This window comes from Shewanella sp. YQ_9 (assembly GCF_043103185.1).
Taxonomy (GTDB): Bacteria; Pseudomonadota; Gammaproteobacteria; order Enterobacterales; family Shewanellaceae; genus Shewanella; species Shewanella algae.
The window spans coordinates 1-57671 of the sequence record NZ_JBICJO010000027.1 but is presented as its reverse complement, the minus strand read 5'-3'; the positions used below and the strand labels follow the sequence as shown (position 1 = coordinate 57671).

At 52.7% G+C, this 57671-nt stretch carries 49 protein-coding genes and 3 tRNA genes (1 of these 52 running past the window's edge); 26 read left to right on the top strand and 26 right to left on the bottom strand.

Annotated elements, in window-relative coordinates; translation table 11 throughout:
* The 7 genes from ACF8D4_RS08575 to ACF8D4_RS08545 form a co-directional block, all read left to right on the top strand.
* Window positions 1-62, top strand: the 3' end of a protein-coding gene (locus ACF8D4_RS08575; RefSeq protein ID WP_101058786.1) for an SDR family oxidoreductase. It extends 574 nt beyond the left edge of the window; the window shows 62 of its 636 coding nt (coding positions 575-636); the start codon falls outside the window, past its left edge; the stop codon is at window positions 60-62.
* Between the two features lie 33 nt (window positions 63-95).
* Window positions 96-1262: an NADH-dependent flavin oxidoreductase gene (locus ACF8D4_RS08570; RefSeq protein ID WP_101058787.1), complete on the top strand. Its 1167-nt coding sequence runs from the start codon at window positions 96-98 to the stop codon at window positions 1260-1262.
* A gap of 316 nt (window positions 1263-1578) precedes the next feature.
* Window positions 1579-1836, top strand: a complete 258-nt coding sequence (locus ACF8D4_RS08565; RefSeq protein WP_044735810.1) for a hypothetical protein — start codon at window positions 1579-1581, stop codon at window positions 1834-1836.
* A complete protein-coding gene (locus ACF8D4_RS08560) occupies window positions 1833-2120 on the top strand; it encodes a hypothetical protein (protein ID WP_028779881.1) in 288 nt (95 codons plus the stop codon). Before ACF8D4_RS08565 ends, ACF8D4_RS08560 begins: the two co-directional genes overlap by 4 nt.
* Entirely contained in the window at window positions 2121-3758 is a 1638-nt protein-coding gene (locus ACF8D4_RS08555) for a PepSY domain-containing protein (RefSeq protein ID WP_304715010.1), read from the top strand.
* Window positions 3759-3936: 178 nt separating this feature from the next.
* Complete coding sequence (locus ACF8D4_RS08550; protein WP_044734477.1) at window positions 3937-4677, top strand: DUF1266 domain-containing protein; 741 nt, start codon at window positions 3937-3939, stop codon at window positions 4675-4677.
* A gap of 5 nt (window positions 4678-4682) precedes the next feature.
* Window positions 4683-7613 (top strand): J domain-containing protein, encoded by a 2931-nt coding sequence (locus tag ACF8D4_RS08545; RefSeq protein ID WP_304715009.1) that lies wholly within the window; start codon window positions 4683-4685, stop codon window positions 7611-7613.
* Here the strand turns inward: ACF8D4_RS08545 and ACF8D4_RS08540 are convergent.
* From ACF8D4_RS08540 to punC, 3 genes are all read right to left on the bottom strand, one after another.
* The gene (locus ACF8D4_RS08540) at window positions 7607-9283 is read right to left on the bottom strand and encodes an Hsp70 family protein (RefSeq protein ID WP_208162233.1); all 1677 of its coding nucleotides are present in this window, start codon (window positions 9281-9283) and stop codon (window positions 7607-7609) included. The two genes, ACF8D4_RS08545 and ACF8D4_RS08540, sit on opposite strands and share 7 nt — an antisense overlap.
* A gap of 595 nt (window positions 9284-9878) precedes the next feature.
* A tRNA-Ser gene (locus ACF8D4_RS08535) sits at window positions 9879-9969 on the bottom strand.
* A gap of 81 nt (window positions 9970-10050) precedes the next feature.
* A complete protein-coding gene (gene punC / locus ACF8D4_RS08530; protein WP_261752506.1) occupies window positions 10051-11292 on the bottom strand; it encodes a purine nucleoside transporter PunC in 1242 nt (413 codons plus the stop codon).
* A gap of 128 nt (window positions 11293-11420) precedes the next feature.
* Here punC and punR point away from each other — a divergent pair, with 128 nt between their 5' ends.
* The 6 genes from punR (at window position 11421) to ACF8D4_RS08500 (ending at window position 14547) form a co-directional block, all read left to right on the top strand.
* Window positions 11421-12323: a DNA-binding transcriptional activator PunR gene (gene punR, locus ACF8D4_RS08525; protein ID WP_028779875.1), complete on the top strand. Its 903-nt coding sequence runs from the start codon at window positions 11421-11423 to the stop codon at window positions 12321-12323.
* 147 nt (window positions 12324-12470) lie between these two features.
* Window positions 12471-13130, top strand: coding sequence for a Bax inhibitor-1/YccA family protein (locus ACF8D4_RS08520; RefSeq protein WP_025009742.1), 660 nt, complete (start codon window positions 12471-12473; stop codon window positions 13128-13130).
* A gap of 58 nt (window positions 13131-13188) precedes the next feature.
* Window positions 13189-13578 carry a sulfurtransferase complex subunit TusD gene (gene tusD, locus ACF8D4_RS08515; RefSeq protein WP_039032967.1) on the top strand — a complete coding sequence of 130 codons (390 nt, stop codon included), beginning with the start codon at window positions 13189-13191 and terminating at the stop codon, window positions 13576-13578.
* Window positions 13578-13934 carry a sulfurtransferase complex subunit TusC gene (tusC, locus tag ACF8D4_RS08510; RefSeq protein ID WP_025009740.1) on the top strand — a complete coding sequence of 119 codons (357 nt, stop codon included), beginning with the start codon at window positions 13578-13580 and terminating at the stop codon, window positions 13932-13934. Before tusD ends, tusC begins: the two co-directional genes overlap by 1 nt.
* Entirely contained in the window at window positions 13934-14215 is a 282-nt protein-coding gene (gene tusB / locus ACF8D4_RS08505; RefSeq protein ID WP_044734474.1) for a sulfurtransferase complex subunit TusB, read from the top strand. Before tusC ends, tusB begins: the two co-directional genes overlap by 1 nt.
* Window positions 14209-14547: a TusE/DsrC/DsvC family sulfur relay protein gene (locus tag ACF8D4_RS08500; RefSeq protein WP_025009738.1), complete on the top strand. Its 339-nt coding sequence runs from the start codon at window positions 14209-14211 to the stop codon at window positions 14545-14547. The genes tusB and ACF8D4_RS08500 overlap by 7 nt, the downstream gene beginning before the upstream one ends.
* A 61-nt stretch (window positions 14548-14608) precedes the next feature.
* On the opposite strand, the gene ACF8D4_RS08495 is transcribed toward ACF8D4_RS08500, so the two are convergent.
* From ACF8D4_RS08495 to lrp, 7 genes are all read right to left on the bottom strand, one after another.
* Window positions 14609-14731 (bottom strand): hypothetical protein, encoded by a 123-nt coding sequence (locus tag ACF8D4_RS08495; RefSeq protein WP_025009737.1) that lies wholly within the window; start codon window positions 14729-14731, stop codon window positions 14609-14611.
* Window positions 14732-14744: 13 nt separating this feature from the next.
* On the bottom strand, window positions 14745-16031 hold the full coding sequence (gene serS / locus ACF8D4_RS08490; RefSeq protein ID WP_208159844.1) for a serine--tRNA ligase: 1287 nt from the start codon (window positions 16029-16031) through the stop codon (window positions 14745-14747).
* An 18-nt stretch (window positions 16032-16049) separates the two neighbouring features.
* Complete coding sequence (gene crcB / locus ACF8D4_RS08485; RefSeq protein WP_025009735.1) at window positions 16050-16424, bottom strand: fluoride efflux transporter CrcB; 375 nt, start codon at window positions 16422-16424, stop codon at window positions 16050-16052.
* The gene (locus ACF8D4_RS08480) at window positions 16417-17748 is read right to left on the bottom strand and encodes a replication-associated recombination protein A (RefSeq protein WP_025890015.1); all 1332 of its coding nucleotides are present in this window, start codon (window positions 17746-17748) and stop codon (window positions 16417-16419) included. The genes crcB and ACF8D4_RS08480 overlap by 8 nt, the downstream gene beginning before the upstream one ends.
* 2 nt (window positions 17749-17750) lie before the next feature.
* Window positions 17751-18365, bottom strand: a complete 615-nt coding sequence (lolA, locus tag ACF8D4_RS08475) for an outer membrane lipoprotein chaperone LolA (protein ID WP_107352123.1) — start codon at window positions 18363-18365, stop codon at window positions 17751-17753.
* 18 nt (window positions 18366-18383) lie between these two features.
* Window positions 18384-20990 carry a DNA translocase FtsK gene (locus ACF8D4_RS08470; RefSeq protein ID WP_208159843.1) on the bottom strand — a complete coding sequence of 869 codons (2607 nt, stop codon included), beginning with the start codon at window positions 20988-20990 and terminating at the stop codon, window positions 18384-18386.
* Window positions 20991-21200: 210 nt separating this feature from the next.
* The gene (gene lrp / locus ACF8D4_RS08465; protein ID WP_025009731.1) at window positions 21201-21704 is read right to left on the bottom strand and encodes a leucine-responsive transcriptional regulator Lrp; all 504 of its coding nucleotides are present in this window, start codon (window positions 21702-21704) and stop codon (window positions 21201-21203) included.
* A 180-nt stretch (window positions 21705-21884) separates the two neighbouring features.
* Here lrp and ald point away from each other — a divergent pair, with 180 nt between their 5' ends.
* The gene (gene ald, locus ACF8D4_RS08460; protein ID WP_025009730.1) at window positions 21885-23000 is read left to right on the top strand and encodes an alanine dehydrogenase; all 1116 of its coding nucleotides are present in this window, start codon (window positions 21885-21887) and stop codon (window positions 22998-23000) included.
* A 142-nt stretch (window positions 23001-23142) separates the two neighbouring features.
* A complete protein-coding gene (gene trxB / locus ACF8D4_RS08455; RefSeq protein ID WP_044734469.1) occupies window positions 23143-24096 on the top strand; it encodes a thioredoxin-disulfide reductase in 954 nt (317 codons plus the stop codon).
* Window positions 24097-24237: 141 nt separating this feature from the next.
* On the opposite strand, the gene rplT is transcribed toward trxB, so the two are convergent.
* The 4 genes from rplT to thrS all read right to left on the bottom strand — a co-directional run bounded on the left by rplT (window position 24238) and on the right by thrS (window position 27368).
* Complete coding sequence (gene rplT / locus ACF8D4_RS08450) at window positions 24238-24597, bottom strand: 50S ribosomal protein L20 (RefSeq protein ID WP_025009729.1); 360 nt, start codon at window positions 24595-24597, stop codon at window positions 24238-24240.
* A gap of 17 nt (window positions 24598-24614) precedes the next feature.
* The gene (gene rpmI, locus ACF8D4_RS08445) at window positions 24615-24809 is read right to left on the bottom strand and encodes a 50S ribosomal protein L35 (protein WP_025009728.1); all 195 of its coding nucleotides are present in this window, start codon (window positions 24807-24809) and stop codon (window positions 24615-24617) included.
* 84 nt (window positions 24810-24893) lie between these two features.
* Window positions 24894-25436, bottom strand: coding sequence for a translation initiation factor IF-3 (infC, locus tag ACF8D4_RS08440; RefSeq protein WP_037436578.1), 543 nt, complete (start codon window positions 25434-25436; stop codon window positions 24894-24896).
* 3 nt (window positions 25437-25439) lie between these two features.
* Entirely contained in the window at window positions 25440-27368 is a 1929-nt protein-coding gene (gene thrS, locus ACF8D4_RS08435) for a threonine--tRNA ligase (RefSeq protein ID WP_044734468.1), read from the bottom strand.
* 270 nt (window positions 27369-27638) lie between these two features.
* On the opposite strand from thrS, the gene ACF8D4_RS08430 reads away from it, so the two are divergent.
* Window positions 27639-27839, top strand: coding sequence for a CPXCG motif-containing cysteine-rich protein (locus tag ACF8D4_RS08430; RefSeq protein WP_025009725.1), 201 nt, complete (start codon window positions 27639-27641; stop codon window positions 27837-27839).
* A gap of 64 nt (window positions 27840-27903) precedes the next feature.
* Here ACF8D4_RS08430 and ACF8D4_RS08425 read toward each other — a convergent pair whose 3' ends face one another.
* Window positions 27904-28518, bottom strand: a complete 615-nt coding sequence (locus ACF8D4_RS08425) for a riboflavin synthase subunit alpha (RefSeq protein ID WP_107004797.1) — start codon at window positions 28516-28518, stop codon at window positions 27904-27906.
* A gap of 33 nt (window positions 28519-28551) precedes the next feature.
* Between ACF8D4_RS08425 and ACF8D4_RS08420 the strand changes: the two genes are divergently transcribed.
* From ACF8D4_RS08420 to ACF8D4_RS08405, 4 genes are all read left to right on the top strand, one after another.
* Entirely contained in the window at window positions 28552-29928 is a 1377-nt protein-coding gene (locus ACF8D4_RS08420; protein WP_304715005.1) for an MATE family efflux transporter, read from the top strand.
* Window positions 29929-30066: 138 nt separating this feature from the next.
* A tRNA-Val gene (locus ACF8D4_RS08415) sits at window positions 30067-30143 on the top strand.
* A gap of 36 nt (window positions 30144-30179) precedes the next feature.
* Window positions 30180-30256: transfer RNA gene (locus tag ACF8D4_RS08410), tRNA-Val, on the top strand.
* A 223-nt stretch (window positions 30257-30479) separates the two neighbouring features.
* Window positions 30480-33182 (top strand): bifunctional acetate--CoA ligase family protein/GNAT family N-acetyltransferase, encoded by a 2703-nt coding sequence (locus ACF8D4_RS08405; RefSeq protein ID WP_144220180.1) that lies wholly within the window; start codon window positions 30480-30482, stop codon window positions 33180-33182.
* Window positions 33183-33270: 88 nt separating this feature from the next.
* On the opposite strand, the gene ACF8D4_RS08400 is transcribed toward ACF8D4_RS08405, so the two are convergent.
* From ACF8D4_RS08400 to ACF8D4_RS08390, 3 genes are all read right to left on the bottom strand, one after another.
* Window positions 33271-34896, bottom strand: a complete 1626-nt coding sequence (locus ACF8D4_RS08400; RefSeq protein WP_144220179.1) for a phosphoethanolamine transferase — start codon at window positions 34894-34896, stop codon at window positions 33271-33273.
* A 410-nt stretch (window positions 34897-35306) separates the two neighbouring features.
* Window positions 35307-35744: a MarR family winged helix-turn-helix transcriptional regulator gene (locus tag ACF8D4_RS08395; protein WP_025009721.1), complete on the bottom strand. Its 438-nt coding sequence runs from the start codon at window positions 35742-35744 to the stop codon at window positions 35307-35309.
* A gap of 13 nt (window positions 35745-35757) precedes the next feature.
* Entirely contained in the window at window positions 35758-36876 is a 1119-nt protein-coding gene (locus ACF8D4_RS08390; protein WP_208159842.1) for a cation diffusion facilitator family transporter, read from the bottom strand.
* Window positions 36877-37133: 257 nt separating this feature from the next.
* Here ACF8D4_RS08390 and ACF8D4_RS08385 point away from each other — a divergent pair, with 257 nt between their 5' ends.
* From ACF8D4_RS08385 to ACF8D4_RS08375, 3 genes are all read left to right on the top strand, one after another.
* On the top strand, window positions 37134-39197 hold the full coding sequence (locus tag ACF8D4_RS08385) for a PhoX family phosphatase (protein ID WP_071237664.1): 2064 nt from the start codon (window positions 37134-37136) through the stop codon (window positions 39195-39197).
* A gap of 292 nt (window positions 39198-39489) precedes the next feature.
* A complete protein-coding gene (eco, locus tag ACF8D4_RS08380; protein ID WP_044734463.1) occupies window positions 39490-40035 on the top strand; it encodes a serine protease inhibitor ecotin in 546 nt (181 codons plus the stop codon).
* A gap of 136 nt (window positions 40036-40171) precedes the next feature.
* Window positions 40172-40867, top strand: coding sequence for a tRNA/rRNA methyltransferase (locus tag ACF8D4_RS08375; protein WP_044734462.1), 696 nt, complete (start codon window positions 40172-40174; stop codon window positions 40865-40867).
* Window positions 40868-40886: 19 nt separating this feature from the next.
* Here ACF8D4_RS08375 and ACF8D4_RS08370 read toward each other — a convergent pair whose 3' ends face one another.
* The 4 genes from ACF8D4_RS08370 to ACF8D4_RS08355 all read right to left on the bottom strand — a co-directional run bounded on the left by ACF8D4_RS08370 (window position 40887) and on the right by ACF8D4_RS08355 (window position 47647).
* Window positions 40887-42341, bottom strand: a complete 1455-nt coding sequence (locus ACF8D4_RS08370) for an efflux transporter outer membrane subunit (protein ID WP_304715003.1) — start codon at window positions 42339-42341, stop codon at window positions 40887-40889.
* Window positions 42338-45478 (bottom strand): efflux RND transporter permease subunit, encoded by a 3141-nt coding sequence (locus ACF8D4_RS08365; protein ID WP_123116309.1) that lies wholly within the window; start codon window positions 45476-45478, stop codon window positions 42338-42340. Before ACF8D4_RS08365 ends, ACF8D4_RS08370 begins: the two co-directional genes overlap by 4 nt.
* Window positions 45479-46735, bottom strand: a complete 1257-nt coding sequence (locus ACF8D4_RS08360) for an efflux RND transporter periplasmic adaptor subunit (protein WP_392468590.1) — start codon at window positions 46733-46735, stop codon at window positions 45479-45481. It lies immediately after the preceding gene.
* Window positions 46736-46870: 135 nt separating this feature from the next.
* Window positions 46871-47647, bottom strand: coding sequence for a tRNA-uridine aminocarboxypropyltransferase (locus tag ACF8D4_RS08355; protein ID WP_025889957.1), 777 nt, complete (start codon window positions 47645-47647; stop codon window positions 46871-46873).
* A 582-nt stretch (window positions 47648-48229) separates the two neighbouring features.
* On the opposite strand from ACF8D4_RS08355, the gene emrD reads away from it, so the two are divergent.
* Window positions 48230-49444 (top strand): multidrug efflux MFS transporter EmrD, encoded by a 1215-nt coding sequence (gene emrD / locus ACF8D4_RS08350; RefSeq protein ID WP_255265331.1) that lies wholly within the window; start codon window positions 48230-48232, stop codon window positions 49442-49444.
* Window positions 49445-49747: 303 nt separating this feature from the next.
* Here the strand turns inward: emrD and ACF8D4_RS08345 are convergent, their stop codons facing one another.
* The 4 genes from ACF8D4_RS08345 to dapA all read right to left on the bottom strand — a co-directional run bounded on the left by ACF8D4_RS08345 (window position 49748) and on the right by dapA (window position 56351).
* Window positions 49748-52840: an efflux RND transporter permease subunit gene (locus ACF8D4_RS08345; RefSeq protein WP_028779221.1), complete on the bottom strand. Its 3093-nt coding sequence runs from the start codon at window positions 52838-52840 to the stop codon at window positions 49748-49750.
* On the bottom strand, window positions 52837-53922 hold the full coding sequence (locus ACF8D4_RS08340; RefSeq protein ID WP_025009714.1) for an efflux RND transporter periplasmic adaptor subunit: 1086 nt from the start codon (window positions 53920-53922) through the stop codon (window positions 52837-52839). Before ACF8D4_RS08340 ends, ACF8D4_RS08345 begins: the two co-directional genes overlap by 4 nt.
* A gap of 439 nt (window positions 53923-54361) precedes the next feature.
* Entirely contained in the window at window positions 54362-55462 is a 1101-nt protein-coding gene (bamC, locus tag ACF8D4_RS08335) for an outer membrane protein assembly factor BamC (protein ID WP_234522171.1), read from the bottom strand.
* A gap of 4 nt (window positions 55463-55466) precedes the next feature.
* Window positions 55467-56351, bottom strand: a complete 885-nt coding sequence (gene dapA / locus ACF8D4_RS08330; RefSeq protein ID WP_261752501.1) for a 4-hydroxy-tetrahydrodipicolinate synthase — start codon at window positions 56349-56351, stop codon at window positions 55467-55469.
* Window positions 56352-56525: 174 nt separating this feature from the next.
* Here dapA and ACF8D4_RS08325 point away from each other — a divergent pair, with 174 nt between their 5' ends.
* Window positions 56526-57074 carry a glycine cleavage system protein R gene (locus ACF8D4_RS08325; protein WP_025009712.1) on the top strand — a complete coding sequence of 183 codons (549 nt, stop codon included), beginning with the start codon at window positions 56526-56528 and terminating at the stop codon, window positions 57072-57074.
* Window positions 57075-57114: 40 nt separating this feature from the next.
* Window positions 57115-57582: a thioredoxin-dependent thiol peroxidase gene (gene bcp / locus ACF8D4_RS08320; protein ID WP_028779224.1), complete on the top strand. Its 468-nt coding sequence runs from the start codon at window positions 57115-57117 to the stop codon at window positions 57580-57582.
* The last annotated feature ends 89 nt before the right edge of the window (window positions 57583-57671 follow it).

The following is a 57671-nucleotide window of genomic DNA, read 5'->3' as shown; positions in this document are numbered from 1 at the left end:
GTAAAGCCAACATCGGCGTAAACAAACCAAATACGGATGGTGACAAACCCGCTTTTGCATAAAGCGGCATACCTTACTAATTGAGAATATGCGAGATGACTGAGAAATATTTAGACGCCTGCCTCCAGCCACTTACCTTTACCAATGGCATTACTCTGCGTAATCGCATCGTGATGGCGCCCATGACTACCTGGTCAGCTAACCCCGATGGTACAGTTTCTGATCAGGAACTCGCCTACTACCGTCATCGAACCAATGGCGTAGGCATGGTCATCACTGGGTGTACACATGTCATGGCAAACGGCATAGGCTTTACCGATGAGTTTGCAGCACATGATGATAGCTTCATCCCGAGTTTGCGAAGCTTGGCTCAAGCCGCTAAGAGCGGTGGTGCGCCAGCCATACTTCAAATCTTTCATGCGGGTAATAAGGCCATACCCGGCCTGGTACCCGATGGCAAAATCGTCAGCGCCAGCGCCCTGAAGACCCCTGGCGGTTCTTTCAACAAGGGGGAAGTCGTGAGCCAGGCCTTGACTCAGGAAGAAATTCTACAAGTGATCCATGCCTTTGGGGAGACCACTCGGCGTGCCATTGAAGCAGGATTTGATGGTGTCGAGCTGCATGGCGCGCATGGTTTTTTAATCCAGAACTTCTTTTCTCCCCTGTACAATCAGCGCACAGATGATTGGGGCGGTTCTTTGGAAAATCGCATGCGTTTCCCTCTAGCTTTGGTAGCGGAAGTTCGCAGGGTAATAGACACCCATGCCAAGCAACCTTTCCTGCTCGGCTATCGTATTTCCCCTGAAGAGTCCGTCGAAGCCGGGCTTAGAATAGCTGACTCTCTGATGCTCATTGACCACTTGATTGACCACGAAGTCGACTATATTCATGCATCATTGATGGATATCCTCAACTCAAGACCTATCGATGCCATAACCGATCAGTTAACGGCTGAAGTGATCACCCGGCATGTCGCCGACCGCGTCCCGGTTATCGCGGCAGGTAAAGTCCGCGTCCCTTCGGAGGCCGAGGAAGCCTTGTCTCTTGGTCTCTCACTTGTCGCTGTAGGCAAAGGTTTGGTCATGAACCCCCAGTGGGTTGAACTGGCTCAACATCAACGGGTCAGCGAGATAGATACTGAGTTGTCGAGCAGCAAAGTCTCAGAGATCGTGATCCCTGACAAATTATGGGGAGTAATCGACGCCTCCAGAGGAAATGGCTGGTTTCCATTGCGCGAAGAAGACAGCGTCAGTACAACTTAACGAAAGAGCGGCTCGGCCGATCCTCTCAATTTTACCGAAAGTAAGGGGTTATTGTGCCCCTTCCGTCTAGAGATATATGCTGTTTTACTTCCTTTCCGGGATCACACTTGGATTACATCCCCGGTCTCATTTCCTCAGATTTATGTGAAGTAACACATAAAATCCTCATAGGTTTGGATAGAGTTAATCATTGATATCAGTAACTTGTATTTAAGTTGGTCCTAATTGTAAATAGGAATAAATATCATTTAATAGATTTAATACTTGTGCTATGTTGCGATTCTTTATCAAACCAATTCTTCGGACATCGCAACTCATGTGGTACCTCCTGTTGATCCTGACGATGACCCTGGGCTCACTGCTTATCTATTTAGGCAGTAAACACCAGGCATTGCTTGCCAAACCTTTGCCCTGGCAGGCCAAACTGCTGGGCACTTTATTACTGCTGCTGGCTCTGCTCGGCTGGGGTTTACTGTTGACGGCCTCGGCCGCGTTGTTTTTTTGGCTCATGCTGCTTTCCATGCTGCTGGGCTCCCTGCCCTTTATTTCCCTGCTCAAGGGAGACAACAGATGACAACCATTAAGAAAGATAAAATCCGCCCTGACTGGCTGGGGAAAACCCTTGCCGGCGCCTTGCTGGGCTTTGCCCTGGCAGTCGCACTCAGTGGCATCTTTGCCTGGGTGGGGCCTGGTGGCATAGATGCCAAAGATAAGGTGCAATTCAATATGTGGCTGATAGCGCCACTCTGGCTTTCATTCTTCAGTTTCAGCTATTTGTTCTACAGTGCCCGCCGCGCCATTTTCTGGCTAATGGCGGCCAACGTGCTTGCATGGCTGCTGCTATGGTGGGTTAAGTAAATGCAGATCCGCAGCGATATTCTCAGAATTTATCAAACACTTCATACCTGGGTGGGCATACTCGCCGGGATTTTACTGTTTATCGGTTTTTATGCCGGCGCCCTGACCATGTTCAAGGAAGAGATTGCCGCCTGGTCATCACCGCCGCAAACCATTTTGCCACAGGTGAAACTGGAACAGATGGACAAACTACTCAGTGAAGCCAGAGCGCAACACCCTGAGTTAAGTAAGGGCTTCAGCCTTCATCTTGCCAGCGACAAGCATTCGCCTTTGAGTTGGTACGCCTCCGGCAGTGAGCGGCAATGGGGTCTGGGCGATGAGCTTTGGCATGCCAGTTTAAACAATCAAGGTGAGCTCATCTCCCATAAGGAACCCAAGAGCCAACTGGCACGCTTGATAGATGAGCTGCACCGCACCGGCGGTATTCCTGGCGATATGGGACACGAGCAGCTCGGTGCTTATTTTATGGGGGTTGCCGGCATTCTCTATTTTTTGGCGTTGGTTTCCGGGGTGATCTTCCTGCTGCCAACACTGGTGAAAACGCTGTTTGCCTTAAGGCGCAAGAAAGGCCCCAATCGTTTTTGGCTCGACAGCCACAATCTGCTTGGCATCACAGCACTGCCATTTCATATCATTATCAGTTTGACCGTGGTGGTGTTTGTCTTTCACGATCAATTGTACGGCGCCTTGGGGCAGTTTGTTTATGGCGATAAGCCGATGTTCAACCGCGAAGCGCCCAAGGGCGAAGTGCGCTCACTGAGCACCCTGCCCCCGGTAACCGAACTGGTTGCTCGGGCCGAAAGCTTCGCGCCCGGTTATCAGGCACTCAGTTTGACCTATATGGGCATGGATACTCCGGCTCCCATGGTCCGGATGGCCATGTATAACGAAGAAGCGTTGATGCGCGGCCCGATAGGAGACTTCCTTTATATGAACCCCTACACCCTTGAGGTGGGCAACAGCACCTTTACTCCGGGGGAAGAAGGCGTTTGGGGCCGGATGGTTTCGGTATTCTTTGGACTTCACTTTGGCTCCTACGGCGGCTATCCCGGTCGCTGGCTCTATTTTTTCCTCGGGATGAGTGGTGCCATGCTGTTTTACAGCGGTAATCTGCTATGGCTGGAAAAGCGCCGCAGCAAACAGCGCAAGGGGGAGCCCATTCCAGAGCAACCGAGAAGAGTCAGGATCCTTGGAGCCGCTACTGTAGGAATTTGCTTGGGTTCAATGTTAGGCGTTGCGCTGGCCATGTTGCTGGGTAAATGGGGATATGCTCATGTAGAAAATATCAATCATCTGTATCTGTGGAGCTACTACGCCAGTTTCCTTATCGCCCTGGCTTATGCTTTCTGGCGTGGTGCTGCCAGAGCTGCGGTAACACTGCAAGCGCTATCTGCGCTGGTCTGTCTGGCAATGCCGCTGACATCCATCCTGGCGTTGCTGGCACCCGGTCTTGGAATTTGGGCACCGGAGACCCCAGGCACCTGGGCGGTGGATCTCACCGCATTCGGTTTTGCCGCCATCTTTGCTTTTGGCGCGCTCAAAACCTTTAAACGAGCGACCCAGAGGCCGGCTGACAGTATCTGGGCCATGCCGCAAAAACAGCCTATTGCTGCGCTGCAAACCAGCGTTCAGTCTTAAGCTGTTAGTTTGAATCATTCCACAAAGCCCCGTTCGCGGGGCTTTGCTTTGCAAGTCATGCCATCGAGCTCACAAGTTGCACAACAGAATCGCCATTGCCCGGCGCCATTATTGCTTAATCTGCCAACGGCTTTTATAGTAGCCGCTGATTTTTATGGAAGAAAACCAAGGAGCTGGAATGTCCACCAATACGTTGTCTCTCCATCAGATCTGGTGGCTTACACTCACCTCGCCACAGATCAGTTTCCAAACCCAGGCCAGAGGTTATCTTAACCCTACTTCCCTGCATGCCGGGCTCGAAGAACCCAATACACTGGAAGAAGACTGGGGTATTACCGATAGATTATCCCTTCATCAGCAGATTGCCAGTCTAGTTAACGACGGCACCCACGGTCATTATCTGGCCAGTGATTATAGTCAATATGCCTGTGGTACCAGCTTGAACTGGCGATATCTTATTGATTTCGAACAATCCCCGCGTAGGCAGGCCGAAATGCGCTATGTCGCCGCGACTTATTCCATCCTCGGCCTCGGCGGCACCCGTGCCTATGATTTCGGGCGCGCCTCTTATCTCACCCGGGAAGGATTGCGCTTGGGTTGGGTCAGCCAGGAAGAGTTCGATTTTCTCCACAGCTTTATCGCAGCCAAAAGCCGCTATTTTTACCGCTCTTGGGAGCAATATACCCAAGCTTGGTTTGCCGGGCGTGCGATATGGATGTTTTTAATCAATGAGCCGGACACAGAAGAGGCCGCAGAGGCATTACTCAATGGCTGGATAGCCAGACGACAACGGATAGACTATCGCCGCGCTATCAGTGACAAGGATAACCCCATTCATCAATGCGACTGGGACATGGAATTGCCGCAACTTAGCGCCCCGCAAAGCCTGCTCGATCTTCTCAACCAAACACAGGATTAGTCGCCATGGATATCTGGCAAATACTCGGTATCACCGCCACCCAAGATGAAGCAGCCATCAAGCAGGCTTACCGCACCCAGCTCCGCGACTGTCACCCGGAGGATAACCCGGAAGGCTTCAGAGCACTGCGCAGCGCCTACGAGCAAGCCTTGGCTGCGGCCCGCCCGGCAACCCAGGCCAAACCACTGGAGCTGAAAACGCCCTCGCCCGCAGCGGCCAAGGCACAACCATTGCCGCAACAGGAGTCTAAGCCGCAAGATTACAGTTACCGGGCCCAGCCGCCGGAAACCCAGCAAACAGCTGCCAAAGCCCAGGTTGAAACCCCGGAGAGTCTGTTCCAGCAGCTGATGAGCATGTTGGGCAATGAGCGCCTGCGCTTTGACAATGAACACTGGTATCAGTGGGCCGAGCGTGTCGGCCAAAGCTCTCTTTCCTGCCAAGCCCAGCTGTCGCAGTGGGTTCAGGCGGAGATACTCAATTGGCGCTGGCTGCCAGGACAAATTATCAGTCATTTGTGGCATGCACTGGAGTGGAGCTCACTTGAGCGGGGCGATAAGGCGCAGCAACAAAGAGCGGCTTTTTTCGATTGGTGGATTTCGCGGCCGAGCCCTGCGCCGCTGGACTGGTTGGCGACGCAGGATAATGCGACTCAAATCGCCATCCAAAGCTACTACCAACCATTGCAAAATGCACTGCTTGACTGTGATTTCCCACAGATCCGCATGTTGTTCTTTAGCGGTCATGTCTGCGGCGTGCTGCACCCTGCGCTTGCGATTGTCCAACTCAGGGTTATCAGGGCGTTAAACCTGAATTGGCCCGTGGAACAGTTGCTTGAGTTATGTGACTTTGTGTTGCAGCAAGGCGAACTCTGGGGCGAAGATTTGGTGCTGCTGGCCGAGATCAGCCGCCGCTGCGGTAAGGAATCCTTAGCACTCAAACTCGCCGATGAGCTCAAGCAAGCCGAGCTGCCTCAGCTATTGGCCGAACATCTGGAAAAATGGTATCTGCCGAGCACGCCGCGTTTGGCACTTTGGTTTAAGGCATTGGCCTGTCAGCAAGGCGGGAACTGGCGAATATCGGCCGCCTTTGAAGAGTGCTGGTTTGATGAACCCCAAGAGGCGGATTTCATCGAGCAACTGCTGTACAAGACGGTATTCAACGAAGGCGCTATGCCCCACACCATATTGCCGCTGAAGTCCTTGCCCGGTTATGAAGGCGCGTTGGCGAGATTGTTCTGGGCATGTCAGCTGGGCAGTTGGCAACAGATTGAACAGTTCGCTCAATTGCCGGCTTGCGATCGCGTTGAAGCCGGTTGGCATTATCTCGGCGAGTTACTTTGCGGCATTGCGACAGAGATCCTCGCCAATAGACCCAAGCATGCCGTGTTTGAAGCACTGGCGGCAGGTTATGGCCAGCCCAACTGGTTTACTATGCCTGCGCCCGATGTCCAGGCCTTCAGCCAACCCACGCCCGAGGAGTGGCTGCAAGTTGGCCAGCGCCATCCCCTGCTGCCGGATAGCTGGCAGCGGGCCTTGTGTCAAAGAGCCGAAGCCGAAGAATGGCTGTCACAGCTGACGGAAGATCCCAGCCTGTTTGGCATGCTGATCTGGCAACGTGAGGGGGTACGTCAGCCATTGCTGTCGGCATTTGAGCATTCATCGGACGCTGAAAACGGCGAGCAAGCCGCCAAGGAGCAAAGTTCCCAAGCGGATATCGCCCTGGAGTGGGCAGAGTTCTACTATTCATTGCCATGGAGCAAAATCAGCCATCGCTTGGCGATGCGTCAGGCACTTTCACTGACGCAGTTGCCGCAGCCAATCAAGGACACTCCCTTTGCCTTGGCTTGGCAGATGTGTGCGGATCCGCAAAGCATCTCGCCGCTGATTGCCGAAGCCGTCATGCGTTGGCCCAAGCAGTTTGTGTTTTGCATAGAGCTGCGCAACCAGGTTGAGCGCTTGGCGCAATCAAGCTTAAGCGATGAAGAGCTCTGGCAACAGATTGATGCCGAGCAACTGACGGCACTGGGTGCCTTGATCAATCGGAGGGTTGAAACCACTGACGATATACACAATACCCTGATACTCTGGGCGGCACTGAGATATCACCCCAACGCCACTAATAGCTGGCGCTATGTCACCACGCCACAACTGGAGAAGCTTCAAGGGCAGCTGAAAGAGCAAAATATCAATTTCGAAGAGTATTACTACGACGACAATACCCTGACCTATGGTCTGCTGAATGATGATTGGGAACGGGGCATTCATCCGGAAGCCATTGATGCCTGTGCGGCGAAAAAAGAAGCCAAAGACTATGTCTATCCGGCCTGTTACTGCATAGCCTTGCTGGCCAATGACATCTCACGTTCAGGGTTTAATGGCACCTTGGTAGAGGACTTTCACAAGTCGCAACCCAAACTTGCCGGTGACAGACAAAACACCGCCAAGCTATTGTGCCAACTGCTGGAAGATAAGCTCAACCAGGTCATCAGTGACGACCGAGAGAAAGCGCCGCAACGCTTTAATCTGCACAGCGGCAAGCGCCTTTTTGTCTGGGCACTGCTGGTGGCACTGCACGGCTTTTTCGTATTCCCCATCTATCCCGACAGCGCAGCTTCACTGCTCGACCCCATGTCCATAGTGCAGCAACTCGAGGCTCATAAAGGAAAACTCTTGGTGTTCCTGGCCTTTAACCTGTTTATGGTATTCAGGATCTGCAGTACCCGCCAGACATCTAAAGGCGCCCGCAACTATGGGGTGTGGAGCTGCTTTGCCATAGGGTTGGCCTTGGTGGGTAACAGCTTCTGGTGGGCGCTGCCACTGCTTCTTGGCCACCTGCTGGCTGCCGCAGGCACACAAGCCGCGTCTTCAATGCGTCACGGCTGGCCGAAAAGTTTTAAAGAACCCAGAAGAATTACCCTGGAGGAAATTGTTTATTGATCCCAGTGCGCCAGTGCATTTTGAATTGCCTGGCGCACATCACGAATATAGTGTTCATCCTGGGAGGCCAGAGCCTGTTCAAAACTCAACAACCAGTGTTCTATCTGACGCCGCTCGCCTCCCAGGCATTCCTCATACATGCGATGTAACTTTTCCGTCAGGTTGAGGTTGGGTAATTGCTCGCGGGGATGCACTTTCAATCTGGCAAGCCTTTGCCTGCTGGCTTGTCTATCGTCTTCAGATACCCCGGTCGGGCTGCGATCTATCACTTTCTGGTGTACCTCTCCTGTGCTGGTGATGGTGACATCCACTTCAAGCATACCGTTGATATCGTAGCTGAATCTGACATCCACCGACTGCAACCCTTGTCCGGTTGGAATATCGATATCGAGATCGTCAATGTGCAGGTTATTGGCAACCCAAAGGCTCTCTCCCTGATAGATGGCGATACACACCTGGCTCTGCTCTTCATGACCGGCGTAATAGCGTTGCTCCAGCGATACCGGCACCACAGTGTTGCGTTCTATGATGGGACTGAACACCCCGGACTGGCCATTGCTCTCTACCCGGATCCCCAGACTGAAGGGACAAACATCGGTGAGGATCAGCTCCTCTACCGCTTCATCGCGCAAACGACAGGCGGCCTGAATGGCTGCGCCCATGGCCACCACCCGGTCGGGATCCAGCTCCTGGCGGCCAAAGCGGCCCAGTAACCTGGTAGCGACCTGCTTTACATGATGCTGACGGCTGGCACCACCCACCAGAATGAGTTCATCTATCTCTTCGGGTTGTAATCTGGCGTCGGCAAGTGCCTGGCTCAGCGGTTTTCGCAGCCGGTTCAGCGTCTGTTGCCAGATCTTTTCCAGCTCATGGCCGTCGAACTCGAGGTTGATATCCTGCTCGCCACTCAAACAGACCCGGGCTCCCTGGCCATTACTGTGACGCTTGGCATTTTCACAAGCGTAATAGAGCTGACTGAGGTACTTGAGAGATTGGCTTTCACGCTCCAGCTGCAGCTTTTGCAACACGCCATCGAGCAGATCTTGAGTGAAGTCTTCACCACCGAGACGGTTATCACCGGCCGAAGCGCGAACTTCTATTATGCCATCCTGGAACTCGACAATGGTGACATCGAAGGTACCACCACCTATATCAAACACCAGGAAACGTCGGCTATGGGACTCGTGTAAGCTGTAAGCCATGGCGGCGGCTGTGGGTTCATTGATAAGGCGTACCGCTTCCAGCTCGGCCAGCTCCGCAGCCGTATGCACTTGTTTGCGCTGCTGATCATTGAAGTAAGCCGGCACAGAAATCACCACTTGCTTAATGGCGTGCCCAAGATAGGCTTCAGCATCGGCCTTGAGGGTACTGAGTATGATGGCGCAAAGCTCAGTGGGGCTGAACTCCTGACCTCCGAGGCGATAGCGTTTCTCACTGCCCAAAAAACGTTTGAATATGGCGGCAGTATTGCGTGGATGAGTCATTAAACGTTCGGCGGCCGGACGACCAACCAATAGGTGCATATCCTCATCGATACTGACGACCGACGGGGTTAAATCCTCTCCCAAGGCATTGGGGATCATCTGCACCTTACCGTCGAGCCAAAGCGCAATGGCGCTGTTGGTGGTGCCCAAATCTATGCCGATTGCGGGTACTTCAGGCTTATCCATCACCTAACTCCTTCCTTTTCCTGCTTATCCATCTTCGCCGGGGAATTTCCAGCGCCCACACTATGCCTAAAGTTCGACAAAGCAACAAGTTAAATACCGAAAAACCAACAAAGACGAAGGATTATTGATCCACCTGTCCCGGGTGCAGACAACCAGGGAAATACCAATAGAGTTCTTTGGGGGAAAACCAAGATATAAGGCTGATAACTGCGATAATTCTAACGGTCTTCTGAATACGACCAACTTGAATAGATATGGAGAGCAGACATGAAAAAGCCCGCCAGTTTACAAAACCTGTTCTCTTTGGATATGGCAAAGGAGCAGGGTTCTGCATCCTGCATGACGGCGCGATAAACCCACCATTCTCTAACCGCCTATACCTGGCTAATCGCTATCATCAAAATAAGATACGAAAAAGCCCACCTGTTTGCACAAGCGGGCTTCCCTGAATATGGCGGAGGAGCAGAGATTTGAGCCCTTCATGACGGCGCTATAAACCCGCCATTCTCTAACCGCCTATACCTGACTAATAGCAATCATCAAAACTGAGATACGAAAAAGCCCGCCTGTTTTCACAAGCGGGCTTCTCTGAATATGGCGGAGGAGCAGGGATTTGAACCCTGGATGGGCTATAAACCCATGCCGGTTTTCAAGACCGGTGCATTCAACCACTCTGCCACCCCTCCGAACGCTGCAAATACTATAGCGAGGATATGAGACTGTAAAGCAGAAAATGTCACGGCCTTATCTATTTGCTCAATCTGCACTCAGTCTTTGGGCGTTTCCTCTGCATGCAGCGCCAAACGCGCGGGATCCGGCTTGGTAAAACCTGCCCCCACCTGCGACCAGCCGGCAAACTGACGCAGTTTATAGCCAGCAAATACCAGCGCACTACAACCCAGGATCCCCCAGGCAATAGCAGTTTCCCCGGCCGTGGCCCACACAGCAACCAGGCTTGATGCTCCGAATGCCAAGGTGATCTGTAAAAAGTTTTGCAGCCCGGCCGCTTTGGAGGCGCATTGACTGAAATGCTGCAGTGCGCTGTTAACCACTATCGGATAAATGGCACCATTGGCCGCGGCCAGCACAGAAAATGCAATAAGCAATGGATAGATGGTTTGCGCCTTGAATACCAAAGTCGCCAAAGCAATCGCCAACACACACAAACCAAACAGCGCCAGCAACAGCTTAAGCGTCATCTCGCTGCCTACTCTGCGGATAAGCAGCTTACTGGCATAGCCACCGACAATAAACATGATGGTTTGCGGAATAAAACTTAAACCTATGGCGTCTGCTTCATAACCGTGCTGTTCCATCACTATCGGCCAGAGTGTCAGATAGGCAAAGAAAGCCCCTGAGCAAGCACCATAGATGAGCACATTGCCCAAATAACCTGTGTTGTTGAAAAAAGCCTTGTAGGCCACTTTTTCTTCAGCTTTGGAAGCGCCTTCATTTGCCGGCTTCACCAACACCATAGTCAGCGCCATCAATGCCGTTGCCGTCGCCGCCAAAATGAAAAAAATCGCTTCCCAGCCCAGATGCCCAAGCACCTTGGCGCCGAGAATAGGCGCCAAGGCCGGTGACAAGGCCACCAAGGGCATGATGTTGGAGAAGATGCGCTGTGAATCTTTGGCATCATACTGCTCTACCACCAAAGCCTGCCAAATAACGGCAGCACTGCAAACGCCAATCGCCTGAAAGAAACGGGCACAATTGAGCATGATGATATTGTCACTGAAACCTATACTGACTGTCGCCAGGGCAAACAGCGCCAAGCCACCTAACAGTGAATTGCGTTTACCGAAACGCTGCACCAAAGGGCCGTAAAGCAGTTGCCCCAAGGCCAATCCGGCCAGGAAAGAGGTCAAGGACATGGCCACCTGAGATGAGCTGGCACCAAGCGAGCTTTCAATTGCTTTGAATGCTGGGAGATACATGTCGGTCGCGATGAAAGCCAACATGCTCAGGAGCGCGAGATAGCATAAAAACATGAAATATTTAAGAGTCATATACAACCTGATTACAACTTAAGACAAAAGTAATATGAATGCCGGAGCAGTCTAAAGCCTTGCTCAATCGAGGTGAAACGTTTATTTTTGACCTATGCTTTCAAATAATCTCACAGCAAGGAATCGCCATGCTTTCTGAACAATCGTTGCAACTTATCGATATTGTTTCTCACCTTGGCAGTTTCACCGCCGCAGCCAACAAGTTGCACAAGGTGCCATCCGCCGTGAGTTATGCCATTAAGCAGATTGAAGAAGAACTGGGAGTCGTGCTGTTTGAGCGTCATCACCGCAGCGTCAGTTTGACGCCGGCCGGCGCTCACTTTGTCAAGGAAGCCAGGATTATGCTCAAGCAACTGGACGACCTGAAACGGGAAACCCAGCGGGTAGCCAATGGTTGGCAGCCGACGTTATCCATCGCTTTGGACAATATCGTCAGGGCAGACAGGATCAGTGTGCTGATTGCCGACTTCTATCGTCACTTCACCGATGTGGAGCTGATCATCCGCATTGAGGTGTTCAACGGTGTCTGGGAGGCCTTGTCTACCGGTCGCAGCGATGTTGCCATTGGCGCCACCACTGCCATCCCGGTCGGCGGCGCCTACCATCACAGAGACATGGGCGATATCGAGTGGGCATTTCTGGTGAGCAAGTCCCACCCTTTGGCCGCTATCGACCGGCCACTGGAAGATGAAGAGCTCAGGCCCTTTCCTTCTATTTGCCTGGACGATACTTCAAGAGAGATCCCCAAGCGCCACACCTGGTTGCTGGACAATCAGCGCCGCTTGGTGGTGCCGGATTGGATCCGCGCCATCAACTGCTTCCGTGAAGGCTTGGGGATAGGTTACATGCCGGTACACCTGGCCAGCCCCTTTATTCGCGCCGGTGCCCTGGTGGAAAAACAGCTGGCCACTCCCCTGGCTGCAAGCTCCTGCTGCCTGGCGTGGAATGCCAACAAGATGTCGCCGGCGCTCAAATGGGTACTGGATTATCTGGGCGATACCGAAAAACTGCACAGAGAGTGGCTCGCCTGACTTTAATTCATAAAAGATTCAGTGTTTAATGGCACAATCTATAACAGGAAACCTGCAGTGGAACCATATACGGTTTAAACTGCTCTAACATGGAAACTAGCCGGATCGCCAAACCCGGGCTATGTCAGTCAACCTTCGGAGAAGCAAATGACTCAGCAAACCCTTTATTCGAGCCAAACTTCCACTATGGAAGTGAATAAAATGCTCAGAAACACCTACATGCTGCTGGCAATGACCATAGGTTTTTCAGCCGTATGTGCCGCCATCGCCATGGCGATGGGTATCGGCCCCATGATGTCACTGGGACTTTCCATCGGTGGCTTGGTGCTGCTGTTCGTCACCCTGAGAAAAGCGGAATCCGCCGCCGGGATCTTTTGGGTATTTGCCTTTACCGGTATGGAAGGCGCGTCTCTGGGTTATATCCTCAATCATTACGCCGGTATGAGTAACGGCCCTGAGCTGATTATTCAGGCCTTTGGTCTGACATCAGCCATCTTCGTCGCCCTGTCGGCCTATGCCGTGACCACCAAGAAAGATTTTTCCTTTATGCGCGGCTTCTTGATTGCCGGTCTGGTGGTCGTCATAGCCGCTGCGGTGATCAATATCTTTGTCGGTAACGGCGCGGTATTTATGGCAGTCAATGCGGGTATCGCCCTCTTGATGACAGGCTTTATCCTGTTTGACACCAGCCGCATCGTCAATGGTGGTGAGACCAACTATATTCGCGCCACCATTGCCTTGTACCTGGATTTTCTCAACCTGTTTATCAGCCTGCTGCATCTGATGGGTGCCGGTGGTGATGACTGATCCCCTCGGGACGGAAAATAGGTTAAAATGGCCCTAATTCAGGGTCATTTTTTTTGGTATGAGCAAACTTATTATTATGGTGAATGGCAGTGTCTACGGCCCGGCGGCCGGCTTCCATGCACTCAAATATACCCGGGCTGCCCTGCAAGCAGGCCATGAGGTTCACTGCGTATTCTTTTATCAGGATGGGGTGAGCCAGTCCAATGCGCTATGCGCGCCGGCGTCTGACGAATTGGACTTAACTGCCGCCTGGCAGCAGCTGGCAAAGGAGTGGCAGCTTAATCTGGTGAATTGCGTCTCTGCCGCCCTGCGCCGCGGTGTGCTTTCAGCACAGGATGCCAAGGATAACGCCAAAGCGAGTGCCAATCTCGCCGCTGGGTTTACCATGGGGGGGCTTGGCGAGTTGGTCACCGGGCTTGAAAAGAGTGATCGTCTGGTGAGTTTTTAATGAAGAAATTAGCCATTATTTTTCGCCGAGCACCGCATGGGTCGGCTTCCGGCCGCGAAGGCCTTGATCTGGCGCTGCTGAGCGCCAGTTTCGAACAAGAGGTGAGCCTGATATTTACCGATGAAGGCGTGCTTACGCTGCTGAAGCAACAGCAACCTGAGCTTATCGGCTGCAAGGATTATATCGCCACCTTGGGTGCGCTGCCCCTCTATGACATAGAGACGGTACTGGTCTGCAAACAATCGCTGCAGGAGCTGGGACTTGGCCGCACCGAACTGGTTATTCCTGCCACCATTTGTGATAACGAGCAGATCCGCCAGGCCCTGCTCGATGCCGATGAGGTCATGGTTTTCTGATGATATTACACCAAATACAAACATCGGCGGCGCGCGACACTGCGCTGTCCTGCGCACTGAGATATGCCGGCAAGACAGACGTGTTTCTGCTGGCAGGCGATGCAGTAAGCGCCCTGCTGAAACGTCAATGGGCCATGGCACTGTCCCCTTTTAAAGTGGTGCTGGTGGCCGATGACGTCAAAGCCCGCGGGCTCGAGGACTTTCTCTCCAATTATGAACAGTTGGATTATCCGGCGCTGGTAGCGCTGACATTGGCTCATACAAAGGTTATTTCGTGGTAGATTTCATTCAATTCAATGACAAGCAGATAGCGACCGATCCTCAAGGATACTTGAAGCAGGTTTCCGATTGGACGCCCGAGCTGGCGCCTGTCATCGCCGCAGGCGAAGAGATAGAGCTGACCGATGCCCACTGGGAAGTGGTTAACTTTGTGCGGAACTTTTATCTTGAATACAAGACCAGCCCGGCTATTCGGGTTTTGGTCAAGGCAATCGGCCAGGCACTGGGGCCGGAGAAAGGTAACTCCAAGTACCTCTACACCCTGTTCCCGATGGGGCCGGCCAAGCAGGCAACCAAGATTGCCGGGCTGCCCAAACCGGCCAAGTGTATTTAAAGCTACTCGATTCTGCACACAAAAAAGCCCCGGTTCTCGGGGCTTCTTACTATTTGAATAACTATTTTAAATTTTCATATACCAGCATGGCTGCCTTGCCGAGCGTGGCTAAAAACAGGGCAGAAAAAACTGCGATGACGGCCACGTAGGCAAGCCAGCGCAGGTAGCGCTGACCTTTATCCATATGACCTCACCCATCAACCTATTTTTTCAATGCCACCCATATAGCTGCGCAGGGCTTCAGGTACTGTGACACTGCCATCGGCATTTTGGTAGTTTTCCAAAATGGCTACCAGAGTACGACCAACCGCCAGTCCTGAGCCATTCAGAGTGTGGATAAGCTTGGGCTTGTTGTCGTCTTTGGAGCGATAACGGGCCTGCATGCGCCGCGCCTGGAAGTCACGCACGTTGGAGCAGGAAGAGATCTCACGGTAGGTATTTTGAGCCGGAACCCAGACTTCAACGTCGTAGGTCTTGGCGGCACCAAAGCCCATATCACCGGTACACAGGACGATAGTTCTGTGCGGCAGCCCCAGCTTCTTCAGTACATTTTCAGCGTGACTGACCAACTCTTCCAATGCAGCTTCCGAATCTTCCGGCTTCACCAACTGCACCATTTCGACCTTGTCGAACTGGTGTTGGCGGATAAGGCCGCGGGTATCTTTACCGTAAGAGCCGGCTTCACTGCGGAAGCATGGTGTGTGAGCAGTCAACTTGATTGGCAGCTCGGCTTCATCCAGTATGGTATCGCGGGCCAGGTTGGTCAGCGGCACTTCTGCGGTTGGTATCAGGCTAAGCCCCTGACCTTCCTCTGTGGCCGGTTTGGTGTGAAACAGATCTTCACCAAACTTGGGCAGTTGGCCTGTGCCCTTGAGGCTGGCTTCGTTGACCAGTAAAGGCACATAGCATTCCGCGTAGCCGTGCTCCTGGGTATGCAAATCCAGCATGAACTGCGCCAGAGCGCGGTGCATACGGGCAATTTGGCCCTGCATAAAGATAAAGCGTGAACCCGTTACCTTTACGGCATTCTTGAAATCCAGTCCTTTGAGCTGTTCACCGAGATCCACATGATCTCTTACCGGAAAGTCAAACTCTCTTGGCGTGCCCCAGCGGCGGATTTCCACGTTGTCATTTTCGTCTGCGCCCACGGGAGCAGATTCATCCGGCAAGTTGGGAATGCTCATGGCAATAGCATCCAGCTCTTCAAGCAGTGCACTCAGCTCCTGCTTTTTGCTGTCCAACTGGCTGCCGAGATCACCTACCTGCGCCATGATAGGGGCAACGTCCTCACCGCGGGACTTGGCTTGACCTATGGACTTGGAGATGGCATTGCGACTGGCCTGCAGCTCTTCGGTTTCCACCTGCAGCGACTTGCGCTTTTCTTCCAGCTTGGTCAGCCTGTCTACATCGAGGATAAAACCGCGGGTCGCCAAACGCTCCGCAGTTGTTGCGAGTTCATTACGCAGATATTTTGGATCTAACATGTCTACTTGTCTTATCAGTTATACACGTGAAAAAATCAGCTGTTGTCCCAGGTAAACCATGGCCAGGCACAGTCCCAGGTTCAACGCCACATTCAGAAATGCCTTTAGCAACTCACCTCCCTGTATCAGCAGTAAGGTTTCATTTGAGAAAGTTGAGAAGGTTGTCAGTGCACCAAGAAATCCGACACCGACCAGCGCCTTGATCTCAGGGCTGATATGACTGAGTTCCCCCAGTGCATATATCATCCCCATCAGAAATGAGCCAAGTACATTAACAGCCAGTGTACCAAAAGGAAAACCACTGCCAAATAGCTGGAGCACAAATATCGATATCAGGTAGCGCAAAACTGCGCCGGTTGCACCACCAAGGGCAACAACGGTCAGATTAATCATACCTTTTGTTCTCACTTTGACTGTCGAGTTGGCAAAGCTGCGCCAACTTATCGCGGATCCGTTTCTCAAACCCCCGCTCGGTCGGATAATAAAAACGGCTATCGGCCAAGGCTTCGGGGAAATAACATTCGCCGGCGGCGTAGGCATTGGCCTCATCGTGGGCATAACGATAGCCCTCACCGGCGCCGATGGATTTCATCAGCTCGGTCGGCGCATTTCTCAAGTGCATGGGTACAGGCTGCTGGCCGGTTTCCCGGGCCAGTTGCCTGGCCGCCTTAAAGGCTGTGTACACCGCATTGCTCTTGGGCGCCGAGGCCAGATAAACAATCGCCTGCGCTATGGCGCGCTCGCCTTCTGCCGGACCGACCCGGTGAAAACAGTCCCAGGCGTTGAGGGCGACTGTCATCGCGGTAGGGTCGGCATTCCCCACATCTTCAGAGGCTATCGCCAACAGGCGTCTTGCGACATACAGGGGATCGCAGCCCCCTTCCAGCATGCGACAAAACCAATAGAGCGCCGCATCCGGCGCCGAGCCGCGAATCGATTTGTGCACGGCTGAGATCAGGTCGTAATACTGATCGCCATTCTTATCGAACCCTGCCAACTGCTCACCGGCCACCTGCACCAGCATGTCTTCGGTAAAACTACCGCCATCCGGCAGCATGTCACTCATCAGCTCCACCAGGTTGAGTACCTTGCGGGCATCGCCATCGGCGAGTGTCGCCAACTTGGCCATCAGTTCCGGCGGCATCTGCAACCGGCGTTTGCCAAGACCGCGCTCTTCATCAGCGAGGGCCTGGGTCACTATGTTAGCAATCTCGGCTTCATCGAGACGCTTAATCAGATATACCCTCACTCTGGAGAGCAAGGCGTTGTTGATTTCAAACGAAGGATTTTCTGTGGTGGCGCCGATAAAAATTACTGTGCCATCTTCAATAAAAGGCAGAAAGGCATCCTGCTGGCTCTTGTTGAATCTGTGTACTTCATCGACAAACAGCAAGGTGCGCTGGCCGCGCGATTGCGCCACGTTTTTGGCATGTTCTATCGCCGAGCGGATCTCTTTCACCCCGGATGTGACCGCAGATATTCGCTCCACATGGGCGTTGGCATAATGAGCTATCAGTTCAGCAAGCGTAGTCTTGCCGGTACCCGGCGGCCCCCAGAACATCATGGAATGAGCCTTGCCGGCCTCCAGTGCCAGTCTTAGCGGTTGCCCAGGTCCCAACAGATGCTGCTGACCGACGTACTGCTCCAGCGTCGCCGGGCGCATTCTTGCAGCCAGGGGCCGAAAGTCGGGGGCAAAATCAAAGCTCAGGCTGGACAAGATTAACCTTCCTGCCCCGGGCGCTGATCGTCAATGGAAACGCCTTCGGGAACCTCAAATTGGAACAGTGTCTTGTCGCTATCTGTCAGCGGCTTTTGTCCACTCAGTTTGAACTGACTGAGATTACCCTGAGTGTCTTTCAGTGCCAGTTGGGTCAAAGTGTTATCGTTGAAACAGACGCTGACCTGTTGTACTCCGGCCTCTTCAGTCTTGGGCGCTATCTCGAAACACTCTTTGTCCAGAGTGATGTTATAGCGAGCCCAACTGGCCTCGTCGCGGCGCACCAAAAGCGTCATGGGCGAAGCGGCAATGGCATTTTCCAGCGCCAGTACGCTCACTTCCTCGGCGAACGGGTTATAAATCCAAACGTCTTTGCCATCTGCGACTATCACAGATTCATCCGGCTGCTGCAGATGCCAGTAAAACTGATTCGGCTGCGCCAAGGCGAGCTCGCCACTGCCTTGCTGAATAAGCTTGCCATTGATATCTGTGACTTGCTGTTGGAAGTCGGCTTTCAAGCCGGCGATGGCATCCAGTTTTTCTCTGAGCACACCGGCATCATCGGCCATTACAGGTAGGCTGACGGCCAGAGCAAGAAACATAATGCTTTTATTCATCTATACCTCAAATCTGTCTTATCTTGGCGGTGGTGGAGCCAATACTTCGCGGTTACCATTATGCCCCTGGGCACTGACAACCCCTTGAAGCTCCATCTGCTCTATGATGCGGGCGGCACGGTTATAGCCTATCTTGAACTTGCGCTGCACACTGGAGATAGAGCCGCGGCGAGTTTCGGTAACAAAAGCAACGGCCTCATCGTAGAGTGCATCCAGCTCATCATCGCCGCCTTCCGGTGCTTCACCGGGCAGCAACACCTGCTCGCCGTCGCTGGCACCCTGCAGTATTTCATCAATATACTGAGGCTTACCGCGGGCATGCCAATCGGCAACCACGGCATGCACTTCGTGATCGTCCACAAAGGCGCCGTGAACTCGGTTAGGCACGCCGGTACCCGGGGGCAGATAGAGCATATCGCCCATCCCCAGCAAGGTTTCGGCGCCCTGCTGATCCAAAATGGTGCGCGAGTCGATACGGGAAGAAACCTGGAAAGCGATTCGAGTAGGGATGTTGGCCTTGATAAGGCCTGTTATCACATCCACAGACGGGCGCTGGGTTGCCAGAATAAGGTGAATACCGGCGGCGCGGGCTTTCTGGGCGATACGGGCAATCAGCTCTTCCACCTTCTTGCCGACTATCATCATCATGTCGGCAAATTCGTCCACTACAACGACGATCGAGGGCAACTTGTCGAGCTCAGGCGCCGTATCTTCCATGCTTTCATTGGACTTCCACATAGGATCGTAAATCGGCTCGCCGGCAGCCTTGGCCTCGGCGATTTTGGCATTGAAGCCCTTAAGGTTACGTACGCCGAGCGCCGACATCAGTTTGTAACGCCGCTCCATCTCACCCACACACCAACGCAGTGCATTGGCGGCCTCTTTCATATCCGTGACCACTTCACACAAGAGGTGCGGAATACCTTCATAGACAGAAAGCTCCAGCATCTTGGGATCTATCATAATAAAGCGCACATCTTCAGGGCCGGACTTATACAGTAGACTGGTGATCATCACGTTGACACCAACCGACTTACCCGAGCCTGTGGTACCTGCCACCAAAAGGTGCGGCATCTTGGCCAAATCCACCACGACCGGATCGCCGGCAATGTCTTGTCCCAGCACCATGGTGAGATTGGATTTACTGTCCTTGAACGCCTGGCAGTCGAGCACATCACGCATGAATACGGTTTCGCGGAACTTGTTGGGCAGTTCCAGCCCCACATAGGCCTTACCCGGAATAACCTCAACCACCCGCACGCTTTCAGCCAGCAGCGAACGCGCCAAATCTTTGGATAGGTTAGAGATTTTTGAAGCCTTGACCCCAGGGGCCAAGTCCAGCTCAAAGCGGGTAATCACAGGACCTGGATAGACACCAACCACTTGCGCGGTAATGTTGAAGTCTGCAAGTTTGCTTTCCACCAAACGCGCTACCTGATCCAGCTCTTCTTCACTGATAGGGTTTTTCTTGCGATTAGGCACATCCAGTAGTGAGATACTCGGCAAGGGATCCATGGGTTGCTTACTCTCCTTTGCAGCTCCCTCTTCACCGGGCAAAATGATAATGCCGTTTTCGACTCTGGCCTTCTGGGCCTTCAATTGCCGCTCTTTATGGCTGATGGCACCGGTTGAGACCCGCTTATCAAAGTCGATAGTCTCGCTTCCTTCTGCTTCATCTTGCCAAGGTGGCGTGTCTTCGGCATTGTCCGAAGAAATACCCGCAGCCTTGGCAGTCGCACTTCCGGCAACACCTGTAGAAAGCACCGGCTCTACCCTGCCCTGACGCTTAGGCTCTATGTCGGCTTTGTCATCGGCAATCGCCGCTTCACTCTCTTGAACTTGCTTATCCTTTTTACGGAAACGACTCAGCAGCCCGGGTTTCTTAACGGGGGCTTCAATAACCTCTTCATCGTCATCTTCCTCGAGCACTTCTTCCGGTTCAACTTCATCGCGCTCGCGACGGAACTTGTCCACTACCGACATAAAACCGCGGGTATCTTCGGTTTCTTTCGGGCCTGACAAACGTGCAGGCAACTGCTTGAGCTTGCGAAAACACCAGATAGTTGCCAAGCCGGTGAGCTCGACTATGGTAAGCCAGCTTATTCCCGTCAGCAGGGTAAAACCCGCGCCGACAAAGCAAAGCAGCAGCAGTGTGGTACCCAACTGGTTGAAGTAAGGCAGCATAGCCTGAGCTATTACATCCCCGGCCACACCACCGGCCGAAAATTCATAGATATCGCCGGCATTCATACTGGCCAAGGCTGCCAGACTCAGCACCATCAACAGGAAGCCAATCAGGCGCAAGCCGACCGAGAAGTAATCCACTTCCAGCAGTCTGTGGGCACGCCTGAAGATCAACCAACCGCTTCCGGCAATGATGATCGGAATAAGATAGGCGGTATAGCCAAAGAAATAGAACAGGACATCGGCCAGCCAGGCACCTACGGCACCGGTGACATTTTCGATCTCCCCTTGATAGTTAGACTGACTCCAGCCCGGATCACCGGGATGAAAGCTGCCCAGCGCCAACAATATATAGATGGCGACCATGCAGCACAGAATAAGCCCCCCTTCCAGCAGACGTTGCAGGCCGCTGAGGGTTCTGACGCTATTTCCCTGAGACAAATGCGATTTCCATAAGCAAACGAAAAACAGATGGATTTAAGATACCAGAATCAACCTGAATGTGCAGCGAATAAGCCTTCGAAAGCCTCTAAAAGCAAGTGGATAGCGGCATTTTTTTACGCCGCCTCGCCGCCTGGGATAAAAAGTAAACAACCTAGATCAAAAAAGGAGCCATTGTGGCTCCCTTTTACCCTCGTTAACAACCGAGGTTTAGGCTTCCGCAGAAATACTGATGGCTACTTTGCTGGTCTGCTTCACCTCTTCCATCACCACGTAGGTACGGGTGTCGGACACTGAAGGCAGCTTCAGCAAGGTTTCGCCCAGCAATTTACGATAGGCAGACATATCGGATACCCGTGTCTTCAGCAGATAATCGAAATCGCCCGATACCAGGTGGCACTCCTGAATATCATCCAAAAGCTGCACGGCGCGATTAAACTTATCGAAGACTTCCGGAGTATCCCGGTTGAGGGTGATCTCGACAAATACCAACAAGGATGCGCCCAAAAAGTGCGGGTTAACCAGTGCGGTATAGCCGTTAATGTAACCTTGTTTTTCGAGACGCTTGACGCGTTCAAGGCAGGGAGTTGGACTCAAACCAACACGTTTGGAAAGCTCAACGTTGGAAATGCGACCGTCAATTTGCAGTTCATTAAGAATGTTACGATCGATACGATCCAAGTCTTTTACAGGACTCTTTTTATTATTTACCATATTTTTAACCTTGTTTTATCACTAAAACAACATTTAATTTTGCGTATGTCGGAAGTTTAGCAGCATAATCTGCCCGGGCAATACTATACTAGACTTTCCTGAATTGATCACGTTCAGGTCACTATAAAATAACAATTATGCCCATTAAAAGTGGGTTTTTTAGTATATTGAGGCTCGAAAATGATAATTGGTGTTCCAAAGGAAATCAAAAACCATGAGTATCGTGTGGGTATGGTACCTTCCAGCGTACGCGAATTGACTATGCATGGTCATCAGGTTTTTATCGAAACGAATGCTGGTAATGGGATTGGGTTTACCGATCAGGACTATATCGATGCCGGGGCGTCTATTTTGGACACGGCCGCCGAGGTTTTTGCCAAGGCTGAGATGATAGTCAAAGTCAAAGAGCCACAGGCCGTAGAACGTGCCATGCTGCGCCATGACCAGATCCTCTTTACCTATCTGCACCTTGCCCCCGATCTGCCCCAAACTGAAGAACTGGTCAACAGCGGCGCTGTTTGTATCGCTTATGAAACGGTTACTGATGACCGTGGTGGCTTGCCTTTACTGGCCCCCATGTCAGAAGTGGCCGGACGCATGTCCATCCAAGCCGGTGCCATGGCGCTGGAAAAATCCATGGGCGGCCTGGGCATGTTGCTCGGCGGAGTCCCAGGGGTTGAACCTGCTAAAGTTGTGATTATCGGCGGCGGCATGGTAGGTACCAATGCGGCGCAAATGGCGGTGGGCATGGGTGCCGATGTAGTGGTGCTTGATCGCTCCATCGACGCGCTGCGTCGTTTGAATGTTCAGTTCGGCTCCAAGGTCAAGGCTATCTACTCTACGGCCGATGCCATTGAAAAGCATGTATTGCAGGCCGATCTGGTCATAGGTGGCGTGTTGATCCCCGGCGCGGCAGCGCCCAAGCTGGTTACCCGTGAGCACATCAAGAAGATGAAGCCTGGGGCCGCCATAGTGGATGTCGCCATAGATCAGGGGGGCTGTGTGGAAACCTCTCATGCCACAACTCACCAGGATCCTACCTATATCGTCGATGATGTCGTGCATTACTGTGTAGCCAATATGCCGGGCGCCGTGGCACGTACTTCCACCTTTGCCCTGAACAACGCTACCCTGCCCTACATTCTCAAGCTGGCCCGTCTGGGTTACCGCGACGCGCTCTTGTCTGACAAGCACTTGCTGAATGGTCTTAACGTGATGCACGGTAAGATCACCTGTAAAGAAGTCGCCGAAGCCCACAATATGGCTTATACCGCTGCCAGCGAACTGTTACAGTAAGCAAATTAGCTAATCGCTTTAAAGGAGCCTCTGGGCTCCTTTTTTTCGATTAAGTCAATCTTGAAGATTCTATTCCTGGCGCTTTACCCTTAGGGGTAAATTACCTACAATCGCTGCAATTTGCCAAGGCACGGAGAATAAAATGAGCCAAGCCAAACATTGTAATCTTTTGATCCTGGGATCAGGCCCCGCAGGCTATACCGCAGCCGTTTATGCTGCCCGCGCCAATCTCAAGCCCGTGATGATCACGGGTATCCAGCAGGGTGGCCAGTTAACCACTACGACCGAAGTCGAAAATTGGCCCGGCGATGCCGAAGGCCTGACTGGTCCTGCGCTGATGGAACGGATGCAAAAGCATGCCGAGAAATTCGATACCGAAATTATCTTCGACCATATCAATGAAGTGGATCTGCAACAGCGCCCTTTCACCTTGAAAGGTGACAACGGTGAGTACACCTGTGATGCGCTGATCATAGCCACAGGCGCATCCGCCAAGTACCTCGGTCTGCCATCTGAAGAAGCCTTCAAGGGCCGTGGTGTATCTGCTTGTGCCACCTGTGACGGTTTCTTCTATCGCAATCAGAAAGTGGCCGTTATCGGCGGTGGTAACACGGCTGTTGAAGAAGCACTCTATCTTTCCAACATAGCTGCCGAAGTGCACCTGATCCATCGCCGCGATACCTTCCGCTCTGAGAAAATTCTCATCGATCGTCTGATGGACAAAGTCGAAAACGGCAACATAGTTCTGCACCTGGACAAGACATTGGATGAAGTGACCGGCGATGCCATGGGCGTGACCGGACTCAAGATGAAGAGCACCAAAGACGGCAGTATTTCCGATTTGGAAGTGGCCGGGGTGTTTGTCGCCATTGGCCACAGCCCCAACACAGGTATTTTCGAAGGCCAGTTGGAGATGAATGGCGGTTATATCAAGGTCGAAAGCGGCCTCAACGGCAATGCCACCCAGACCAGCGTCAAAGGCGTATTCGCCGCCGGCGATGTGATGGATCAGCACTACCGTCAGGCCATCACCTCAGCCGGAACCGGTTGTATGGCGGCTCTGGATGCCGAGCGCTTCCTGGATGCCCAGAAATAAGCTCTGCCGATATACTGAAAAAGCCAGTCATTGATGACTGGCTTTTTTGTCTGAGGTATTAAAGCATAGGCAAATCACAGGCATGAAAAAAGGGACCTTAGGTCCCTTTTTAACAGCAACTACAACTTATCTCCTGAGAGATTAGTTTGCCAGTGCTTCCTTCGCTTTTTCTACCAGAGTAGCAAACACTACTTTGTCGAATACAGCGATGTCTGCCAAAATCTTACGATCGATTTCGATAGACGCCTTTTTCAGACCGTTGATGAAACGGCTGTATGAAAGACCATTCTGACGAGAAGCCGCATTGATACGTGCAATCCACAGTTGACGGAATTGACGTTTCTTCTGGCGACGGTCACGGTAAGCATATTGACCTGCTTTGGTTACGGCCTGTACCGCTACACGGAAAGTACGTGAACGGGCACCGTAGTAACCTTTGGCAAGTTTAAGAACTTTCTTGTGACGAGCTCGTGCAGTTACACCACGCTTAACTCTTGGCATTTTTCAATTCCTCCTAATTAAGCGTATGGCAGTTGGCGTGCGATCATAGGCACGTCAGCTTTGGCAACTAAACACTTGGCGCGCAGATGACGCTTACGCTTGGTGCTCTTCTTGGTCAGGATGTGACGCAGATGGGCTTGCTTACGCTTGAAACCATTGGCGGTTTTCTTAAAACGCTTCGCTACACCCTTGTCGGTTTTCATTTTAGGCATTACTAAAACTCCGCATTGGGACATTAATAAAACGCAAGGCGAGCAAAGGCCCGTAGACCTTTGCTACTTTTCAGGATTGCCCTGCTATTTCTTCTTGGGCGCCAGCACCATGATGGCTTGTCGACCTTCCATTTTCGGGAAAGATTCAACAACCGCATACTCTTCCAGATCGCCCTTGATACGGTTCAAAAGATCCATACCCAGGTTCTGGTGTGCCATTTCGCGTCCGCGGAAACGCAGCGTAACTTTCGCTTTGTCTCCATCTTCCAGAAAACGAATCAGGTTGCGTAGTTTTACCTGATAGTCGTTTTCATCAGTACCAGGGCGGAATTTAACTTCCTTCACCTGGATCTGTTTCTGCTTCTTCTTCTGTTCTTTCTGGGCTTTTGCCTTGTCGAACAGATATTTACCGTAGTCCATGATACGGCATACAGGCGGCTCAGCATTAGGACTGATCTCAACCAGATCCAGACCTGCCTCATCGGCTACTTCCTGAGCCTCTTTGATGCTGACGATACCAATGGCTTCACCATCCACACCATTCAAACGTACCTCAGGTACGCCGGTAATTTCTTCATTGATTCTATTCGGGGCCGCCTGACGGCCTGCTGATTTTTTGATCTTTATGACCTAATCCTCCAACAATTCAAGACTACGGAGTGAAATTTGTTGCTTGACCTTAGCGGCGAAATCATCGATTCGCATCTTGCCTAAGTCCACCCCGTCTCGGGTACGCACAGCGACTTCCCGATTTTCCATCTCCTGATCACCTATGACCAGCAAATAAGGAACCCGCCTCAAAGTGTGCTCGCGTATTTTAAAGCCTATTTTTTCATTCCTCAAGTCTTTAGAGGCGCGTATGCCCTGTTCCTTGAAGAATTCGACTACTTCTTCAACATAATCAGCTTGTTTGTCTGTTATGTTCATAACAACAACCTGCATAGGAGCCAGCCAGGTTGGGAAGCGGCCCGCGAACTCTTCGATGAGGATACCGAGGAATCGCTCCAAAGAGCCCAAAATCGCACGGTGGATCATCACAGGAGTCTGACGGCTGTTGTCTTCGGCGACATAAGTCGCGCCCAGGCGTCCCGGTAAGGCGTAATCGAGCTGCACTGTACCGCACTGCCAGGCGCGATCCAGGCAGTCATGCAGAGTGAATTCGATTTTAGGGCCGTAGAAGGCACCTTCACCTGGCAGTATTTCAAATTCGATATCGTTGCTGCGCAGCGCTTGTTTCAGAGCTTCTTCTGCCCTGTCCCACATGGCATCGTCACCGATACGCTTCTCTGGACGGGTAGAAAGTTTAACTACGATATTGCTGAAGCCGAAAGTGGAATAGGTGTCGTACACCATCTTGATACACTTGCTGACTTCGGATTGCACCTGCTCTTCAGTACAGAATACGTGCGCATCGTCCTGGGTAAAACCACGAACCCGCATCAGACCGTGCAAGGCACCCGAAGGCTCGTTACGGTGACAACAGCCGAACTCGGCCATCCGCAGCGGCAGATCGCGATAGGACTTGAGGCCCTGATTGAAAATCTGTACGTGGCCGGGGCAGTTCATCGGCTTGATGGCGTATTCGCGGTTCTCACTGCTGGTTGTAAACATCGCCTCGGCGTATTTATCCCAGTGACCGGAACGTTCCCACAACACGCGGTCCATCATCAGTGGACCTTTCACTTCCTGATAGTCGTACTGGCTCAGCTTCTGGCGAATAAAACGCTCAAGCTCAAGGAATACGCTCCAGCCGTCGTTGTGCCAGAACACCATACCAGGAGCTTCTTCCTGCATGTGGTACAGATCCAGCTGCTTGCCGATTTTACGGTGATCACGCTTGGCCGCTTCTTCGAGACGGGTCAGGTGAGTCTTGAGCGCTTTCTTGTCGGCCCAGGCAGTACCATAGATACGCTGCAACATCTTGTTGTCTGAGTTACCGCGCCAGTAGGCACCGGCAACATTCATCAGCTTAAAGAAATGACAGAAACGCATGTTGGGCACATGGGGACCGCGACACATATCTGTGTATTCTTCGTGGTGATACAGCGCCGGCGTGGCATCACGGCTGATGTTCTCATCCAGGATCGCCATCTTGTAAGGCTCGCCGCGAGACTCGAAAGTATCACGGGCTTCCTGCCAGCTGACCACACGCTTGACCACGTCATAGTTGGTCTTGGCCAGTTCCAGCATGCGTTTTTCCAGCTTCTCCAGATCTTCCTGGGTCAGTTTATGTTCCAGGTCGATGTCATAGTAGAAGCCGTTATCGATAACAGGACCAATCGCCATCTTGGTTTCAGGCCACAGCTGTTTGATCGCATGACCCAACAAGTGTGCGCAAGAGTGACGAAGGATTTCCAGCCCTTCTTCATCTTTGGCCGTGATGATCGACAGTTCTGCATCTGTTTCGATCAGATCACAGGCATCTTTTAACTCGCCGTTGACTCGTCCGGCAATACAGGCTTTCGCCAGACCGGGACCAATATCAGCAGCAACATCGAGTGTAGAGACTGGGTTGGCAAACTCGCGTTTGCTCCCATCGGGAAGTGTAATTACAGGCATGAAAATTCCTTGTCCAGTGGTGACCCACACGTAGGGCCACTTGGTTATCAATTAAAAAAAGTGTTTAGCCCTTGGGTTAAGGCAGTACAGGAGCCTTAAGGTCTCCGCCGGGCAGGCTGGCAATTTTACGGGATAAGCCCTTGCCTGCGCAACCCAAAAACACTCAAGGGACAAGCTTTTGCTCACAGCCTGGGGCTATACTTGAACTGTGTTGTGATATGAGGTTCTATCGTCCAAAGGGCATAGCGCTACCGGACAAAGGAGGAAGCCATGCAACTCAAGAGTCAGACTATCTGCTGCCCCCATTGCGGCCACCATCAAAAGGTGGAGCTCGACGCCAGCGGCGGCGATCAGGAGTTCTATAATGATTGCCGGGTATGTTGCAACCCTATCCATATGCGGATGCACATCAATGACCAAAGGCACATGATAGAGCTGTACGTCGATGGCGATGACGAACAGCTCTACTGAAAACCCCGTTTCAGGCTGCTTATATAGGACGAGTGCGGCCGCGAATTAAGTGTATCGGCGACAATTAAGCCTGGTGTCGTTGAGCTAGTACGCGCTCGACCGTATCCACTATCGTTTGGGTCTGACTGTCAATTTCGATATTCAGCCTATCCCCTTCCCGATAGTCCTCTAGATTGGTCAGTCTGAGAGTCTCAGGAATGAGATGCAGCATAAAGCGATTGCCTTTGACCTCGCCAACGGTGAGGCTACAACCATTGATACCGATAAAGCCCTTATAGAAGATGTACTTCAACCACTCTTCGGCCACTTCAAGCTGCATATTGTAATGGCTGTCACTGATATCCAGATGCACCAATTGCGCCTGGGTATGCACATGGCCAGAAAGAATGTGACCCCCAAGCTCGGTACCAAACTTGAGTGACCTCTCTATGTTAACCTTGTCACCAACCCTTAGTCCGACCAGATTAGTCACCGCCAGAGTCTCTTCCATTACGTCGAAAAACGCCCTATCATCAGCAAGCTGGGTTACCGTCAGGCAAACACCGTTGTTGGCAACACTCGCTCCTATTTCCAATCCCTCGCGCAAGGCGGGAGGCAGAGCGACTTCGAGGGTATTTAGCCCGGGCTTTTTCTCGATCGCCAAGATTTCACACTTGGCTTGAACAATACCTGTAAACATTTTCTCACTCGCTTAGTTGTTAGGGCTGCTTTCATGAATCACACCGGCTTTCAGGCCAAACGCTTAGTTCAACTGGCTTTGCCTGTGCTTATTGCACAACTTACCCAGACAATGATGGGGTTTATCGATACCCTGATGGCCGGCAGAGTCAGTGCTGTCGACATGGCAGCCGTCGCTGTCGGAACCAGTCTCTGGCTACCGGCCATTCTGTTCGTTCAAGGCCTATTGCTGGCATTTACTCCCATGTTTGCCCATCATCACGGTGCAAACAACCAAAAGGCGATCCAACCGCTTGCCTTTCAGGCTGCCTATATTGCCATAACCGGCGCCTTGGGTGTGATGCTGTTTCTGGCATCTGCGCCACATATTTTGGATTGGATGGAACTGGAGCCTGAGCTCAAGCGCCTGACCATAGGTTATCTTGACGGCATTCTCTGGGGGGCGCCGGCCTTTGTGCTCTATCAAGTGCTCAGGAGCTGCAGCGAAGGGATCTCCTATACGCTGCCGACCATGATCATAGGTTTTGTCGGCCTGGCGGTGAATATCCCGGCCAACTATATCTTTATCAATGGTCACTTTGGCATGCCCGCCATGGGCGGCGCCGGCTGTGGTGTCGCTACCGCTTTGGTGTTTTGGGCCATGCTCCTGGCCATGGCCATCTATATGCAGTGGCATAAACGCTTTAGCGAGTTGGCTCCCTTCAAGGCGTTTCACAAACCCCATTTGCACACCATTATGGAGATGACCAAGCTGGGCATGCCTATTGCCATGGCGCTGTTCTTTGAAGTCAGTCTGTTTGCGGTGATCGCCTTGTTACTGGCGCCTCTCGGTGCCACTGTCGTGGCCGGGCACCAAATTGCGCTGAATTTCTCCTCGATTGTATTTATGTTGCCACTCTCCATCGGCATAGCCGTTTCTATTCGGGTCGGTTATTACCTGGGCCGCGGCCAGAGTGATGTGTCGGCACTGGTGACCAAGGTGGGATTGGCTATCGCCTTTTCTCTGGCCATGCTCACCGCGGTGGCGACTGTGGTATTCAGGTATGAGATTGCCCTGCTCTATAACGACAACCCAGAAGTGGTCACTCTGGCAGGCAGCCTGATGCTGATGGCTGCTCTATATCAGTTGTCAGATTCGGTACAGGTGGTTGCGGCCGGTGCCCTTCGTGGCTACAAGGATACCCGCAGCGCCTTTTTCATCACCTTGTTTGCCTATTGGGCTGTGGGGATGACCCTGGGTTATGTATTGGCGTATACCGATTTTCTGGTACCCGCCATGGGAGCACACGGATTCTGGATTGGGCTTATCGCCGGCTTGACCGTAGCCGCGATACTCTTTGCTATCCGTCTGAGATATATCCAGAAAAGTGGCAAACAGTTCGCGGTTATCTCTGACGAGAGCACGAATTAAGCCGAATGCGATCAAAGCTGCAGCAAGTTGTGCAGCAATTCGCCATTCAATAAAAATTTGTGTTTTTTTACTTGCAACTGGCGGCTGCTCGCCCTTAATATAGCGCTCGTTCAAGGGCGGCAGCCTGAAAAACACAATACACCCGTAGCTCAGCTGGTTAGAGCACTACCTTGACATGGTAGGGGTCGGTGGTTCGAGTCCACTCGGGTGTACCACTCTCTTCAGAGAGTCAAAAATGAAAATCATGCAATACACCCGTAGCTCAGCTGGTTAGAGCACTACCTTGACATGGTAGGGGTCGGTGGTTCGAGTCCACTCGGGTGTACCAAGCAACCTGCTTCAAGCAGGTTTTTTTATGCCTGAAATTCCCCTTTCCCGCCATTCAAGTTTGCGTTTCCTCTTGCTCTTGTCTTTTCATTCCCGCAAAAAGAGTAAACACCTCTACTGCATGGTATTTTTGTAAATCAAGTCCGACTTTTTGCATATTGCTTACTTTCCCCGGCCATGGAATCATGGGGTATAGATAAGGTCCTTTGCCGACAGGGAAATTCATGAGCCAACGTACTCTGCACACGCTGTTCAAACCCGGGTCCATCGCCGTCATTGGCGCGTCCAATCGCGACAAGCGTGCGGGCAATGTAGTAATGAAAAACCTGCTCTCGGGGGGCTTTGCCGGGCCAATTATGCCGGTAACGCCTAAGTATAACGCGGTTATGGGCGTGCTGGCCTATCCCAATATTGAGTCTTTGCCGATCAAACCTGACCTGGCCATCATCTGTACCCGCGCCTCCAGCGTACCTGCGATAGTGGAAACCCTGGCACAATTTGGCTGCAAAGTGGCGATCATCATGGCCTCCGGTATGGCCGATGAATTAAACGAACAAGGCGAAAACCTGCTTGAACTGACTCAAGCCAACGGCAGACGTTACGGCATGCGGATCCTCGGCCCCAACAGTTTGGGGATGATGTTGCCGCCCCAGGGACTCAATGCCAGCCTGGCCCATGCCGGTGCCCTGCCCGGTAAAATAGCCTTTGTATCCCAGTCTGCAGCCATCTGCACCACAGTACTCGACTGGGCCAACAACAAAGGGATCGGCTTCTCCTCATTTATTTCCCTCGGTGATGCCACAGACATAGACTTCGATGAGCTGCTGGATTTTCTCGGCCGCGATTCCCGCACCAGCGCCATCATGCTTTATATAGATTCGGTCAATGAGAAGCGCCACTTCCTGTCGGCAGCCAGAGCCGCGGCCCGGCATAAACCTATTTTGGTGATCAAATCCGGCCGCAGCGCCGAAGGTGGCAATGCCGCCAAACTGCACACAGGTGGCATTGCCGGTAATGACGCCGTATACGAGGCCGCCTTTCGCCGCGCCGGTATGCTGCGGGTCACCGACTTGGTTGAGCTATTTGCAGCGCTCGAGAGTCTGGCTCACCTCAACCCGCTCAATGGCGAGCGCCTGTGTATTTTATCAAATGGCGGCGGTCCCGCCGTACTGGCGGTGGATGAATTGGTACTCAAGGGTGGCAAGCTGGCACAGTTGTCCGACACCACTGTGGAGAAACTCTCGCAGCTGTTGCCCTCTACCTGGTCCGGGCAAAACCCGGTGGACATCATAGGTGATGCCGGCGCCGAGCGTTACAGCCAGGCACTGTCGGTATTAATGGACAGTGATGAGCTGGACGCCGTCCTGGTACTGCACTCTCCTTCGGCCCTTGGCGAAAGCGTCACCATAGCCGATGCCTTGATTGAAACTGTCAAACAGCACCCGAAACGTAACCGGGTGAGCATCTTAACCAACTGGAGCGGTGAAGATGCCGCTTACCGGGCTCGAAAGCACTTTTCCAAGGCGGGGATCCCAACATACCGCACACCCGAGGGTGCCGTGCGCGCCTTTATGCATATGGTGGAGTATCGCCGTAACCAAAAACTGCTGCAGGAAGTGCCGCAATCTATACCTGACACTATCCCAACAGACAGCACTACCGCCCGAAGTCTGTTGCAACAAGCCATAGCCAAGGGCAAACGGGTACTGGAAACCCATGATGCCCGCACCATACTCAACGCCTATGGCTTGGATACCATAGATACCTGGTTTGCCAGGGATGCGGCCGAAGCCGTGGCCATTGCCGATAAGGCGGGTTATCCCGTGGCATTGAAAGTGCAATCACCGGATATTTTGCATAAATCGGACGTTCACGGGGTAATGCTGAATCTGACATCGGCTAACGAGGTCAATCAGGCCGCAGCGGCCATAGTCGAACGGGTGCACGCCTCCAACCCTGCAGCCTCGGTGGAAGGCATGATAGTGCAAAAGATGGCGCTGACCGCCGGCGCACAGGAGCTCAGAGTCGCGGTAATCAACGACCCAGTGTTCGGCCCAGCCATCATGCTAGGTGAAGGCGGCTCCGAGTGGGAACCCACCCGGGATGCGGCCGTCGCCTTGCCGCCACTGAATATGGCACTAGCACGTTATATGGTGATCCAGGCGCTCAAGACTCAAAAGATCCGCGATCGTCACTTACCCCAAGGCTTGGATATGCGAGCCTTGTGCCTGATGTTGACCCAGATTTCGCAGCTCATTATCGATTGCCCCGAAATCGAGAGCCTGGATCTTAATCCTGTATTGGCTGCGGGCGAGAAAATTACCCTCTTGGATGTCAATCTGCGCCTGAACCCGGAAGTTACGGATAACGCCGGGCGACTGGCGATTCAACCCTACCCCAAAGAGCTGGAAGAAAAAGCCAAACTGCGTAACGGCCTTGAGGTGATGTTGCGGCCGATACTGCCGGAAGATGAACCCAAGCATCTGGACTTTGACAACTCGCTGACAGATGAAGACAGATACAAGCGCTATTTCGGGGTGCGCTCGCGTATGACCCACGAAGAAATGGCGGTACTGACCCAAATAGATTACGCCCGTGAGATGGCGTTTATCGCCACCATAAGAGATGAAAATGGCGAAGAGGAAACCTTGGGTGCAGTGCGAGCCTCTATCGATCCGGATAACACAGAAGCGGAATTTGCCATGGCGGTTCGCAGTTCCCATCAGGGGATCGGCATAGGTAAGTTATTGCTGGAGAAGCTTATCAACTACTACCGCACTACGGGCACCCAGGTGTTAACCGGTTTCACCATGTTCGAGAACCGCAATATGGCCAGTCTTGCCAAGAGTCTTGGCTTTACTGTCACCTTTGATATGGAAGAACACCTGATCAAGATGCACATGGAACTTGCGGGCAAGGACACATAAGCACCTCCCTATTGGAGGTGAACAATCGCACCTCAAAACCAAGAACCCGGCCAATGCCGGGTTCTTTTGATAATTGGAGCAGACTCGTTCAACGGCGACAAAGGGCAATCAAGTCCAACTCAGGCCGGTAAACCTTGCTGCTGACATCGAAGAGCCCCAACAGCGTATCGAACAGGTTGTCGTGGGAAACACTCTTGGCGGCGGCTTCCTTTGCCAGGCAGTCATCATTCAACCCAAGTTGCTGCTTGAATTGCTTGGAAAACCAAGCCATCCAAGGCACCCTGGTTTGTTCACTCGGCGCTATGGCATAGGGTGATCCATGCAGGTACATGCCCTTTTCGCCCAGGGACTCACCGTGATCGGACAGATACATCATTGCCGTATCATAATCGCCACTGCGTCCCTTTAGCTGCTCGACCACCTGAGAGACGATATAGTCGGTATACAGAATCGTGTTGTCATAGGTATTGGTGAGCTGCTCGCGGCTGCAGTTTTGAATGTCACTGCGCTGGCAATCCGGGGTAAAACGGCGATATTGTTCCGGATAGCGCAGATAATAGGTAGGTCCGTGACTGCCGATGATATGCAACACTATCAGCCGATCCTGGCCATTGTTTGGCTGCGACAAGGCTTGTTTGAGCTCATCAAGCAGCACCTGATCCTGACAAAACTGGCCATCACACAGCTTCGGATCGGCGTTCAGTGCTATCAGCTTGTTTTCCACCCTGTCACACACTCCTTTGCAGCCACTGTCGTTATCAAACCACTGCACTTTCACACCGGCATGGTGGAGCACATCCACAGCGGTATCCTGAGCCTTGGCGGCGCGGGAGTCATAATCTTCCCGGCTCATTCGGGAAAACATACAGGGTAAAGAAACTGCCGTGGCCGTGCCACAAGAGCTGACATCGCTGAAGATCAGCGGTGAAATCGCCTTGGTGTAGACATTGGTTGGCCTGTCATAGCCATAGTATTGGTAATTTTGCGCCCTGGCGGTTTCACCAACCACCAGCACCATCAGTCTGGGTTTAGTTTCCCCGGCTGGTTTTACCTGCTTGGCATCTGTACCCAACTCTTGATATTCGAGCGGCTTTTGCAGGTAGTGCTGATTGATGTATTTGGCCGCCGAGCCGACAAAATAGGTGGGCACAATGTAGCGTTTGATTTCATCATTATTGCGACCAAAAGCCAGATAGTTCTGCATATAGAAAAAGGCTATCACCACTATGATGAGGATGTTCGCTATGATGTACAGCGCCTTGTACGCCAGCTCCTTGCCTATGGGCTTATAGGCGATCTGGATACGATACAAGAGCACTGCCGGCAGCACCCCGGTCAACAGCAGATTTAATATCGATGCCCAGTTCACATAGGTCAAGGCCTCGGCGCTGTTGGTCTGAAAGGTATTCTCTATCATGCCGGTATCGAATACTACGCCATATTTGAACGCGGCAAAAAATACCCCCGATGAACACAGCAACAGCACAATAAAAAAAGGTTTGAGAATATATTTAAAGCTGAACAGGGAAAACAGTATCCCCAAAGCCGAGATCAAGAAGATGGGAATGGTAGCCACAAACAAAGGAGCCACATGCGCTTGGTTCTCGAGCCCCTGTTTGACTATGGTAAAAAAAGGCACATTGAACACGGCCACAAAATACAGTGCCAGTACAAAGGTCAGGCGATTGACAGAGATGGGATTCAACACACTCATTCCTAAATGACGGTTAAAATTGATGCAAGGCTCAGCAATTTCAACTTATGGTTAACTAAATGTTAATATAACAATTTTATCTTAAGGTTCCCTTATCGGTTCCGACATCGCTCATGGGGCCGAATTAAGCTTTCAGACTCTGTGCCAATGGGAAAGTTCGCGATGCACCATACGCTAAAACTGCGGTATAAAAGGTTAAAAGAGTCGTTTGATAACTCAAGAGCCGTTTTGCATGCAAATGTCCCGCAATTGTAAGTTGGAGGCGCATTAAGCTTGGCAAACCGGAAGTCGCCAAAATGTCTCTGAGAGTAAATTACGGCAAGTTTTATTGTGCTCTTCCATGTTCCGGAGAAAAAGAAAGCGCCTTTTAAAGGCGCTTTGAGGTTTTATATCAGGGTAAACAATCGCAATTAGAATTCGCTGTTGAGCCGATTGAAGAACCCAAGCAGTTGCTCCAGCTCAGCGTCACTGAATTTCGCGGTCATCTCTCGGGTTAACTGCAAATGCAGGGCATCATGCTCTTTAAACATCTGCTCGCCCTTTTCGGTTAAGGATACCTGGATGGCGCGCCGGTCATTTTCCAGCGGCTGACGTTCGGCCAGGCCCGCCTTAACCAAACGTTCAACCTGCACGGTCAGGGTTCCTGTGGTAATACCGAGCTTTTCCGCCAGTTCCTTCATCTTCATAGGGCCGTGAGCCCCCAGGATCTCCACTGTATGGATCTGCGCCAGTGAAGCGCCTTGGTCTCTGACTACGCTCTGTTCCCATGAGGACAGACGCTCATAAAACTCTATGATGGCGTGGTTGATTGACTGTTGCAGCGAATCCTGCCGCTGTTGCTGTTTCATCTATTCTGGCACCTCAATGATGATGGTGATGATGTCCTGTCTGTGTGTGGCTCGCTTGCTCACATTCTTTGGCTCTCGGCGTAGCCGCTTTATCGCAGTCGGCACATTGATTGACTTCAATGGTCAGATGATCTATGCGACTGAAATCCGCCAGCAACTCATGATAATAGTCGGTACTGTGGGGAGCGTGGCTCACCAAAGAGATCATGGCTGCGTGATGATCGGCGCTGACCGGCCACACATGAATATCGGTTACCTTGTGGTCTTTTTCGGCTTCTATCCGTTCCACCAGCTTGCGACTGAACTCGGCTTCAACACCTGCGTCAAGCAAAATGGGGCTGGTCTGGCTGATAAGTCCCCAAGCCCAGCGACTGATGATAACAGCTCCGACAATGCCCATCACGGGATCCAGCCAATTCAATCCGAAATATTTACCGGCCAACAGCGCGCCAATTGCCAACAAGGAGGTCAAGGCATCGGCCAATACATGGAAATAGGCTGCGCGCAGATTATGATCTTTGTGTCCGTGGGAATCACCATGGTCGTGGACATGCAGGTGTCCGTGATCGCTGTGATGGCTGTGATTGTGGTCATGTCCGTGCTTGTGGCTATCTGCCTGGCTATGGCTATGTGCATGGTTATGCCCATGACTGTGGCCATGATCGTGACCGTGATGGTCCTTGAGCAGAAATACACTGACGATGTTGACGGTTAAACCTATGATGGCCACCAGAATCGCCTGGTCAAAATGAATATCTTCCGGATACAGGAGTCTGGAGCCGGACTCTATCAACATCAACAGTGCCACCAAGCCGAGAGCAATCGCACTGGTAAAACCACCGAGTACGCTGACCTTGCCGGTACCAAAGGCAAATCTGGGGTTGTTGGCATGTTTCCTGGCGTAAGAGTAAGCAAACAATGTCAGCATAAATGCAGCGGCATGAGTTCCCATATGCCAACCATCGGCCAACAACGCCATGGAACCGTATATAGTTCCGGCAACAATCTCGGCCACCATGGTGACCACAGTCAGCAAAAGCACCCACTTGGTACTCTTCTCTCCCTGCTCATTATGGTGGGTAAAGTTATGATTATGCTGCCAGCGCGTGGTGGTATGAAACTCTGAACTCATAGTTAGCCTGCTGTTATATTTTGATGTTCAAACTATTTGATAGGCGAAATATCTCTTTTTCCTGACACAATTTCAAGCATTGCGACTGAAAAAAATCACAAGTGTGACCATGGGATTAACAAACTTCATCCTAAAGTCGGGGGATTATGTCTTATTTGTGTCACCTTTCAGTTATCTGGCTGTCATATGGCGTCATTAGTCTTTGCGTCGCATTTGCAATTCCTATAACGAGATAGAAGATCACGGAGTGAAATCTTATGAGCAAGGCGACTTTCGATCCGACGCGTTATAACAAGAGTCAGAACGAACCTTTTGCCCAGGTACTGGATAAACACCTTTCCCGGCGCAATTTTGTAAAAAGTGGCTTGGGCGTCAGTGCCCTGACTGCATTCGGCGGCTTCGGCCTTGCCGGCTGTGGTTCCGACAACAATAACACCTCTGGCACACCGGATCCTGTGCCCCCTACTCCGGTTCCTCCCAGCCAATCCAGTGTTACACTCGGTTTTGAGTCGGTAGCCGGTTCTCGCCTTGATGCAGTGGTTATCCCTGAAGGTTACCGCGCTCAGGTCCTGGCTCCCTGGGGGACTCCGCTGAACAGTAAAGCGGCCGATTGGAAGGCTGATGGCAGTAATACCGCTCAGGATCAGGCCAACTCTGTGGGTCAAAACCACGACGGCATGCATTTCTTCCCGCTTAATGAAGCCGGAACCGATGGCCTCTTGTGTATCAACCATGAATACATTGAACAAGATGCCCTGCACCCCAACGGCCCGACTATGGATGCCGATACCGGCCTGAGAACCCTGGTCGATGAAGTCCGTAAAGAGATCAATGCTCACGGCATGACTGTGGTACGCATCAAGCTTAACGACGGCAGCTGGGAAGTAGTCAAGGACGACAAACACAATCGCCGCTTCACCGGTGCTTCCACCATGGATCTCAGCGGCCCGGTAGCCTACACAGACAAAGTCGTAACCGCCTTCTCGCCTGATGGCAGCCAGACCCGCGGCACCCTGAACAACTGTGGTAACGGTTATACCCCTTGGGGGACTTACCTCACCTGCGAAGAGAACTGGCCCGGCTACTTCGTCAATAAGGGCGAGATGACTCAAGCCCAAAGCCGTATCGGTGTCAGCAGCAGTTCTACCCGCTATGGCTGGGCCGATCTGGCCGGTCATGCCGAAGAGCGACTGGATGAATTTGCCCGTTTCGATGTCACCCCCAAGGCCAGCGATGCCATGTATGACTATCGCAATGAAGATAACGGCTATGGCTATATCGTCGAAGTCGATCCCTACAATCCCAACTCCCGCGCAGTCAAACGCACAGCCCTGGGGCGTTTCCGTCATGAAGGCTGCGCCTACGGCAAGCTGACCGAAGGCAAACCACTGGTATTCTATTCGGGCCATGACTCGCGCTTCGAATATCTGTACAAGTTTGTTTCGGCGGCGCTTTGGGATCCCAAGGATGCAGACAGCAGCAACCGCCTGGCAACCGGTGCCAAGTACATGGATGAAGGTACCCTGTATGTGGCCAAGTTTAACGAAGGTGGCGTAGGTGAATGGTTGCCGCTGACCATGGATGCCATGACAAAGGACGGCAAGACCCTGGCCGATACATTTGCCAGCCAGGCAGATATCATCATCAATACCGCCGGCGCCGCCGATTTGGTTGGCGCGACACCAATGGACAGACCCGAGTGGTGTGTTGTGGATCCTTTCACCGGCAGTGTCTATCTGACCCTGACCAACAACTCCAAGCGGACTGAAGCCAACGCCGCCAACCCAAGGCTTAAAAACAACTTTGGCCATATCATCCGCTGGGATGAAGGTGCCAGTGATACCGAGTTTAGCTGGGATATCTTCCTGTTCGGTTCTCCGGCCGACGGTGACGACGCCACCAACCTCTCCGGCCTGACTGAACTTAACCAGTTGGCCAGCCCGGACGGCCTGGCGTTCGATGCCCGCGGTATTCTGTGGATCCAGACAGATAATGGCGCCAAAGAGGTGACTGAGCACACCAACGACCAGATGCTGGCAATAGTGCCATCCAAGATGGTCGATGGCGACGGCAAGCCTCTGACAGTTACCGCCGACAATCAAACCGAGCTGAAGCGCTTCTTCGTCGGCCCCAATGGTTGTGAAGTCACAGGTTTTGCTATCTCGCCGGACTACACTTCGGTATTTGCCAATATCCAGCACCCGGGGAATTGGCCGGTATCGGCCAATGCCGCCGAGGAAACACCCATCGGCACCAGCATACGTCCGAGGGCAGCGACCGTGGTACTGCGTAAAGTCGATGGTGGTGAAGTCGGCATTTAAATAAACAGCTGTGTTTAAACGAACAGCCGGTTCACACGAACCGGCCTGAACTGACAACGCCCGCCAGGTTGAACCTGGTGGGCGTTTTGCCTCTCGATAACTTGAATTAAGAGCAAGCACATAGCTGGTACTATTTTGATTTGTATAGCAATACAAAATTATTTATGATTTTTTTGAAAATAAATAACCCTTTCTCAGAAGCTGGCCGTTTAACTCTACAGAAGCGCAATCATACACAGCGCCAATCCAATAATTGATTTCAGCCCATAGCGGGCCCATAAGGAGAAAACCTATGCTTAAGTCCGGCAAACTGAAACTGGCACTTATCGCTTCCGCTTTGTTATCTGCCCAGGTTTTGGCAGTCAGCCCGCCGCATCCACAGGGATACAATCAGAACATGATTACTGCAAACCAATTTGATGCCAACAGCTATCAGCCGCAGGATAGCAGCAAGATGTTCCCCGCCCCCAAAGAAGGCATGGTGCAACACATACTGACCCTGCCCCAATTGGAAAACGAAGACGACTACATGGTTGAAATTCAGGTGGGCCAAACCCAGATGGTCGACTGCAACAAGCACGGCCTGATGGGCGAGCTGAAGCAGATGGATCTCAAAGGTTGGGGTTACACCTATTGGGAGTTGGATGAAATTGGCCCGGGACGCTCGACCATGATGGCCTGCTTCGATAAGGCCAAGCATGAAGAGTTTGTTCGCATTCCGGGTGAATACAAGCTGAGATATAACAGCAAGTTGCCTATGGTTATCTATCTGCCTAAAGATGCCGAGCTGCGCTACCGGGTGTGGCGGGCCGAAACAGTGTTCAATTATTCCAAGTAACACAGTGCCTTAAGCCTTCTGGCTGCTCAAATAGAGCTGCAACAAACCTTTTCCCGGCCGGTTGCAGCTTTTTTGCTTTATTCTCGATTGCAGAACCTTATAATCGCTGCAGTTTTCCTTTAGAGCCTTTTTTCGGATGAAACTCAGCTTTGTACTCGTCTCCCCTGCTCGCGCCGCCAATGTTGGCGCTGCTGCCCGCGCAATCAAGACCCAAGGGTTCAATGAACTCATTGTGGTGAATTCGCAAGCTCACCGGGAAGAGGAAGCGGCCTGGGTCGCCTGCGGCGCCGAGGACATACTGGACAACATCCGTGAAGTGGCCAGCCTGGATGAGCTCAGAGAAGAGTTTGAGCTTATGGTGGCCACCACAGCAAGAGAGCGCGGCAGCCCACGACACTATTTAAGCCCGGCAGAACTCGGCGAACAACTGAGTCATCAGCAGGAACAGGTGAAGCGCACCGCCATCGTCTTTGGCTGTGAGGCCAGCGGCCTGAGTAACGCCGACTTGGCAATTTGTGACTTGCTCAGCTACGTACCACTGGCCACCGAATACCCTTCCCTCAATCTGGCGCAAGCCGTGATGGTCTATTCCTACGCTCTGGGTCAGGCTTTGGCTTGTGCCGATGGCAGCCTGGGGCTAAAAAGTGCTCAATCGCCGTTGGCACAACTCAGCGCCCTCAAACAAAAAGCCACCACTCTGCTGGAGCGAGTCGATGCCGCCGATGATGCCAAGTTAAGCCTGTGGTTGAATGAGAGCCTCTCTCGCCTCAGTGACAGAGACGCCAAAATGGCCCACCAACTGCTGGGCGATATACTCAAGAAACTCGACTGAAGTTACTGTGTTCCCTGGGTTAACTCTTTGCCGGTGCGCCGCCACGCAGGGCGCGGTATAGGGCTATCATAGCCAGCAACTTATCGCGTTTTGACTCGCTCAACGAAAGCTCGGCGCTGAAGCGTTGGCGCTGGGCATCCATCAAATCGAGTGAAGTAGCAACACCGTTCTTGTATCTGAGCCGCGCCAAGCGCACATACTCAGAGGAAGCATCGAGCAAGCGTTGCTGCTCTATCAGAGCCTGCTGCGTTCTCTGATAATCATTCATCGCATTGCGTACTTCCATATAGGCGTTCAATACCGTGCTGCGATAAGCAAGCATTGCCTGTACCTGCGCCTCGTTGGCTATCTCATATTCGGCGCTTATCTTGCCGGCATTGAAAATTGGCGCCGTGATCCCACCGAGCAGCGACCAGGTGAGCCCCTTTGAGCTGAAAAGGTTATCCAGGTTATTGGATTCGCGACCATATTCGGCAGTAATGGTAAACCCGGGGAAGAAGGCACTCTTGGCTACCCCGACCCCGGCCGTGGCCGCTACCAGAGCCTGCTCGCTGGCGCGTACATCCGGGCGGCGCGACAGTAGCTGTGAAGGCACCCCAACCGCCAGAGATTCGGGAAATTCACTGCTCACCAGTTTGGGAAGCTCCGGCAGGGGGTGATCGTAAGCCCCCAGTAAGATAAGCAACTGATTACGTTTAGCCTTGCTGTCATATTCGAGCTGAGGCAAGGTCACCATGGCGGTTTGATATTCCACTTCCGCCTGGTGTACATCGAGACCCGAGATCATCCCGTTGGCCCGCCTGAGCTTAGCCAGCTGCAGTTCCTTGGCGCGGATCTGTGCCGTTTCCCGGGAGATCTTAAGTCTTTGCTCAATATCGGTCAGCTCGTAAAAGGCGGTGGCGATATCACTGATAAGACTGATTTTGGATGCCTCAAGCAGCTCTGCCTGCGACAGAGTATTGGCCAGTGCCGCCTCACTGGCCCGGCGGTTGGCGCCCCAGATATCCAGCTCCCATGAAGCAACCCCGTTAAGGCCCAAGGCCGTCTTGGCACTGGGATCTTTATTGGTAATGGCACTGCTGAGTGACCGTTTGGCTTCAAACTCCAGCCCAAGCTCGGGCCACAGGGCCGCATCGACCACCCGCCCTTCTGCTCTGGCGGCTCGCAGCCTGCTCTGCATCATCGCCAGGTCGATATTGTTCCCCAGCGCCTGGCGAATAAGCGTCTGCAGTTCGGGATTGAGGAAAAACGTCTGCCACTCATCCTTAACGGCTTCATTGGACTCTACTTGCGGCAGCGTCTTCTCAAACTGCGCCGGCATGTTGAGCTCGGGGCGCTGATAATCCGGCCCCAGAGTGCAGCCCCAAAGGCCCAAGGAAAGTGTCAAAGCGAGTAGCGCCGGTCTAGTGCATTTGCAGCTGACAAGGCTCTTGTTCGGCTTCTCTTGGCTCATGGCTAATACTCCGGTCATCATAAGCCTTCCTCCGTTTCCGGCTTTTGGCTTGCCGAATCACCCTTAACCTTGGCGCGAACCCAACCGGCTGTGGTCACAAAGAACAGCGGCACCAGTATAATCCCTATGCTGGTCGCCAGCACCATGCCGCCAAGGATGGGAATAGATACCGAGTGACGACTGACTGAGCCGGGTCCGGCCGACAACACCAGTGGCAAGACACCGAGAATAAAGGCCATGGAGGTCATCAAAATCGGCCTGAAGCGCATCGCGGCGGCTTCCATTGCCGCCTCCAGTCTTGAACGGCCCTCCCGGTGCAGTTGATTAGCGAACTCGACAATCAAAATCGAGTTTTTGGCTGCCATCCCGATAAGGGCGATAAAGGCAACCTGGAAGAAGAGATTACTCTGCATACCACTGAGCAGTGTTGCCAAAGAGGCTCCCAGCATGGCGACCGGAGCAATAAGCAGCACGGCCACAGGAATGGTCCAACTCTCATACAGCGCCGCCAAAAACAGGAATACAAACACCAAAGCCAGCGTAATGGCGATACTGGTCTGGTTGGCCGAGCGTACTTCCTGGAAGGTAAGCCCGGTCCATTCGTACTTGAATTCGGGCGGCAGCATGGGCTTAGCTACTCTGTTGATTGCTTTTATCACATCACCTGAAGCATACCCGGCTGCCGGAGTGACGTTGATGGAAGCACTGGAGAACAGATTGTAGTGAGTCACAGCCGCCGGCCCCACAGTGTATTCATAGTCGGCCAGAACTCCGATAGGCACCATGACACCATTGGATGACCGGACATAATAATCTTTGATCTGCTGGGGGAACTGGCGATAACTGTCCTCGGCCTGAACCCTGACCTTATACACCCGGCCAAACAGATTGAAATCATTGACTACGGAGGAATCGGTAAAGGTCTTGATAGTGCTGTAAAGATCGGCCACATCCACCCCGATAGCCATAGCCTTGGCTTCGTTGACCGAGAGATACATCTGCGGAATGGAACCCTGCAGCGACATGGCCGCTGCCGCGACTTCCGGTTGTTGTTTGAGCTGCTCCACCAATTCGTTGCTGGTTTCCATCAGCCCCTTGAAATTGGTTCCCGAAGTATCCTGCAGCACCATTTCAACCCCGGAGCCGTTCCCCAAACCGGGCACGGCCGATGGCAGGTAGAGGTTGAACTCTGCCTGCAATACCTGGCTGAGTTCATGTTTCAGCTCTTTCATCACCTTCTGCACTGTGGCCTGGCTTTGCTCCCGCTCCGCCCAGGGCTTGAGGACCACTTCAAACTGGCCGTTGGCCTGATTCGAACCCGAGCGGCGGTTTTCACCGGCCAGGGTGAAGGACCAGGCTACCGCAGGATGGGCCAGCACATGGCGCTCGGCAATCTTGAGTACCTTTTGGGTGCGGTTGACCGTCGCTCCGGCCGGCAATGTCATATCAATAAAGAAACGCCCTTGGTCCTCATCCGGCATAAAGCTCGATGGCAAGTGGCTCATAATGTACCAAACCGCCACCACCATGGCGCCAAACACCAGGTAACTGCGCCGCGCATGTTTGTTGGCTACACCTACCAGGGATACGTATTTGTCGGTCAATTTGGAGAGGCGGTTGTTGAGCCAGAAGAAGAAACCGCTCTTGGCCGCATCGCCCGGACGCAACAACAAGGCGCAAAGTGCCGGACTAAGGGTCAATGCCACCACTGTCGAGATCAGCACGGCCACAGCAATGGCGACAGCAAATTCCCGATACATAATACCTGTGATACCGGCAAGGAAGGACACAGGAACAAACACGGCGCACAGCACCAAACTGGTCGCTATCAGGGCTCCGGATAACTCTTTCATGGCGCTGCGGGTGGCCGCCATCGGGCTCATGCCCTTTTCATTGATAAGTCGCTCGACGTTTTCCACCACCACAATGGCATCGTCAACTACAATACCAATGGCCAAAACCAGTGCCAGTAGGCTTACTGTATTGATGGTAAAACCAAAGGCCAGCATGGCGGCCAGCGTCCCTATCAAAGATACAGGTACCGCGATCGCCGGGATAAGGGTCGCCCGCAGGTTCTGCAAAAACAGGTACACCACCAACACCACCAACACCAGGGCTTCGATCAGGGTCTGCACTACCTCATCGATAGACTCTTCGATAAACACAGAAGCATCGTAAAACACCTGCCAGTCCATACCGCTTGGGAACTTGGTCGCGAGTTCGGCCATGGTTTCCTTGACCTTACGGGTCACCTCAAGGGCATTGGCACCGGGCAGCAAATACACCTGCAAGATGGTGGCGTTTTCCCCATTGAGTTGTGATTGTAAGGTATAAGCCGAAGAACCCAGTTCTACCCTGGCAATGTCACGCAAGCGAATGAGCGAGCCGTCGGGATTGGCGCGAACTATGATTTCCTCAAATTCCCTGACACTGGACAGACGTCCGCTGGCGGTTATCGGCAAGGTCTGGCTCAAGGCGCTAGTGTTGGGTTGGGTACCCACGGTACCAGCCGGAGTTTCCTTGTTTTGTGCCTTGATGGCATCGATAACGTCTGTGGTAGTCAGGCTGTGACCGGCCAAGGCATCCGGGCGCAACCACACCCGCATGGCATAACTGCGAGCGCCTGTGTTACGAACCCGGCCAACGCCGGGGATCCTTCTCAGTGCCGATTCGATATTGATGGAGGCGTAGTTGGAGAGGTAAATCTCGTCAAAACGGGGATCTTTGGAGGTCAATGACAGCTTGAGCAGTTCCACCGAGGAATCCTTGGAGACTGACACCCCGGCGGTCTGTACATCGATAGGCAAGCTATCGATGGCCTGCTGAGTGGCATTCTGCACATCCACCGCCGCCAGATCCGGACTGGTGCCCACATCAAAGGTAATGGTGACATTGGTGCTGCCGGAATTAGTGCTCTTGGAACTCATATAGATCATATTGGGCACACCGTTGACCTGCTGCTCCAGCGGTGTTGCCACAGACTCGGCGGCTGTAGTGGAAGCTGCCCCCGGATAAGAGGCTGAGATACTCACCTGCGGCGGCGTGATATAGGGATATTGATCCACCGGCAGCTGGAACATGGCTATCAAGCCCAGGAGCACGATAACGATACTGATAACAGCCGAGAATACCGGCCGTCCGATAAAGAACTGAGCCATTTACTTACGCTCCTGTTCTTTTGATTGCTGCTCCAGCGCCTCTTTCTTTTCCTGCTCGTCGAGCCGCTTTTGATACTCTTTGGCATCCAGCGGCTCGGCCAGTTGGCCATGACGCACACGGTGCATGCCTTCGACTATCACACGTTCACCGGCGTTGAGACCGCTTTTAACCACCACGCCTTCCGGGCCCTGGTATTCAATCACGATAAAGCGCCGTTCAACCTTATTGTCCGGCATCACCACCATCACATAGACGCCGCCCTGATCTACCTGAGTCGAGCGCTGCGGGATCACTATGGCATTGTCTATCTCACTGAGTTTGATCCTGACATTGGTGTATTGACCCGGCAATAACTCCTTGTCCGGATTGGGCAGTACCGCCCTCACCTCAAAGGTACCTGTGCTGGAATTGACCTGGGGATCGGTAAAACTGACGTTACCCAAATAGCGATAATCACTGTTGTCCGGTAAGGTGATACGCACAAAGCCTTCAACCGCCTTGCCTTCAGTTTCCGCTTCCTGCTGTTGGTTGTAACTGGTCATTCGCCGTCTGGCATTGAGGTAATCCAGCGCCGACATATTGAAATTCACATAGATGGGATTCACCTGCTTCACCCGTGTCAGCAGCGATTGCCCCTGACTGCCGACCAAGGCGCCGATATCCACCTCAGAGCGGCTGACCAGACCTGCGATCGGCGCTCTTATCTCGGTATAACTGAGTTCCAGCAGCGCCTCTTCCAGCTCGGCGTGGCCGGCGGCCAGGGCCGACTTGGCCTGCGCCAACGCAGATAGGGCATTATCATAATCCAGCTGACTGGCGGCATCCTGCTCATAGAGGGGTTTCAGACGCTTCACATCCCGCTGCGCCTTTTCCAGTATCGCCTGCTGCGACTCGACGTTGGCCTTGAGTCGATTAACCACAGCGTTATAGGGCCTGTTATCTATCTTATACAAGATATCGCCGGCATTGACCGCGCTGCCCTCGGTAAAGAGCCGCTCCTCGACAAAGCCATCGACGCGGGCCCTGACCTCCACATCCAAAGAAGCCTTGGTGATACCGACATAATTACCGTAGACAGGCACCGTCGCCTGTTTGACCTCTTCCACCACCACCAGTTTGGGCGTGATGGCAACGGGTTCGGGGTCACAACCGAGCAATAAAAAGCCACTGACGATAAGCAGTGGCATAGAGAAAAGCGATGCATTTGAACCCTTTCGGGCGAAGACGGTCATTAGCGCAGCAAAGACAGAGGACATAGCAGCTTCCAGCGTTCAATGGGAGATCCTGATTGTTAAACACCCCGACGTTTGGCGACAGGTTGTTCATTTACCAGTGTAAGTCCTTGAAGCTGCGTGTCAATTCCCGACTATTATTAAGGGAAAGCTAATAACTTATTTGAGCCTCAGAGTTTCAACCTGAAAGGCAAACTGCTCTTTAAGTGATTGAATATGCTCGGGCTTATTTTTTATCAAGCGGCTACGTGTTGCCAGACTGCTGCTGATAAAGAGCTTAAACCAAGTATCAAGCGCTTCGGCGCAGCCCTCTTCACCCAGAGACTGCAGCGTTAAAATTGCCACTTCGGCTGTACCCATCTGAAAGTCGCGGCTACCCTTTCTGAGCTGATAGCGAGCCAAGGTTTCGGCGCTGAATGACAACATAGGTAATTGATGCAGGTAAGCACTCTTGCGAAACATCTTCACCGCCTCACGCCAACTGCCATCGAGCAAAATGAACAGCGGTCGCTTGCCTTGCTCCGGATCTCCCTGATTAGCGAACACCTCGCTCAAAGCCTCAGTCACCACCTCTTGCCCCGGTAAGGCATATTCCCCCGGAAACACCAGATAAGGCTGATAATCCGGGTTTTCCAGCAAGGCTAAGAGTTGAGGGTCCGGCTGAGTTCTCGACCAAAGAAAGGCATGGGTATCCGGAATGAGATCGGCTATCAAACGCCCGCTGTTGCTGGGTTTCAATACCTCGGCATCATACATAAGCAAAGCAAACGCCGCTTCGCAGGGCAGAAGGCGCCTGTGCTCACAGGTACAAAAGCTCTGCTCCAACAGGCAACGGCCACAGCGAACAAGATTCTTGCCCCTTGATGCATAAGGCTTGGTCGACAGCGACTGTCGGTATTCATACAGACGGTGTACCGCGTGAGGTTGAATTGACATGAATTTCCCGAATTACAATGACTTAATAACTCTAGTGTACGACTTTCTTACCGCCAGCCTTGATGCTTTGACTGCCGTACGTAAGAGCCGGCGCAGTTTACTGCTGCATCCATGTGGCAGCAAGTCATTTAACCTCACTCTTGCCAGGATAGCCGGCACTTGGTGCTTGTCCATAAGGCCGAATGAAAGAGCCGATGGAAAATAATCCATCATCAAGATTTGTAAACATATCATTCCAATATAGAGACTCAATACAGCAATGAAAGCCCTCTGTAGTGCTGCCATAGCGCTTCCAAAGGTAAACACCCCCAACTTTTGGGTTATATTCCACCCAAACAATGTAAAGATTAAGGTACACAAACCTATTCTATAGAAAATGTTATCAATAGCTTTAATTTTTTTCTTGTATAACAGCGACTTCTGTCATTGAAATTGCAAAATTGCCGAGTATGATAGCGCCCGTCTCGGGAGCTCCCGAGCAGGAAGGGGCTGATACTTATCTCAAGAGGCACTCGCCTTGTCGGCATCTTCCCAAACGGTTCTTTAGTTATGGTTCTTTATCAAGGTTGTAGGAGTATTACTGTGGTACCTGATGAGAATGTTTCCGGCGTATCCTTGAAGCCTTTATTAATCATGCTGGTGATGATGGTCGCCAGCGGCCAGATTGCCCAAACCATTTTTGTGCCGGCGCTGCCTATGATGGGTGAGCAATTCAGTGTCAGTGCCGGGCAACTGCAGGCGATTATGGGCACTTATCTCTTGGCCTATGGCCTACTGCAATTTGTTTATGGTCCGGTATCGGACAGATTCGGTCGCAAGCCGCTGCTGCTCATCGGTCTCAGTCTTTTCGTCATAGGTGCCATCATCGCCGCCTGCGCCGAGAGCTTTAATACCTTGCTGCTGGCCAGCGCCATTCAAGGCTGCGGCACCGCCAGTGCCGGTGCCCTTTGCCGCTCTATTCCAAGGGATTTCTTCTTCGGCGAAAAACTGGTGCGTTTCAACAGCTATGTGTCCATGGCCGTGGTGTTCTCGCCGCTGCTGGCTCCCTTTATTGGCGGAGTGTTGAGTGTGCATTATGGCTGGCATGCCGTGTATTGGTTCCTGGCTTTTTTCGGTGTCTGCGTGGTGATAACCCTGGCGCTGAGGTTCAAGGAATCCCTCCCCAAGGAGAAACGCCAGCCGCAGTCCATGCTCAAGTCCTATGCCTTGGTGCTGAAGCACAGAGCCTTTCGCGGTTATCTGCTGTCCTTGGTGGCTACCTTCGCCGGGATTGCCGCCTTTGAAGCCATCGCCGGTATACTCTATGGCCAGGTGCTGGCTATGAGCCCCATGATGGTCAGTTGTTATTTCGTGGCGCCTATTCCGGGTTATCTGTTGGGAGCCTGGTATGCCGGCAGACAGGCATCACTGCATAAACTGTTTCACCACGGTGTAGCCCTGCTGGGTGCCGGAGCACTGTTTTTACTGCTGCCCGGCCTGTCAACTTTGGTGATAGGTTGGAGTCTACTGATTGGCTCAGTGCTCTTCTTTACCGGGGCCGGCATATTGTTTCCGGCGCTAACATCGGCGGCGCTTGAGCCCTTCCCGCGCCAAGCCGGGGTGGCCGGCGCCCTGCTTGGTGGACTGCAGAACTTTGCCGCCGGTCTTGCGGCCATGTTGATGTCGCTGGTGCCCATGATGGGACAACTCAGCATTGGGCTTTTGACTTCGTCCATGGTGGTGCTGGTGGTGTTGGCACTCAACTATGCCAGAACCCATCCGGATATCGATGTGCATACCGCCGGGGACCCGCTCTGATTTCCCTGTCAAACCATTAAGCAAGACCGGCCACTGGCCGGTCTTGCTGCTTCTACCCCTTACACTTCATGCTCTTCTTTGCGATTCAGACTTTGTTGGCGTTTCAGTCGACTGAGGCATTCGCTTTTGGACGTTATCCTTATGCGCCTTGCCAAACTGCGATCATGACAACAAAGCCAAAACAACCGAATAGCTCAGGCATAAAAAGCGCCCCTAAAGGAGCGCTGGTACCTAAATCTGAGGTTAAACCGAAAACAAAACCAACAGCCCTACCTTAAACGGTTTGGCGACTGATTAGGCCGGTTATTCTGCCAGCTCCTTTTCCAGTTGCTGCGCCACGGCTTCGGGCGAACTGGAATGGCGGGCAAACAGTGAATAAGCCACAGGGATGACCAACAGGGTAAACAAGGTGGCCAGCAAAATGCCGGAGAGCACCACCACACCGATGACAAAGCGGGTCTCGGCGCCGGCACCTTCGGCGAGCACCAGAGGCACGGCACCGGCGGCCGTGGTTATGCCTGTCATCAGTATGGGTCTGAGCCTTTGGTTGGCCGCCTGCAAAATAGCAGCATCAAAGTCGACCCCCTTATCCCTGAGCTGGTTGGCAAATTCAACAATCAGAATACCGTTCTTGGCCGCCAACCCCACCAACATGATGATGCCTATCTGGCTGTAGATATTCAGACTTTGACCGGTCAGCAACAAACCCACCAAGGCGCCCACGGTTGCCAGCGGTACAGTCAGCATGATCACCATGGGGTGAATATAGCTCTCAAACTGCGCCGCCAATACCAGGAACACTATCCCCAGTGCCAGCAGGAACACGAAGTACATGGAGCTGCCGGACTCCTGATAGTCGAGCGACTGACCTTTGTAGCTTATCAAGGCTTCTGCCGGCAGATAGGTGTGGGCCAAATCATTGAGATAATCGAGCGCCTCACCCAGGCTGTAACCTTCCGCCAAACTGGCCTCCAGCGTAATGGCCCGCATCCGGTTGTAGCGATGGAGCTGACTGGCGTCGGCAAACTCCTCTATGCTGACCAGGTTCGAGAGTGGGATCAGCTGCTTGCTGCGATCTGAGCGCACATAGATATTCTGCATATCCGAGGCGGTGTTTTGACTGTCGCGGTTCCCCTCAATGATCACGTCATACTCTTCACCGTCGCGCATAAAGGTAGTCACCAGGCGTGAACCCAACATGGACTCAAGCGTGCGCCCTATATGAGCGATGGAAACCCCGAGATCGGCCGCCCTGTCTTTGTCGATAACGACTCTGAGCTGGGGCTTGGTTTCCTTGTAGTCATGATCCAAACCGACGAGATTGGGGTTTTCCGCCGCTTTTTCCAGCATGATGTCGCGCCATCTGGCAAGCTCCTCATAACTGGGGCCGCCAATGACAAACTGCACAGGTTTGCCCACTCCACGGCCAAAGGCCTGACGCATTACAGGAAACGCTCTGACACCGGCGAGATCGGCGAGCCTGGCACGGACATCATTGATGATCTCCTTGGCGGGACGGCGCTGGCCCCAGTCATTGAGCACTATGATCGCCATACCGTTGGAGAAGTTGGCCGAGCCGCCCCAACCGCGAGGCGCACGGATCAACAAACGCTTGATTTCGCCGCTGTCGACCAGAGGCATCAAACGTTGCTCCACCTCGTTCATATAGGCTTCAATATATTCATAGCTGGCACCCTCCGGGCCGTTGACCATCAGGAACATAGAGCCCCTGTCTTCTTCCGGCGCAAACTCCTGCGGGATCAGTTTAACCATGTAGGCACTGGCCCCAAGAGCTGCTACCACCAACAGGGAAACCAGCAAGGGGTGCTTCATGGCGCCGGTGAGACTGCGGCTGTAAAAGCCTGCCAGAGCGTTCATTCCCTTGTCGACCTGCCGCATCAACCAGGTATCCTGGCTCGCGGGTTTAAGCAGCTTGGAACACATCATGGGGCTGAGTGTCAGTGCCACTATCGAGGAAAACAACACGGCGGCACTCATGGTGACAGCAAACTCTTTAAACAGCTTACCGAGATCGCCATCGAGGAAGGTGATTGGCATAAATACCGCCACCAACACCGCCGTAGTGGCAATAACCGCAAAGGCCACCTCACGGGCGCCGAGGAAAGCGGCTTTCAATGGACTGTCACCCTCTTCGATGCGGCGGTGAATGTTTTCCAGCATCACGATGGCATCATCCACCACCATGCCGATAGCCAGGATCATCGCCAGCAGAGTCAAGAGGTTAATTGTGTATCCCAAAGCATAGAGCACGATAAAAGTGGCCAGCAGGGATACAGGCACTGTCAGCGCCGGGATCAACATGGCGCGCACACTGCCAAGGAACAGGTAGATGACGATGATCACCAGAATAATGGCGATAAACAGCGTCTGATACACTTCATCGATAGAGGCTTCGATAAACACTGAGCTGTCGTAGGAGCGTTTGATCTCCATACCCTGGGGCAGAGTCGGGTTGATCTCATCCACCAGTTTATTCACCGCCCGCGCCACTTCCAAAGTATTGGCGGTAGACTGTTTGGAGACCCCCAAGCCTATCATGGCTTCGCCGTTACCACGGAACATGATCCGCTCTTCTTCCGAGCCGATTTCGACCCTGGCCACATCCCCGAGCTTAACCAGGTAGCCATCGCCCCCTTGGGTCAGCACCAGGTTGGCAAAGTCTTCGGCGGTGCGAAAGCTGCGTTCAAGCCGCACGGTAAAGTGACGTTCCTTGGATTCGATGGAGCCGGCCGGCAGTTCGACGTTTTCCGATCTCAGGGCCGCTTCGACGTCGGCTACGGTCAGGTTACGGGCCGCCAGTGCCTGGCGGTCAATCCAGACCCGCATGGCGTAAACCTTGCCGCCACCGACACGCATATTGGCCACCCCGTCGATGACGGAGAATCTGTCGGTGAGGTAACGGCGGGCATAGTCGGTGAGCTGCAAAGTGGTCATCTGATCCGACACCAGATTGAGCCACATGATCACTTCATCGCCGCCATTGGCCTTTTGCACTTCCGGCGGATCGGCCTCTTCCGGTAAGTTATCCAGCAAACCGGCAATCCGGTCACGGACATCGTTGGCGGCGGCTTCAATATCGCGGTCAATATCAAACTCAAGCACCACAGAGGAGCGGCCATCTGTGCTGGAAGAGTCGATATGACGTATGCCTTCAACGCCACTGATCCTATCTTCAATCAGCTGAGTGATACGGCTTTCCACCACAGAGGCACTGGCGCCACGGTAGCTGGTATCTATCGAGACTATCGGCGGGTCGATATCCGGGTATTCGCGTAGTGGCAACTTACCGAAGGACACCAGACCGAAAGCGATCAGCAACAGGCTGATGACCGAGGCGAAAACCGGCCGTTTAACGGAAATGTCTGTCAGTATCATGCTGTGGTCTTCGCCTCTTCAGCCGTCAGGAAGCTGAAATGTTCCTTGAACTCCACCTTGACCTTGTCACCGGGACGGACCTTGAGGATCCCGCGAATGATCACCTGCTCACCCAGCTCAACGCCTTCGAGAATTTCCACCCAGCCACGGCTGCGCAGCCCAATAGTAACCTGACGCTGTTCCACCACACCTTCACTGTTGGCCAGATAGATGTAGTGACGGTTTTGAATAGGAATAATGGCCGACTCAGGCAGCAACAACGCCTCACGGTTTTGCTTGATAAGCTTGACCTTCATCAACATGCCCGGTAGCAGTTGACCATCGGGGTTGGGGATTTCGGCGCGCACCACTACTGCCCGTGTGGTTGGGTTAACCCGGCTGTCGATGGAAACAACTTTGCCGCGAAACAGTTTATCCGGGTAAGCGACCGCGCTGGCTTCCACGATTTTGCCCGGCAACAAGTCCTGAATAAAACGCTCGGGAACCGAGAAATCCAGCTTGATCACCGAGATATCATCCAAGGTGGTGATCACCACTCCTGGGGTGACCAGGCTGCCGACCGAAACCTGGCGTAAACCCAGGCGACCATTGAAGGGGGCGGTGATCTGTCTGTCCCGCAGCGCCGCCTGTGCCTGCTCGACTTCGGCCCTGGCACTTTCTATCAGAGTTTGCAGTCGGTCGCGCTCGGTTTCTGCGACTGTCTTGCTGGTGACCAGAGAGCTGATGCGGTCGAACTCGCGGGTATTCTCCCGTACCTTGATCCTGGCCAGTTCCACTCTGGCCTGCTGCTCGGCGTCCTGCAGCTTGGCAAGCAGTTGCCCTTGCTTGACTATCTGACCATCATCGAAGCGAATCGAGGTCACCACATCGCTGACCTTGGGGGTGATGGTGACTGACTCATAGGCTTTGGAAGTGCCAAGGGCCTCCACTTCATCCCGCACAGCCTGAATGGCTGCCTTATACACCACAACATTGGGTACCGGGCGGGCCTTTCTCTCCGCCGGGGCTTGCTGCTGATGCCATTGTTGATAACCAATGGCTGCGGCCGCCAGTAGTACCAAAAGGAGTATTATTTTTTTCATTGGTTGTCCGAAGGTACAGAGTTTTATGGGTAAAACAGTTTACTCTGCGACTTATCGGCTTCAATACGTTTTACCTTTTCTTACAAATTACATTTATTTGACACAGATACACACACAGTTAAAACAACTGCATCAAAGCCGCCGGAACAAAGATACAGGCTATAGATTGACTCAAAAACCAAGGACTATTCTGCAAATGACTTTACAAACAGGGAGGCGTTGATTTCATCTATCGTGCGGTAAAGATGAAGGAGTAGGACAAATATCAAACAAAAACATTATAAATTAAATGGTTATAAATGGCTGGTGCTGAGAAAGCCACAGAACTTCGGTACCGACTTTTGGCACCCAAGGGCAGCAATAGGCTTATGAGGAGATCAAAAAAGGCGCCGAAATCGGCGCCTTTTCAATCACACTCTCTGATATAAACCCGCAGAGCTTAACGCACTTTACGATCTTCGCGCATCAAATCCGCCAGGTTCTGATAGACGGCTTCAATGGTCTCATTCGCGAGCGGTTGGTCGGCCACATCGTGCAGGCGGATCTCAGTCTGCTCTTTGTTGGCGGCACTTTCCTGCAGCAATAAACGATAGCTACCCTCTTTAAGCGCTAACTTGTTATCGCCCCACAGGGAACTCCAGAAGCCGGAGTTGTCATTCAAGTTAACGTAGAACAAACCTTTGCTTGAGTCCATGTCCACCACTTCCAAACCAAGCTCAGGCAGTACTATCCGCAGACGATCCCAGGTACGCTTGAATGGCGCATCAGCCACCCAGTAGCTCTCGCTGTCGCCGCCCTGATGCAATGACATATCAATACCCAAACTCTGCTTGATACGGTTGGCCTTGATCATCTGCTCCCGTTTGAGGCTCATATAGGCCACGGCGCTATTGAGCATATCTATGGTGTAACGGCGCTTATCTTCACCACTGAGCAGTACCGGCAGCTCTGAGCCGTCGTAATGCTCTTCGTGATCTATGAGGTTAATCACCAGGTTGCCTGTGCGGCCATGAGGACGAACTTCGACATCGAAACGGAAACGCTGGCGCAGCTGGTAGACTTTATCGCTGCCAAACCAGGAAGAATCGAGCACCTGCTCTGTTTCAATCCAATCTGTTTCGATAGCGCCTTTATCATAATCTTCAGAGACTATGCCATAGCCTTGCTTTTGCAGATAACCCTTAACCGTGCTGAAGATCTCCTGTTTGAGATCAACGCTGTTGTCGATGGACTCAACCACCACTTTGATGTTGTCGCTGCCCTCTTCCACATGGGTGCCTTCAGCCATGGGCAGCACTTGCAAAGGCGGACGAATATCGAGTTTTTCACCAACAAACTCAGCATTACTCATGGCGCCCGCTTGCGGGATCTCAAACTCTTTACTGAACCTTGGGGTGTCCAATCCTTCCGGGATCACCAAGGGAGCTGAAGTGCCGGCTTCAACATACTCGAAGTTGCCATTGGCCTGACGACGGTCAATCGGCGTACTGCAGGCTGAAACTGCGACAACCAGCACTAAGGGGGAAACTTGCTTTAGCATTAAATTATTCAACCTCTATCCCGGCTTTTTGCATTGCGTTAAGCAACAGACCATGAAACTCCTCGGAAAGTTCAGTCAAAGGCAAACGAATTGTGCCTTCGCTGATGAGTCCCATGCGATGGGCCGCCCACTTAACCGGTATTGGGTTCGCCTCACAAAAGAGTGCACTGTACAGGCCGCTCAGGGGTTCATCCATGGCTTTTGCCTCTGCCGCTCTTCCTTGCAGCGCCGCCTCACACATGGCCTTGAACGCCTTAGGGACGATATTGTTGGCAACCGAGATCACCCCGTTGCCACCAAGGGCCAGGAATTCGCGCGCCGTGGCATCATCACCGCTGAACAGCAGAAAATCATCGCCGCAAAGCTCACGCAGCCGTTTAACCCGTGCGAGATCGCCTGTGGCTTCCTTAACCCCTATGATGTTGGGCACATCACAAAGTTGAGCAACGGTTTCCGGCTTCATGTCAACCGAAGTGCGGCCTGGAACGTTATACAGAATTTGGGGAACATCCGTACTGGCTGCAACCGCTTTATAATGGGCAACCAACCCCTTGGGAGTGGGCTTGTTGTAATAAGGTGTCACCCCCAGCATGGCAGCCACATCGAGTTTCGACAGACCCTGGGTCAGTTCTATGGCTTCAGCGGTGGCATTGGCGCCATTACCGCCTATGACGGGAATACGGCCTGCGGCAAAAGAAAGGGTTTGTGACACCACTTCGAGGTGTTCGCGAATGGGCAGAGTGGCAGATTCGCCTGTGGTACCAACTGCAACTATGGCATCGGTCCCCTGCTCGATATGAAATTCCACCAAACGCTCGAGACTTGCAAAATCCACTGAGCCATCGCCTTGCATGGGCGTAATTAAGGCTACGATGCTTCCGTTTATCATCTTATGTCCCCAAGATTTCAGGATTCGCTATGGTACTGGTGCAGCCAGCCAATGACAAGCACTGTCAGGGCTAACAAATCGAATTAGTTGTGGTAGCATGGTTGACCGCACAAAAAACTCAGCTCAAAGGGGCTGAGTTTTCGCTCTATGATACCGGAAATATGAGGAAAATTCATGACCAACTACCTGGTCGTTACCGCTATGGGGGCCGACCGTCCCGGCCTGGTCAGCAAACTGGCAAGATTAGCCAGTGATTGCGACTGTGACATAGTCGACAGCCGCATGGCGCTGTTCGGCAACGAGTTTACTCTGATTATGATGTTGTCCGGCTCCTGGGCATCCATTACCAAGATAGAAACCAGCCTTCCCAGTCTCAGTGTCGAACTTGAACTGATGACGGTAATGAAGCGCACCTCCAAGCACACGCCGCAAAATTACATCTCGCGCATTGAAGTGACTTTCAACGGTCAGGACCAGCGCGGCACCATGAAGCGCATCTCCCAGTTCCTGGCAGACAGGTCCTTGGATCTCGGTGCGGTGCGCTCCTACTCGGAAGAGCTGCCGGACGGCAGCCAGACTCAGCACGTTTTCCTGGCCATCAATATCCCGGAAAAGGTCGAATTGGATAAACTGGAAACCAGCATCCAGGCCTTGGCCGAAGAAATGTCCCTGACCTGCAACATCAAACGTATGCAGGGTATTGCGGTCCCCAAAGCCGATTGAATCCCACTCATCCCAGATAAAGATCAAAAGGATTGAACGCATGAACACCTTAAAAGCAGGCGACAAAGCGCCACTCTTCACCCTAAAAAACCAAAACGATGAAAATATTTCACTGCAAGATTGCCTGAAAAAAGGCCGGGTACTGGTGTATTTCTACCCCAAGGCGATGACGCCTGGTTGTACAGTGCAAGCCTGTGGCCTGAGAGACAGCAAGGCGGAACTGGACGAATTCAATGTAACCGTGCTTGGAATAAGCACAGATCCCGTGGCGAGACTGGGCAAGTTTATCGATAAGCATGAGCTCAACTTCACCCTGCTCAGCGATGAAGACCACGCAGTAGCCGATGCCTTCGGTGTCTGGGGCGAGAAAAAATTTATGGGCAAAGTTTATGATGGCCTGCACCGCCTGAGTTTCCTGATTGACCAGGATGGCACCATCAGCCACAGGTTCGACAAGTTCAAGACCAAAGATCATCATCAAGTGGTGCTGGACTATCTCAAGGGATAAACCCCACGGCTACTTTGCCGGCTCCTATTGCCGGCATTCACCGCATCCCCAAGCCAGAGACACTAAAAAGCCCGCAATGCGGGCTTTTG

What these genes read in the sequence shown, in the direction of transcription:
- ACF8D4_RS08570 (WP_101058787.1), top strand. Translation starts at nt 96, where the DNA reads ATGACTGAGAAATATTTAGACGCCTGCCTCCAGCCACTTACCTTTACC.
- ACF8D4_RS08565 (WP_044735810.1), top strand. Translation starts at nt 1,579, where the DNA reads ATGTGGTACCTCCTGTTGATCCTGACGATGACCCTGGGCTCACTGCTT.
- ACF8D4_RS08560 (WP_028779881.1), top strand. Translation starts at nt 1,833, where the DNA reads ATGACAACCATTAAGAAAGATAAAATCCGCCCTGACTGGCTGGGGAAA.
- ACF8D4_RS08555 (WP_304715010.1), top strand. Translation starts at nt 2,121, where the DNA reads ATGCAGATCCGCAGCGATATTCTCAGAATTTATCAAACACTTCATACC.
- ACF8D4_RS08550 (WP_044734477.1), top strand. Translation starts at nt 3,937, where the DNA reads ATGTCCACCAATACGTTGTCTCTCCATCAGATCTGGTGGCTTACACTC.
- ACF8D4_RS08545 (WP_304715009.1), top strand. Translation starts at nt 4,683, where the DNA reads ATGGATATCTGGCAAATACTCGGTATCACCGCCACCCAAGATGAAGCA.
- ACF8D4_RS08540 (WP_208162233.1), bottom strand. Translation starts at nt 9,283, where the DNA reads ATGGATAAGCCTGAAGTACCCGCAATCGGCATAGATTTGGGCACCACC.
- punC (WP_261752506.1), bottom strand. Translation starts at nt 11,292, where the DNA reads ATGACTCTTAAATATTTCATGTTTTTATGCTATCTCGCGCTCCTGAGC.
- punR (WP_028779875.1), top strand. Translation starts at nt 11,421, where the DNA reads ATGCTTTCTGAACAATCGTTGCAACTTATCGATATTGTTTCTCACCTT.
- ACF8D4_RS08520 (WP_025009742.1), top strand. Translation starts at nt 12,471, where the DNA reads ATGACTCAGCAAACCCTTTATTCGAGCCAAACTTCCACTATGGAAGTG.
- tusD (WP_039032967.1), top strand. Translation starts at nt 13,189, where the DNA reads ATGAGCAAACTTATTATTATGGTGAATGGCAGTGTCTACGGCCCGGCG.
- tusC (WP_025009740.1), top strand. Translation starts at nt 13,578, where the DNA reads ATGAAGAAATTAGCCATTATTTTTCGCCGAGCACCGCATGGGTCGGCT.
- tusB (WP_044734474.1), top strand. Translation starts at nt 13,934, where the DNA reads ATGATATTACACCAAATACAAACATCGGCGGCGCGCGACACTGCGCTG.
- ACF8D4_RS08495 (WP_025009737.1), bottom strand. Translation starts at nt 14,731, where the DNA reads ATGGATAAAGGTCAGCGCTACCTGCGCTGGCTTGCCTACGTGGCCGTC.
- serS (WP_208159844.1), bottom strand. Translation starts at nt 16,031, where the DNA reads ATGTTAGATCCAAAATATCTGCGTAATGAACTCGCAACAACTGCGGAG.
- crcB (WP_025009735.1), bottom strand. Translation starts at nt 16,424, where the DNA reads ATGATTAATCTGACCGTTGTTGCCCTTGGTGGTGCAACCGGCGCAGTT.
- lolA (WP_107352123.1), bottom strand. Translation starts at nt 18,365, where the DNA reads ATGAATAAAAGCATTATGTTTCTTGCTCTGGCCGTCAGCCTACCTGTA.
- lrp (WP_025009731.1), bottom strand. Translation starts at nt 21,704, where the DNA reads ATGGTAAATAATAAAAAGAGTCCTGTAAAAGACTTGGATCGTATCGAT.
- ald (WP_025009730.1), top strand. Translation starts at nt 21,885, where the DNA reads ATGATAATTGGTGTTCCAAAGGAAATCAAAAACCATGAGTATCGTGTG.
- trxB (WP_044734469.1), top strand. Translation starts at nt 23,143, where the DNA reads ATGAGCCAAGCCAAACATTGTAATCTTTTGATCCTGGGATCAGGCCCC.
- rplT (WP_025009729.1), bottom strand. Translation starts at nt 24,597, where the DNA reads ATGCCAAGAGTTAAGCGTGGTGTAACTGCACGAGCTCGTCACAAGAAA.
- rpmI (WP_025009728.1), bottom strand. Translation starts at nt 24,809, where the DNA reads ATGCCTAAAATGAAAACCGACAAGGGTGTAGCGAAGCGTTTTAAGAAA.
- thrS (WP_044734468.1), bottom strand. Translation starts at nt 27,368, where the DNA reads ATGCCTGTAATTACACTTCCCGATGGGAGCAAACGCGAGTTTGCCAAC.
- ACF8D4_RS08430 (WP_025009725.1), top strand. Translation starts at nt 27,639, where the DNA reads ATGCAACTCAAGAGTCAGACTATCTGCTGCCCCCATTGCGGCCACCAT.
- ACF8D4_RS08425 (WP_107004797.1), bottom strand. Translation starts at nt 28,518, where the DNA reads ATGTTTACAGGTATTGTTCAAGCCAAGTGTGAAATCTTGGCGATCGAG.
- ACF8D4_RS08420 (WP_304715005.1), top strand. Translation starts at nt 28,552, where the DNA reads ATGAATCACACCGGCTTTCAGGCCAAACGCTTAGTTCAACTGGCTTTG.
- ACF8D4_RS08405 (WP_144220180.1), top strand. Translation starts at nt 30,480, where the DNA reads ATGAGCCAACGTACTCTGCACACGCTGTTCAAACCCGGGTCCATCGCC.
- ACF8D4_RS08400 (WP_144220179.1), bottom strand. Translation starts at nt 34,896, where the DNA reads ATGAGTGTGTTGAATCCCATCTCTGTCAATCGCCTGACCTTTGTACTG.
- ACF8D4_RS08395 (WP_025009721.1), bottom strand. Translation starts at nt 35,744, where the DNA reads ATGAAACAGCAACAGCGGCAGGATTCGCTGCAACAGTCAATCAACCAC.
- ACF8D4_RS08390 (WP_208159842.1), bottom strand. Translation starts at nt 36,876, where the DNA reads ATGAGTTCAGAGTTTCATACCACCACGCGCTGGCAGCATAATCATAAC.
- ACF8D4_RS08385 (WP_071237664.1), top strand. Translation starts at nt 37,134, where the DNA reads ATGAGCAAGGCGACTTTCGATCCGACGCGTTATAACAAGAGTCAGAAC.
- eco (WP_044734463.1), top strand. Translation starts at nt 39,490, where the DNA reads ATGCTTAAGTCCGGCAAACTGAAACTGGCACTTATCGCTTCCGCTTTG.
- ACF8D4_RS08375 (WP_044734462.1), top strand. Translation starts at nt 40,172, where the DNA reads ATGAAACTCAGCTTTGTACTCGTCTCCCCTGCTCGCGCCGCCAATGTT.
- ACF8D4_RS08370 (WP_304715003.1), bottom strand. Translation starts at nt 42,341, where the DNA reads ATGATGACCGGAGTATTAGCCATGAGCCAAGAGAAGCCGAACAAGAGC.
- ACF8D4_RS08365 (WP_123116309.1), bottom strand. Translation starts at nt 45,478, where the DNA reads ATGGCTCAGTTCTTTATCGGACGGCCGGTATTCTCGGCTGTTATCAGT.
- ACF8D4_RS08360 (WP_392468590.1), bottom strand. Translation starts at nt 46,735, where the DNA reads ATGTCCTCTGTCTTTGCTGCGCTAATGACCGTCTTCGCCCGAAAGGGT.
- ACF8D4_RS08355 (WP_025889957.1), bottom strand. Translation starts at nt 47,647, where the DNA reads ATGTCAATTCAACCTCACGCGGTACACCGTCTGTATGAATACCGACAG.
- ACF8D4_RS08345 (WP_028779221.1), bottom strand. Translation starts at nt 52,840, where the DNA reads ATGATACTGACAGACATTTCCGTTAAACGGCCGGTTTTCGCCTCGGTC.
- ACF8D4_RS08340 (WP_025009714.1), bottom strand. Translation starts at nt 53,922, where the DNA reads ATGAAAAAAATAATACTCCTTTTGGTACTACTGGCGGCCGCAGCCATT.
- bamC (WP_234522171.1), bottom strand. Translation starts at nt 55,462, where the DNA reads ATGCTAAAGCAAGTTTCCCCCTTAGTGCTGGTTGTCGCAGTTTCAGCC.
- dapA (WP_261752501.1), bottom strand. Translation starts at nt 56,351, where the DNA reads ATGATAAACGGAAGCATCGTAGCCTTAATTACGCCCATGCAAGGCGAT.
- ACF8D4_RS08325 (WP_025009712.1), top strand. Translation starts at nt 56,526, where the DNA reads ATGACCAACTACCTGGTCGTTACCGCTATGGGGGCCGACCGTCCCGGC.
- bcp (WP_028779224.1), top strand. Translation starts at nt 57,115, where the DNA reads ATGAACACCTTAAAAGCAGGCGACAAAGCGCCACTCTTCACCCTAAAA.